At 72.8% G+C, this 55,234-nt stretch carries 55 protein-coding genes and 1 tRNA gene (1 of these 56 cut by a window edge); 22 read left to right on the top strand and 34 right to left on the bottom strand.

The annotated features are described in order from the left end of the window. Positions 1–505: the 5' portion of a TetR family transcriptional regulator gene (locus AB0910_RS24370; protein WP_366746753.1), read on the bottom strand. The gene continues 92 nt to the left of window position 1, outside the view; only the first 505 of its 597 coding nucleotides appear in the window; its start codon is at positions 503–505; its stop codon lies beyond the left edge, outside the window. A gap of 79 nt (positions 506–584) precedes the next feature. Between AB0910_RS24370 and AB0910_RS24365 the strand changes: the two genes are divergently transcribed. Continuing rightward, a complete protein-coding gene (locus tag AB0910_RS24365) occupies positions 585–1,358 on the top strand; it encodes an oxidoreductase (RefSeq protein ID WP_366746752.1) in 774 nt (257 codons plus the stop codon). Between the two features lie 78 nt (positions 1,359–1,436). Beyond that, complete coding sequence (locus AB0910_RS24360; RefSeq protein WP_366746751.1) at positions 1,437–1,811, top strand: VOC family protein; 375 nt, start codon at positions 1,437–1,439, stop codon at positions 1,809–1,811. 42 nt (positions 1,812–1,853) lie between these two features. Here AB0910_RS24360 and AB0910_RS24355 read toward each other — a convergent pair whose 3' ends face one another. Together AB0910_RS24355 and AB0910_RS24350 are read right to left on the bottom strand one after the other, a co-directional pair. Then, positions 1,854–2,027, bottom strand: a complete 174-nt coding sequence (locus tag AB0910_RS24355; protein ID WP_366746750.1) for a hypothetical protein — start codon at positions 2,025–2,027, stop codon at positions 1,854–1,856. Between the two features lie 330 nt (positions 2,028–2,357). Then, on the bottom strand, positions 2,358–2,771 hold the full coding sequence (locus AB0910_RS24350) for a MerR family transcriptional regulator (RefSeq protein WP_366746788.1): 414 nt from the start codon (positions 2,769–2,771) through the stop codon (positions 2,358–2,360). 707 nt (positions 2,772–3,478) lie between these two features. On the opposite strand from AB0910_RS24350, the gene AB0910_RS24345 reads away from it, so the two are divergent. The 5 genes from AB0910_RS24345 (at position 3,479) to AB0910_RS24325 (ending at position 9,256) form a co-directional block, all read left to right on the top strand. Further along, a complete protein-coding gene (locus AB0910_RS24345; RefSeq protein ID WP_366746787.1) occupies positions 3,479–4,921 on the top strand; it encodes a SulP family inorganic anion transporter in 1,443 nt (480 codons plus the stop codon). Positions 4,922–5,181: 260 nt separating this feature from the next. Continuing rightward, a complete protein-coding gene (locus AB0910_RS24340; protein ID WP_366746749.1) occupies positions 5,182–6,051 on the top strand; it encodes a DUF2797 domain-containing protein in 870 nt (289 codons plus the stop codon). Positions 6,052–6,182: 131 nt separating this feature from the next. Continuing rightward, entirely contained in the window at positions 6,183–7,136 is a 954-nt protein-coding gene (locus tag AB0910_RS24335; RefSeq protein ID WP_366746748.1) for an amidohydrolase family protein, read from the top strand. A 92-nt stretch (positions 7,137–7,228) separates the two neighbouring features. After that, positions 7,229–8,092, top strand: coding sequence for a response regulator transcription factor (locus tag AB0910_RS24330; protein WP_366746747.1), 864 nt, complete (start codon positions 7,229–7,231; stop codon positions 8,090–8,092). A gap of 276 nt (positions 8,093–8,368) precedes the next feature. Then, a complete protein-coding gene (locus AB0910_RS24325) occupies positions 8,369–9,256 on the top strand; it encodes a TetR/AcrR family transcriptional regulator (protein ID WP_366746746.1) in 888 nt (295 codons plus the stop codon). A 31-nt stretch (positions 9,257–9,287) separates the two neighbouring features. On the opposite strand, the gene AB0910_RS24320 is transcribed toward AB0910_RS24325, so the two are convergent. From AB0910_RS24320 to AB0910_RS24305, 4 genes are all read right to left on the bottom strand, one after another. Continuing rightward, entirely contained in the window at positions 9,288–9,758 is a 471-nt protein-coding gene (locus AB0910_RS24320) for a PPOX class F420-dependent oxidoreductase (RefSeq protein WP_366746745.1), read from the bottom strand. 71 nt (positions 9,759–9,829) lie between these two features. After that, complete coding sequence (locus AB0910_RS24315; protein ID WP_366746744.1) at positions 9,830–10,657, bottom strand: YceI family protein; 828 nt, start codon at positions 10,655–10,657, stop codon at positions 9,830–9,832. 186 nt (positions 10,658–10,843) lie between these two features. After that, positions 10,844–13,360, bottom strand: a complete 2,517-nt coding sequence (locus tag AB0910_RS24310) for an MFS transporter (protein ID WP_366746743.1) — start codon at positions 13,358–13,360, stop codon at positions 10,844–10,846. Between the two features lie 87 nt (positions 13,361–13,447). Then, complete coding sequence (locus AB0910_RS24305; protein WP_366746742.1) at positions 13,448–13,948, bottom strand: MarR family winged helix-turn-helix transcriptional regulator; 501 nt, start codon at positions 13,946–13,948, stop codon at positions 13,448–13,450. Positions 13,949–14,291: 343 nt separating this feature from the next. Here AB0910_RS24305 and AB0910_RS24300 point away from each other — a divergent pair, with 343 nt between their 5' ends. Next, positions 14,292–14,504, top strand: coding sequence for a hypothetical protein (locus AB0910_RS24300; RefSeq protein WP_366746741.1), 213 nt, complete (start codon positions 14,292–14,294; stop codon positions 14,502–14,504). 187 nt (positions 14,505–14,691) lie between these two features. On the opposite strand, the gene AB0910_RS24295 is transcribed toward AB0910_RS24300, so the two are convergent. The 4 genes from AB0910_RS24295 to AB0910_RS24280 all read right to left on the bottom strand — a co-directional run bounded on the left by AB0910_RS24295 (position 14,692) and on the right by AB0910_RS24280 (position 17,422). Continuing rightward, positions 14,692–15,582 (bottom strand): RNA polymerase sigma factor SigF, encoded by an 891-nt coding sequence (locus AB0910_RS24295; RefSeq protein WP_366746740.1) that lies wholly within the window; start codon positions 15,580–15,582, stop codon positions 14,692–14,694. Positions 15,583–15,815: 233 nt separating this feature from the next. Then, positions 15,816–16,724, bottom strand: coding sequence for an RNA polymerase sigma factor SigF (locus tag AB0910_RS24290; protein ID WP_366746739.1), 909 nt, complete (start codon positions 16,722–16,724; stop codon positions 15,816–15,818). Positions 16,725–16,917: 193 nt separating this feature from the next. Continuing rightward, a complete protein-coding gene (locus tag AB0910_RS24285; protein WP_366746738.1) occupies positions 16,918–17,211 on the bottom strand; it encodes a Dabb family protein in 294 nt (97 codons plus the stop codon). A 46-nt stretch (positions 17,212–17,257) separates the two neighbouring features. Continuing rightward, positions 17,258–17,422, bottom strand: a complete 165-nt coding sequence (locus AB0910_RS24280; RefSeq protein ID WP_345648620.1) for a hypothetical protein — start codon at positions 17,420–17,422, stop codon at positions 17,258–17,260. A gap of 466 nt (positions 17,423–17,888) precedes the next feature. Between AB0910_RS24280 and AB0910_RS24275 the strand changes: the two genes are divergently transcribed. From AB0910_RS24275 to AB0910_RS24265, 3 genes are all read left to right on the top strand, one after another. Next, a complete protein-coding gene (locus AB0910_RS24275; protein WP_366746737.1) occupies positions 17,889–19,304 on the top strand; it encodes a cytochrome P450 in 1,416 nt (471 codons plus the stop codon). After that, a complete protein-coding gene (locus tag AB0910_RS24270) occupies positions 19,301–20,443 on the top strand; it encodes a hypothetical protein (protein ID WP_366746736.1) in 1,143 nt (380 codons plus the stop codon). The genes AB0910_RS24275 and AB0910_RS24270 overlap by 4 nt, the downstream gene beginning before the upstream one ends. Positions 20,444–20,541: 98 nt before the next feature. Continuing rightward, positions 20,542–21,312, top strand: coding sequence for a DUF4232 domain-containing protein (locus AB0910_RS24265; RefSeq protein ID WP_366746735.1), 771 nt, complete (start codon positions 20,542–20,544; stop codon positions 21,310–21,312). A 93-nt stretch (positions 21,313–21,405) separates the two neighbouring features. Here the strand turns inward: AB0910_RS24265 and AB0910_RS24260 are convergent, their stop codons facing one another. The 4 genes from AB0910_RS24260 to AB0910_RS24245 form a co-directional block, all read right to left on the bottom strand. Beyond that, positions 21,406–21,570, bottom strand: a complete 165-nt coding sequence (locus tag AB0910_RS24260; protein WP_366746734.1) for a hypothetical protein — start codon at positions 21,568–21,570, stop codon at positions 21,406–21,408. Between the two features lie 117 nt (positions 21,571–21,687). After that, a complete protein-coding gene (locus AB0910_RS24255) occupies positions 21,688–22,431 on the bottom strand; it encodes an SDR family oxidoreductase (RefSeq protein WP_366746733.1) in 744 nt (247 codons plus the stop codon). Further along, entirely contained in the window at positions 22,428–23,186 is a 759-nt protein-coding gene (locus AB0910_RS24250; protein WP_366746732.1) for a TetR/AcrR family transcriptional regulator, read from the bottom strand. Before AB0910_RS24250 ends, AB0910_RS24255 begins: the two co-directional genes overlap by 4 nt. A 165-nt stretch (positions 23,187–23,351) precedes the next feature. Beyond that, on the bottom strand, positions 23,352–24,293 hold the full coding sequence (locus AB0910_RS24245; protein WP_366746731.1) for an NADP-dependent oxidoreductase: 942 nt from the start codon (positions 24,291–24,293) through the stop codon (positions 23,352–23,354). A gap of 143 nt (positions 24,294–24,436) precedes the next feature. Here AB0910_RS24245 and AB0910_RS24240 point away from each other — a divergent pair, with 143 nt between their 5' ends. After that, positions 24,437–24,811 carry a MerR family transcriptional regulator gene (locus AB0910_RS24240; RefSeq protein ID WP_366746730.1) on the top strand — a complete coding sequence of 125 codons (375 nt, stop codon included), beginning with the start codon at positions 24,437–24,439 and terminating at the stop codon, positions 24,809–24,811. 381 nt (positions 24,812–25,192) lie between these two features. Here AB0910_RS24240 and AB0910_RS24235 read toward each other — a convergent pair. The 4 genes from AB0910_RS24235 to AB0910_RS24220 all read right to left on the bottom strand — a co-directional run bounded on the left by AB0910_RS24235 (position 25,193) and on the right by AB0910_RS24220 (position 26,802). After that, a tRNA-Ser gene (locus tag AB0910_RS24235) sits at positions 25,193–25,277 on the bottom strand. Between the two features lie 31 nt (positions 25,278–25,308). Then, positions 25,309–25,773, bottom strand: coding sequence for a tRNA adenosine(34) deaminase TadA (tadA, locus tag AB0910_RS24230; protein WP_366746786.1), 465 nt, complete (start codon positions 25,771–25,773; stop codon positions 25,309–25,311). Positions 25,774–25,841: 68 nt separating this feature from the next. Then, the gene (locus tag AB0910_RS24225) at positions 25,842–26,390 is read right to left on the bottom strand and encodes a hypothetical protein (protein ID WP_366746729.1); all 549 of its coding nucleotides are present in this window, start codon (positions 26,388–26,390) and stop codon (positions 25,842–25,844) included. Positions 26,391–26,613: 223 nt separating this feature from the next. Beyond that, entirely contained in the window at positions 26,614–26,802 is a 189-nt protein-coding gene (locus tag AB0910_RS24220) for a hypothetical protein (protein WP_366746728.1), read from the bottom strand. Between the two features lie 139 nt (positions 26,803–26,941). Here AB0910_RS24220 and upp point away from each other — a divergent pair, with 139 nt between their 5' ends. Next, on the top strand, positions 26,942–27,577 hold the full coding sequence (upp, locus tag AB0910_RS24215; protein ID WP_366746727.1) for a uracil phosphoribosyltransferase: 636 nt from the start codon (positions 26,942–26,944) through the stop codon (positions 27,575–27,577). Positions 27,578–27,614: 37 nt separating this feature from the next. Here upp and AB0910_RS24210 read toward each other — a convergent pair whose 3' ends face one another. From AB0910_RS24210 to AB0910_RS24195, 4 genes are all read right to left on the bottom strand, one after another. Beyond that, on the bottom strand, positions 27,615–28,277 hold the full coding sequence (locus tag AB0910_RS24210; RefSeq protein ID WP_366746726.1) for a LytR C-terminal domain-containing protein: 663 nt from the start codon (positions 28,275–28,277) through the stop codon (positions 27,615–27,617). 114 nt (positions 28,278–28,391) lie between these two features. Then, positions 28,392–28,694 carry a type II toxin-antitoxin system VapB family antitoxin gene (locus tag AB0910_RS24205; RefSeq protein WP_235795497.1) on the bottom strand — a complete coding sequence of 101 codons (303 nt, stop codon included), beginning with the start codon at positions 28,692–28,694 and terminating at the stop codon, positions 28,392–28,394. A gap of 180 nt (positions 28,695–28,874) precedes the next feature. Further along, on the bottom strand, positions 28,875–30,371 hold the full coding sequence (locus AB0910_RS24200) for a M28 family peptidase (protein ID WP_366746725.1): 1,497 nt from the start codon (positions 30,369–30,371) through the stop codon (positions 28,875–28,877). Beyond that, entirely contained in the window at positions 30,368–30,991 is a 624-nt protein-coding gene (locus tag AB0910_RS24195; protein ID WP_366746724.1) for an HhH-GPD-type base excision DNA repair protein, read from the bottom strand. The genes AB0910_RS24200 and AB0910_RS24195 overlap by 4 nt, the downstream gene beginning before the upstream one ends. A gap of 251 nt (positions 30,992–31,242) precedes the next feature. Between AB0910_RS24195 and AB0910_RS24190 the strand changes: the two genes are divergently transcribed. After that, complete coding sequence (locus AB0910_RS24190) at positions 31,243–33,495, top strand: terpene synthase family protein (RefSeq protein WP_366746723.1); 2,253 nt, start codon at positions 31,243–31,245, stop codon at positions 33,493–33,495. 159 nt (positions 33,496–33,654) lie between these two features. Here AB0910_RS24190 and AB0910_RS24185 read toward each other — a convergent pair whose 3' ends face one another. The 5 genes from AB0910_RS24185 to katG all read right to left on the bottom strand — a co-directional run bounded on the left by AB0910_RS24185 (position 33,655) and on the right by katG (position 42,110). Then, entirely contained in the window at positions 33,655–34,335 is a 681-nt protein-coding gene (locus AB0910_RS24185) for an NAD(P)-binding domain-containing protein (RefSeq protein WP_366746722.1), read from the bottom strand. Positions 34,336–34,477: 142 nt separating this feature from the next. Continuing rightward, on the bottom strand, positions 34,478–36,142 hold the full coding sequence (locus AB0910_RS24180; RefSeq protein WP_366746785.1) for an L-lactate permease: 1,665 nt from the start codon (positions 36,140–36,142) through the stop codon (positions 34,478–34,480). A gap of 154 nt (positions 36,143–36,296) precedes the next feature. Continuing rightward, the gene (locus AB0910_RS24175; RefSeq protein ID WP_366746721.1) at positions 36,297–37,589 is read right to left on the bottom strand and encodes an MFS transporter; all 1,293 of its coding nucleotides are present in this window, start codon (positions 37,587–37,589) and stop codon (positions 36,297–36,299) included. Positions 37,590–37,748: 159 nt separating this feature from the next. Continuing rightward, positions 37,749–39,578 carry a discoidin domain-containing protein gene (locus AB0910_RS24170; RefSeq protein ID WP_366746720.1) on the bottom strand — a complete coding sequence of 610 codons (1,830 nt, stop codon included), beginning with the start codon at positions 39,576–39,578 and terminating at the stop codon, positions 37,749–37,751. 291 nt (positions 39,579–39,869) lie between these two features. Next, a complete protein-coding gene (gene katG / locus AB0910_RS24165) occupies positions 39,870–42,110 on the bottom strand; it encodes a catalase/peroxidase HPI (protein WP_366746784.1) in 2,241 nt (746 codons plus the stop codon). 691 nt (positions 42,111–42,801) lie between these two features. Here katG and AB0910_RS24160 point away from each other — a divergent pair. The 4 genes from AB0910_RS24160 to AB0910_RS24145 are packed head-to-tail and all read left to right on the top strand — an operon-like array spanning position 42,802 to position 44,949. Beyond that, a complete protein-coding gene (locus AB0910_RS24160; protein ID WP_366746719.1) occupies positions 42,802–43,212 on the top strand; it encodes a Fur family transcriptional regulator in 411 nt (136 codons plus the stop codon). Between the two features lie 52 nt (positions 43,213–43,264). Continuing rightward, positions 43,265–44,197, top strand: a complete 933-nt coding sequence (locus AB0910_RS24155) for a LysR family transcriptional regulator (RefSeq protein WP_366746718.1) — start codon at positions 43,265–43,267, stop codon at positions 44,195–44,197. A 51-nt stretch (positions 44,198–44,248) separates the two neighbouring features. Continuing rightward, positions 44,249–44,509 (top strand): CopG family transcriptional regulator, encoded by a 261-nt coding sequence (locus tag AB0910_RS24150; RefSeq protein ID WP_366746717.1) that lies wholly within the window; start codon positions 44,249–44,251, stop codon positions 44,507–44,509. Beyond that, positions 44,506–44,949 (top strand): PIN domain-containing protein, encoded by a 444-nt coding sequence (locus AB0910_RS24145; protein ID WP_366746716.1) that lies wholly within the window; start codon positions 44,506–44,508, stop codon positions 44,947–44,949. The genes AB0910_RS24150 and AB0910_RS24145 overlap by 4 nt, the downstream gene beginning before the upstream one ends. 19 nt (positions 44,950–44,968) lie before the next feature. Here AB0910_RS24145 and AB0910_RS24140 read toward each other — a convergent pair whose 3' ends face one another. Further along, positions 44,969–46,558, bottom strand: a complete 1,590-nt coding sequence (locus AB0910_RS24140; protein WP_366746715.1) for a DUF4041 domain-containing protein — start codon at positions 46,556–46,558, stop codon at positions 44,969–44,971. Between the two features lie 246 nt (positions 46,559–46,804). Then, positions 46,805–47,977, bottom strand: coding sequence for a metallophosphoesterase (locus AB0910_RS24135; RefSeq protein WP_366746783.1), 1,173 nt, complete (start codon positions 47,975–47,977; stop codon positions 46,805–46,807). Between the two features lie 377 nt (positions 47,978–48,354). On the opposite strand from AB0910_RS24135, the gene AB0910_RS24130 reads away from it, so the two are divergent. Together AB0910_RS24130 and AB0910_RS24125 are read left to right on the top strand one after the other, a co-directional pair. Further along, complete coding sequence (locus AB0910_RS24130) at positions 48,355–48,936, top strand: snapalysin family zinc-dependent metalloprotease (RefSeq protein ID WP_366746714.1); 582 nt, start codon at positions 48,355–48,357, stop codon at positions 48,934–48,936. A gap of 30 nt (positions 48,937–48,966) precedes the next feature. Continuing rightward, entirely contained in the window at positions 48,967–49,650 is a 684-nt protein-coding gene (locus AB0910_RS24125) for a LysE family translocator (RefSeq protein ID WP_366746713.1), read from the top strand. A gap of 69 nt (positions 49,651–49,719) precedes the next feature. Here AB0910_RS24125 and AB0910_RS24120 read toward each other — a convergent pair whose 3' ends face one another. Both AB0910_RS24120 and AB0910_RS24115 read right to left on the bottom strand, forming a co-directional pair. After that, complete coding sequence (locus AB0910_RS24120; RefSeq protein WP_366746712.1) at positions 49,720–50,463, bottom strand: SDR family NAD(P)-dependent oxidoreductase; 744 nt, start codon at positions 50,461–50,463, stop codon at positions 49,720–49,722. A 16-nt stretch (positions 50,464–50,479) separates the two neighbouring features. Next, on the bottom strand, positions 50,480–51,352 hold the full coding sequence (locus AB0910_RS24115; RefSeq protein ID WP_366746711.1) for an SDR family NAD(P)-dependent oxidoreductase: 873 nt from the start codon (positions 51,350–51,352) through the stop codon (positions 50,480–50,482). Positions 51,353–51,503: 151 nt separating this feature from the next. On the opposite strand from AB0910_RS24115, the gene AB0910_RS24110 reads away from it, so the two are divergent. Further along, on the top strand, positions 51,504–52,178 hold the full coding sequence (locus tag AB0910_RS24110) for a TetR family transcriptional regulator (RefSeq protein WP_366746710.1): 675 nt from the start codon (positions 51,504–51,506) through the stop codon (positions 52,176–52,178). A gap of 225 nt (positions 52,179–52,403) precedes the next feature. Here AB0910_RS24110 and AB0910_RS24105 read toward each other — a convergent pair whose 3' ends face one another. Both AB0910_RS24105 and AB0910_RS24100 read right to left on the bottom strand, forming a co-directional pair. Further along, positions 52,404–53,201: an SDR family NAD(P)-dependent oxidoreductase gene (locus tag AB0910_RS24105; protein WP_366746709.1), complete on the bottom strand. Its 798-nt coding sequence runs from the start codon at positions 53,199–53,201 to the stop codon at positions 52,404–52,406. A gap of 160 nt (positions 53,202–53,361) precedes the next feature. Then, on the bottom strand, positions 53,362–54,195 hold the full coding sequence (locus AB0910_RS24100) for an SDR family NAD(P)-dependent oxidoreductase (RefSeq protein ID WP_366746708.1): 834 nt from the start codon (positions 54,193–54,195) through the stop codon (positions 53,362–53,364). Between the two features lie 103 nt (positions 54,196–54,298). On the opposite strand from AB0910_RS24100, the gene AB0910_RS24095 reads away from it, so the two are divergent. Beyond that, complete coding sequence (locus AB0910_RS24095) at positions 54,299–54,865, top strand: TetR family transcriptional regulator (protein WP_366746707.1); 567 nt, start codon at positions 54,299–54,301, stop codon at positions 54,863–54,865. Positions 54,866–55,234: the final 369 nt, after the last annotated feature.

The following is a 55,234-nucleotide window of genomic DNA, read 5'->3' as shown; positions in this document are numbered from 1 at the left end:
TCGCGCAGATGCCGCCGAGGGCGCGCAGCAGGGTGGGGCCGGTGATGTCGTCGCGCAGGGTGCCGGCCCGCGCGCCCGCGCCGAGGAGGCGGGTGAGCGCGTTCGTCATCTGGGCGCGGGCGTTGTCGAAGACCGGCGAGTCCGTCGCCATGATGCTCTCCAGTGCGACGGCCATCCCCTTGCCCACGGCCGCGTGGTCCACGAGGAGCAGCAGGAAGCGGCGCAGCGCCTCGGCGGGGGCGTGGTGGGCGAGGAGTTCCTCGGGCGCGGCGCACAGCTCGTCGACCTCCTTCCGGTAGACCTCCTCGACGAGGGCCTCGCGCGTCTCGAAGTGGCGGTACAGCGTGCCGATGGCCACTCCTGCCCTGCGGGCGATCTCCTCCACGTGCGCGTCGGCTGCGTCGCCGAGGAACGCGTCGCGCGCCGCGGCGAGGAGCGCCTCGCGGTTGCGCCGGGCGTCGGCGCGCAGGGGACGTTCGGCGCGCGGGGGACGTGATGACGGCAACAGGGCCTCCCTAATGTGAGTCCGACTCCGTTTGTGTATCGTTTCCGGAGTCGGACTCATCTTATCGAGGAGGGTTTCCATGGCGGACCCGGGAGAGCAGCTTGAGGGGCTCCGCGTCCTGGTCACCGGCGCGAGCCGCGGCCTGGGCGAGGCGACGGCGCGCCGGTTCGCCGCCGCGGGCGCGAACGTTCTGACGGCCTCCCGCAGCAGGCCGAAGAAGGACCTGCCCGGCACGTTCATCCCCGCCGACCTGTCGACGGAGGACGGCGCGGCGGAGCTCGGCCGGCAGGTCGTCGACCGCTTCGGCGGGGTGGACGTGCTCGTCGACAACGCGGGCGCGGCGAGCGCCCCCGCGCCGACCCTGGTCCGCTCCGACGCGTCCTGGCGCGCGGACCTGGAGATGAACCTGCTCAGCGCCGTACGCCTGGACCGTGCCCTCGTGCCGGGGATGGTCGAGCGGGGGAGCGGCGTCGTCGTGCACGTCTCCTCGATCGCGAGCCGCCTCCCGCAGCGCGCGGACGCGTCGTACGCCGCCGCGAAGGCCGCGCTGAACACGTACAGCCGCGAACTGGCCACCGAGGTGGGCGAGTACGGGGTGCGCGTGGTGTGCGTCCTGCCGGGCTTCGTCGTCACCGAGGGGGCGGAGGCGCACCTCCGTCAGGTCGCCGACCGGCAGGGAGTCGCCCCCGACGAGGTCGCGCGGCAGCTCGTCGACCGCCTGAAGGTGCCGATGGGCCACCCCGGGGACCCCGAGGACGTCGCCGAGATGATCGCGTTCCTCGCGTCCGGGCGCGCGAAGTGGCTCACTGGGGCGCAGTTCCGCGTCGACGGCGGCATCATCCCTGCCGTCTGAACCCCTGTCGTCTGAACCCCTGCCGCCTGAACCCCTGCCGCCTGAGCGACGGCAGGCCACGAGAGACGGGAGACCACCGTGGACATCACCCTCAGCTCCGTGATCATCGACGCGGCCGGCCCCGAGCCCGAGAGCGCCTTCTGGCACCGGCTGCTCGGCGGCTCGCTCACCAGGACGCCGACGCACCACTTCGTCCAGGCCCCGGGCTTCCCGGTGCTCGTGGTCCAGTCGGCTCCGGCGCAGGTCGCCCCCGACTGGCCGGACGGCGCCCCGCAGCAGATGCACCTCGACCTCGCCGTGAGCGACCTCGCCGCCGCCGACCGGGTGGCGACCGCGGCCGGTGCCGCCAGGCTCCGGCCCACGGACGACGTCGCTCCGCACGCGCGGCAGGCCAAGGTCTACGCCGGCCCGGCGGGACACCCCTTCTGCCTGCGGCCCGCCCAGGCCGGCTGAGCGGCCCGGACGGCGGCGCGCGGCAAAGGTGGCGGGGTGCGGTCATCGGCGTCTGCTCCTCGTGGGATCGAGGAGGAGTTCGACCATGACGCGGGCGTCCCGGCGGCGGGTCGGGTTCGCCGACCACACACCGGGAAGTACGACGCAGCAGAAGAGGACGACCGGGCAGAGGACGGCGGCCGCGCCGATCCATGGATGGGCCACTGCGACGGGCACCAGGAGACCACCTGATGCCAGGCCGAGCAGCGGCCTGGCCCTCACGGTTCAGTTGCGCTCGCCATGCGCAGGGTTCCTTCCGGTTCACGGAGCTTCGGGCTCCGACCCGACACCCACGCTGTTTACGGCCGGACAGGGCCGACCGTCATTCATGGGGAACCGCGTGTCGCACGCGCCGGGATGGCGGATCCGTGGCAGCCGTGCGCGGCGCCCCATCCCCCGTCGATGGGAGCCGTACCAGTCTGCCGCAACTCAGCCCCCCGCGGGAGGAGTTGCGTAGAGACGGCGGGTAACGGGCCCGTGGAGCAGGGCCGGTCGGGACCGCGCCGGTCAGGACTGCGGACGCGCCGCCTTCGTGGCCCTCGCGCGGAGGGTCTGGGCGAACTCCTCTGCGCGGGCGAGCTGTACGCGCAGCTCGGCGGCGCGCGTCGCCGTCGCCTCCTCGAACTCGCGCAGGCGGGCGGCCAGTTCGGCGCGTTCCTGGTCGGTGAGCGGTTCGTCCGCGTCGAGCCGGTCGGTGACGGTGAGCAGGTCCCGCATCTGGTCGAGCGAGAAGCCGAGCGGCTTCATGCGGCGGATCACCATCAGGCGCTGGACGTCGCCGTCGGTGTAGAGGCGGAAGCCGCCCTGGGAGCGGGCCGACGGGGTGACGAGGCCCACGTCCTCGTAGTGCCGGATCGTGCGCAGGGACAGCTCGGTGCGCGCTGCCACCTCGCCGATCTGCATGTGCAGGTGCGTGTCCATGTGTTCGGAGCTGCCCGTGTGCACCGCGCCCGTCCTCTCTGCCGGTCGAGTCTGCCGATCCATGTGTCGATCCGTCTGCCGGTTCCTCTGCCGGTTCCTCTGCTGGGCCATCTGCCGGCCAGGGGAGAAGCATCTCAGCCGCCGGGCCGCCGGCTGGTCGCGGCGGTGCCCGGGGAGGGCCATCCGGCGGCGGCCCCGCGACCGCGGGCCACTCCGACGAGGGGCATCTCTACCCTTACGTTAGGGTAGGGTTTGCGCTTGTGCGGCGGCAGGGCGGCGTGGTCGTCGCGCGGCCGTGCCGGTGTGCGGTCGTGCGGCCGTTGCGCGGTTGCCGTACGCCGGTCCGCCGGCCGCGCGCGGCATCCGCCCGTACCGTCCGCGGCCGTACAGCCGTACAGCCGTACAGCCGCGCCGTCCGTGCATCCGTACGCCCGTGGATCCGTACGGTCCCGTGCATCCGCACATACGTCCGCGGACCTGCACGTCGCGCGGTCGGCAGGGTGCCACACGCCCACACGCCCACACGCCCGTCCGTCCGCCCGTCCGACCGAACCCCCGGGCCTCGCGGTCCCCGACTTCTCAGGTGGTGCTCTGCCGTGCCCGGTCTCTCCTTGCCCAGGCCGCGCCGTGGCGCAGGCGGCCGCGGCCCGGGTACCGGTTCCGGTGCCGGGCCCGGTGGGCGGCCGCGCGTCTTCGGGCCCGGGCGGCTGGGGCCCGCGGCGCTGCGTACCGAGGTGCTCGCGGGGCTCGTCGTCGGTCTCGCGCTGATCCCCGAGGCGATCTCGTTCTCCGTCATCGCGGGGGTCGACCCGGAGGTCGGCCTGTTCGCGGCGTGCTCGATGGCGATGGTGATCGCCGTCGTCGGCGGGCGGCCCGCGATGATCTCCGCGTCGACCGGGTCCGTCGCCCTGGTCGTCGCGCCGGTGGCGCGCCAGCACGGGCTCGGCTATCTCATCGCCACGGTCCTCCTCGCCGGGGTCTTCCAGATCGTGCTCGGCGCCGCGGGGGTCGCGAAGCTGATGCGGTTCGTGCCGCGCTCCGTGATGGTCGGGTTCGTCAACGCACTCGGCATCCTGCTGTTCACCGCCCAGCTGCCCAACCTGCGCGATGTGCCTTGGCCGGTGTATCCGCTGGTCGGGGCCGGTCTGGTGATCATGGTCCTGTTCCCCAGGCTGACCCGGGCCGTGCCGGCGCCGCTCGTCGCGATCGTCGTACTGACACTCGTCACGGTCGCCGCGGGGATCGCCGTGCCGACCGTGGGGGACAAGGGCAGGCTGCCGTCCTCGCTCCCCGTGCCCGGCCTCCCCGACGTCCCGTACACGGCGCACACGCTCACCGTCATCGCCCCGTACGCGCTGGCGATGGCGCTGGTCGGGCTGATGGAGACGCTGATGACGGCGAAGCTCGTCGACGAGCTCACGGACACCCCGTCGGACAAGAGGCGCGAGTCCATCGGGCAGGGCGTCGCCAACATCGTCACGGGCCTGTTCGGCGGCATGGGCGGCTGCGCGATGATCGGCCAGACGATGATCAACGTGAAAAGCGGGGCGCGGACCCGCCTCTCGACGTTCCTCGCCGGGTTCTTCCTGCTGGTCCTGTGCGTGGTGCTGGGCCCCGTCGTCTCCGACATCCCGATGGCGGCGCTGGTCGCCGTGATGGTGCTGGTGTCGGTCGGGACGTTCGACTGGCACTCCGTACGGCCCGCCACCCTGCGGCGCATGCCGGTCGGCGAGACGGCGGTGATGGCCCTGACCGTGGTCGTCGTCGTGGCGACGGGGAACCTCTCCATCGGTGTCGTCGTCGGATCCGTCGTCGCGATGGTGATCTTCGCGCGGCGGGTGGCGCGGTTCGCCGGCGTCACGTCGGTGACCGACCCGGAGGGCCGCCAGGTGGTGTACGCGGTGAGGGGCGAGCTGTTCTTCGCGTCGAGCGGCGACCTGGTCGCGCGGTTCGACTACGCGAACGACCCGGACGACGTCGTCATCGACCTGTCCGGCACCCATGTGTGGGACGCGTCGTCGGTGGCCGCGCTCGACGCCGTCGAGGCGAAGTACGCGCAGCGCGGCAAGAAGGTCACCATCACCGGCCTGAACGAGGCGAGTGCGTCCCTGCACGGGCGGCTGAGCGGGGAGCTCGCGGGAGAGCACTGAGCCCTCGGGACCTCGGTCCCGGACGTCGTTTCCGCTGCTCAGGGCGATTGTCAGTGGTCGGCTCTACTCTCGGAGAAGTGTCGGACACATGGCGTTGTGCTGGGGTTTCGTGGGGTGGCGGCGGCTCCCCGGGACCCTGGCTGGTCTGGGAGTCCCGTCGGCCTGAGGGGCCTGCGGGGGAAGACGGGGGTGCGTATGGCGGGAGACATAGCGGCGGTGCCGCCGCGGAGCGGCTGAGCGAGCTGGTCCATGGACGCGAGGTGGCGTTCCGTGCCGTGGGCCCGCGCTGGTGCACCGGCGCGGGGCGCGGCCGGTGCCCGCTCGCGGCCGAGGTGCCGGCCCGGAGCACGGGGGCCCAGTGCTCCGAGTGCGCGCGTCTCGACCGGCTGCGTTCGGTCGCCGCCGACACGATGGCCGACGACCCGCGGCCCTACCGCGTCTACCTGGCGTGGTTCGGCCCGGGCATGGTGAAGGCCGGCATCACCCGGGAGGAGCGCGGCGCGGCCCGCCTGCTCGAACAGGGCGCGGTGGCCTTCAGCTGGCTCGGCCGCGGTCCGCTGATGGCCGCGCGGCGCACGGAGGAGCTGCTGCGCGCCGCGCTCGGGGTGCCCGACCGCATCCCGTACGCCGCGAAGCGCGCGGCGCGTGCGGGGCTGCCGCCGGGGCCCGAGCGCGCCGCGGAGCTGGCGGACCTCCATGCCCGCGCGCTGGCCCTGCCCGGTCGTCCTTCTGCCCTGGAGCCCGCGGTGTTCGAGGCCGTGGACCACGCGCGGGTCTTCGGCCTCGAACAGCCTGCCGCCGCGAGCGCTGCGGCGGCCGGTGCCGTGCCGGGGTCTGCCGCCGTGGCGGTGCCCGCCGTCCCGGTGCCTGCCGCCGTGCCGGTGGCCGCCGTGGTGACGGAGCTGGTCGACGGCGGCGCGGTCGCGGGCCGGCTGGTGGCGGCCGCGGGCCCCGACCTGCATCTCGCCGTGGCGGGCAGGGGGATCGTGGTCGTCGACAGCCGCCTGATGCGGGGCTGGGGGCTGGAGCGCGGCGCCCCGGGCGGCGCGGGCGAGGGCGCGGCGGGCCCTGGGGCGCTCACCCTGCCCGTACGAGAGCTGCGGACGGACGTGCAGGACGGGCTGTTCTGACCGCGGGCCCCGCCCCGTGGCTCGCACCTCATGGCTCGCGCCTCGTGGCCCGGGAGCACGGGCCCGCGCGCTCCGGCGACAGGACAGGGACCTCGTGGACAGGGGCGGCGTGCGCGCCCAGAGTGGAGGGCATGAGCGATCAAGGGGTGGACGAGCGGGCGGCCGTGCGGGCGTTCCTCGCGCGGGTGGGGCTGCCGGGGCTCGTCGATGTGCACACGCACTTCATGCCGGAGCGGGTGCTGCGCAAGGTGTGGGCGTACTTCGACAGCGCGGGGCCCCTCGTCGGGCGGGAGTGGCCGATCGCCTACCGGCACGCGGAGGACGAACGGGTCGCGCTGCTGCGGGGCTTCGGCGTGCGCGCGTTCACGTCGATGCTCTACCCGCACAAGCCCGGCATGGCGGAGTGGCTCAACGCGTGGGCGGCCGGGTTCGCCGACCGTACGCAGGACTGCCTGCGCACGGCGACGTTCTTCCCCGAGCCGACGGCCGGGGCGTACGTACGGGCGGCGGTCGAGGGCGGGGCGCGCGTGTTCAAGGCGCACCTCCAGGTCGGTGCGTACGACCCGAACGACCCGCTGCTCGACCCGGTGTGGGGGCTGCTCGCCGACGCGCGGGTGCCGGTGGTGACGCACTGCGGCTCGGGGCCCGTGCCCGGCGCCTTCACCGGGCCGGGGCCGGTGCGCGCGCTGCTCGCCCGCCACCCGCGGCTGCCGCTGGTGGTGGCGCACCTCGGCATGCCCGAGTACACGGAGTTCATGGAGCTGGCCGAGCGGTACGAACAGGTGCGGCTGGACACGACGATGGCGTTCACGGACTTCACGGAGGCCGTGACGCCGTTCCCGCGCGACCCCGGGGCGCGGGCGCGCCTCGCGGACCTGGGGGACCGGGTGCTGCTCGGGTCGGACTTCCCGAACATCCCGTATCCGTACGCGCACCAGCTGACGGCGCTCGAAGGGCTCGGGCTCGGCGACGCCTGGCTGCGGGCGGTCTGCTACGGGAACGCGGCGTCGCTGTTCGGGATCGAGACGGGGACCGGGGCGGACGCGGGCCGCGGCGGGGCGGTGGCGGGCGGCGGCGCCCCCTGAGGATTCTCCCTGAGGATTCCCTGTGGGTTTTCTCAGGCAATTCACAGAAAGGGGCAAGACGGCTCTCAGAGGGTGTGCCGAGGGTGAGGAGTATGACGATCACCTCGCCCCGCGGGCGCACCGAAATGCTGAAGCCGGACGGGAGTCCCGTCCGCGTGCTCGTCGTCGACGACGAGGCGTCGCTCACCGAGCTGCTCTCCATGGCCCTTCGGTACGAGGGGTGGGAGGTGCTCAGCGCGGGCGACGGCGCATCGGCGATGGACTCGGCCAGGGACTTCGCCCCGGACGCGGTGATATGGGACGTCTCGCTCTCCGGAGCCGGAGCCGGAGCCGGAGCCGGAGCCGGAGCCGGCGGGGGTGCGGGTGCGGGTGCGGCGGGTGGCGCGGGCCTCGGCGCGGGCGCCGACGGCGGCGGCGAGGCGTCCGCGGTGGACGCGCGTGCGGTGCTGCGGCGGCTGCGCAGCGAGCTGCCGCAGGTGCCGGTCCTCTTCCTGACCACGAAGGACGGCGTGGAGGAGCGGATCGCGGGCCTCACGGCGGGCGGCGACGACTACGTCACCAAGCCGTTCAGCCTCGAGGACGTGGTGGGGCGGCTGCGCGGGCTGATCCGCCGCTCCGGCGTGGCCACCGTGCGCAGCGAGTCGATGCTCGTCGTCGGCGACCTCACGCTGGACGAGGACAGCCACGACGTGACCCGCGGCGGGGACTCCATCCACCTGACGGCGACCGAGTTCGAGCTGCTGCGCTACTTCATGCGCAACCCGCGGCGCGTGCTGAGCAAGGCGCAGATCCTCGACCGCGTGTGGTCGTACGACTTCGGCGGCCAGGCGAACGTGGTCGAGCTGTACATCTCGTACCTGCGCAGGAAGATCGACGTCGGGCGGCCGCCGATGATCCACACCAGGCGCGGCGCCGGCTACCTGATCAAGCCGGGGGAGCCGGGCACGGTCCGCTGACCCGGCCCCCGAGGGAAGCGCGCACAGGCGCGGGAAGGAGGCGCGCGCGGGGGGCGCGCGGCGAGCGGTGGAGCACCCGGCGAAAGGATCACTACCAGCCACGGCGCAACATCCGGAACCGGGTGGATCATGGGAGCGGTACGGGAAGGCGTACGGAGGGCGGCCCGTCGGGCCACCGCCCCGGGCGCGGGCGCTGAGCGGGCCCCTCGCCCGACTCGTACACACCGCTGAAGGGTCCGGCACCACCCGGCCGGAAGGAACCGAGGAGGCTGGCCCATGGTCGCCGGAACCGATCGTGCGAAGCGTCCCACCCGGACGAGTGTGTGGCTCGAGGGCAAGCCGAGGGTGCGGGGCCGCCGCCACGAGCGGTCGGACCAGTCGTCGGGAGGCGCGGGCGCGGAGTCCGCGAGCCTCGACCGGGACCGGATCACCGAGGTGTCGGTGCGGCTGCTGGACGCGGAGGGGCCGGAGAAGTTCTCCATGCGGCGGCTCGCCGCCGAGCTCGGGGTGACGGCCATGTCCCTGTACTGGTACGTGGACACCAAGGACGACCTGCTCGAACTCTCCCTCGACCATGTGTTCGGCGAGGTCAGCGTGCCGGCAGGCGAAGAGGGCGAGGAGGGCGAAGGGGCCGGGGCCGCCGGGGGAGGCGGTGCCGGCTGGCCGGAGCGGCTGCGGGCGCTCGCGGCGAGCTACCGGTCCGTGTTCGTACGGCACCCGTGGGCGTCGCCGCTGATCGGCAAGTACCTGAACATCGGCCCGTGCGCGACCCGGTTCTCGCACGCCGTGCAGTCCGTGGTGCGCAGCACCGGCCTGCCGCCGTACGCACAGCGCGGGGCGACCACGGCGGTCTTCCAGTTCGTGTACGGATTCGGCACGATCGAGGGCCACTTCGTGCAGCGGTGCGCGGACGCGGGCCTCAGCCAGGACGAGTACTACCGGCGCGCGACGGGCTCCATCGACGAGCGCCCCGCGCTCAGGGACGCGCTCGCCGGGCGGGGCAGGCTGCTCGCGGCCCGCGGCGACGCGACGGTGCAGGAGATGCGCGAGCGGGACTTCGAGATCGCGCTCGACCTGCTGGTCGCGGGCATCGACGCCGTGCGGCAGCGCGGGGAAGGCGCGGGCGGCGGCGCCGTGGACCGGGGCCCGGGCCCCGCCGCCTGAGCGCGCGCTGACGGGCGGACTGCCGGGGCGGTCAGTCCTGCGGCGCGAGGTGCGCGGGGAAGCCGCCGGTGGCGACGGGGCTCCAGCGCTCCGGGGTGACGCGGATGAGGGACTTGCCCTGCTTGACCATGGCCGCGCGGTACTCGTCCCAGTCCGGGTGCTCGCCCGAGATGTTGCGGAAGTATTCGACGAGCGGCTCGACGGAGTCCGGCACGTCGAGGACCTCGGCGGTGCCGTCGACCTGGACCCAGGGGCCGTTCCACTCGTCGGACAGGACGATGACGCTGACGCGCGTGTCCCGCTTGGCGTTCCTCGTCTTCGCGCGCTCCGGGTACGTCGACATGACGATCCGGCCGGAGTCGTCGACGCCGCAGGTCAGCGGGGAGCCCTGGGGCCGGCCGTCGGAGCGGGTGGTGAGGAGGACGGCGCGGTGCCGCGGCCTGACGAAGTCGAGGAGCGCCTCGCGGTCGACGGCGGTGTTCGTTGCGATGTTGGGTGCCATGGCGGCAGCCTACGACCCGCGGGGCCGCAGGGCCCCGCGGGTCGCGGGCGGCGCCGCGCCCGTGCCGCAGGTCACGGCATCGGCGGCAGCTCGCCCCGTACGGCCTCGACGTGGAGCTCCACCTTGAGCACCGCGCCGACCATCGCGATGCCCGCCTGGAGCACCTGGTTGTACTTCATCGCGAAGTCCTCGCGGTGGAGTTCGGTGGTGGCGTGGAAGGCGGCCCGCACGCCGCCCCACGGGTCGGCGCCCGTGCCCAGGTACGACAGGTCGAGGTCGACGTCCCGCTCGATGCCGTGCAGCGCGAGCTTGCCGTGCACGGTCCACCGGTCGGTGCCCGCGGGCGTGAGGGCCGTGCTGCGGAAGGTGATCTCCGGGTACGCCTCGACGTCGAGGAAGTCGGGCGACCTGAGGTGCTTGTCGCGCAGCGCGTTGCCGGTGTCCACGCTGGCCGCCCTGATCACGGCGTCGACGCGGGACGCGGTGTACTCGCCGCCGTTCTCGACGACCTCGATCGTGCCGCCGAAGTCGTTGAAGCGGCCGTGCACGCTGGAGATGCCCAGGTGCTGCGCGACGGCGCTCACCGACGAGTGCGCCGGGTCGATGCTCCACGCGCCGGTCTCCGGCAGCTCGAACCCGCCCTGCCGGGCGAGCACGACCGTGCCGACGTCGGCCCTGCCGCTCGCGGTGACCAGGGCGGTCGCCGCCGACGGGGTGTAGCCGACGGCCGTGACGACCACCGTGTACGGCCCCGGGGCCAGCGTGTCGGGCGCGGTGACGACGCCGTCCTGGTCGGCCGAGGCGCGCAGCACCTGGTTGCCGCCTGTGTCCGTGAGGGTCACGACCGCGTGCTGCACGGCCCAGCCGTCCCGCGTCCTGACCTGTGCGCGAAGTCCCATCCCGCGTTCTCTCCTTGGTTGCGCTGTGTGGCGAGGCGGCCGCCCGCTGGTGCGCGGGCGGCGGCCTCGTGGCGGGCGGGGCCCGGCGCGCTGTCCGCGCACTCCGGCGGGCGCCGGTGTGCGCGGTGCGCGCCCTGCCCGCACCCGCCTGCCCCCCTCGGTCCCCGCCGGCCGGCGGGGACCGTGTCACTCGCCGGGGTGGGCGAGCTCGATGTCGTGTCCGTCGACTCCCTGGCCTGCGACGGTCAGCGAGCCCGCGACCGGCGGGTAGCCGGTCGCGATGACCGTGTAGTCGCCCGCGTTCAGGTCGGCGAAGGCGTAGGCGCCGTCGTCGCCCGTGGTGGACGTGGCGACCACATTGCCCGCCGCGTCGACCAGCGTGACCCGCGCGTCGGGCAGCGGGCGGCGGTCGGCGCCCGCCCGTACGGTGCCCCGCACCAGCGCGCCGGACTGGAGCACGGCCTCGATCCTGGTCACGCCCTGGCCGCCGATCTCCACCGGGAGGGCGAGCGGCCGGAAGCCGGACGCGTTGACGGCGACGGTCACCGAGCCGGGCACCAGCTCCCCGAAGGCGAACGCGCCCTGCGCGTCGGACCTGCCGGTGGCGAGGACGTCGCCGCGGATGTCGGTGACGATCACCATGGCGTCGGGCAGGGGCGTGCCCGCCTCTGCCGCGCGGACGAGGCCCGCGAGTCCGCTCGTACCGGAGAGCAGGATGTCGTACGGCAGCGGTTCCTCGCCGACGACGACGGTGGACGCCTGCGGCTGGAAGCCGTCGGCCGATGCGATCAGTACGTAGCTGCCGGGCCCGGGGGCGTCCACGGCGTACACGCCGTCGGGGCGCGCGACCGAGCGGCCGAGCTGGCGTCCGGCCAGCGAGATCAGCGTGACGGCCGCGCCGGGCACCGCCGCGCCCTCGGCGCTGCGTACCAGGCCGTGCACGGGCGTGCCGTCGGGCAGCGGCGGGACACCCGCGCCGGTGAACGCCCCGGCGGCGGCCGCGGTGCCGGCGGCGGGCGGCAGGTCGTAGGTGGCGGTGTCCTCGGGCGCCTGTGCCTGCGCGGAGCCGGCCGCCGCTGGCTCCTGCGGGTTCTGCGACGGGTCGCCGACTGCGCGTGTCCTCAACGGGACCTCCTTGATGAACCAGGTGACAACGAACGCGACGAACGCACACGGGGCCGCGTAGAGGAAGACGTCGCCGACGCCATGACCGTATGCGACCTCCATGACGTGCCGCAGCGGCGCGGGCATGGAGCCCAGGTCAGGAATTGTCCCGCCGCTGTCGCCCGCCTTGGCGGCCAGGGCCCTGCCCTGCGGTCCGAGCGCGGTGAGGCCGTCCCTGAGGTAGTCACCTACCCGGTTGCTGAGGATCGAGCCCAGAACCGAGACGCCGATCGCGCCGCCGAGGGAGCGGAAGAAGGTGACGGTGGAGCTGGCCGACCCGAGGTCGCGCGCCTGCACCTGATTCTGCGTGCACAGCACCAGGTTCTGCATCATCATGCCGATGCCGAGGCCCATGGCGGCCATGAAGAACGCCATGTGCCAGTACGGGGTGTCGTAGCGGATGGTGCCGAGCAGTCCGAGGCCGCCGGTGAGCAGGAAGCCGCCGGTGACGAGCCAGGCCTTCCAGCGCCCCGTGCGGGTGATGACCTGGCCGGCGACGGTCGAGGCCACGAAGAGGCCGCCGATCATCGGGATGGTCATGACGCCGGACATCGTCGGGCTCTTGCCGCGCGCGAGCTGGAAGTACTGGCTGAAGAAGACCGTGCCGGTGAACATCGAGACACCGACGAACAGCGAGGCGAGCGACGCCAGGGTGATGGTCCTGTTGCGGAACAGCCGCAGCGGGATGATCGGTTCTGCGGCTTTCGCCTCGACCAGCAGGAAGATCAGGCCGAGCGCGATCGAGCCGCCGACCATCGCGTAGGTCTGCCAGGAGATCCAGTCGTACTTGTCGCCCGCGAAGGTGACCCAGATCAGCAGCAGCGAGGCGGCGGCGCTGATGAAGAACGCGCCGGCCCAGTCGACCTTGACCTTCCGCTTCACCAGCGGCAGGTGCAGCGTCTTCTGGAGGACGATCAGCGCGATGACCGCGAAGGGGACGCCGACGTAGAAGCACCAGCGCCAGCCGAGCCAGGAGGTGTCGGTGATGACGCCGCCGAGCAGCGGGCCGCCGACGGTGGCGACGGCGAAGACCGCGCCGAGGTAGCCGCTGTACCTGCCCCGCTCGCGCGGGGAGATCATCGCGGCCAGGATGATCTGTGCCAGGGCCGAGAGGCCGCCGACGCCGATGCCCTGGACGACGCGCACCGCGATCAGCATCTCGGAGTTGACCGAGAGGCCGGCGACGATCGAGCCGAGGACGTAGATGCTCAGGGCTATCTGGACCAGCAGCTTCTTGCTGAACAGGTCGGACAGCTTGCCCCACAGGGGCGTGGTCGCCGTCATCGCGAGCAGCGAGGCGGTCACGACCCAGGTGTAGGCGCTCTGCCCGCCGCCCAGGTCGGAGATGATGTGCGGCAGGGCGTTCGTCACGACCGTCGAGGAGAGGATCGCGACGAACAGGCCGAGCAGCAGGCCGGAGAGCGCCTGCATGATCTCGCGGTGTGTCATCGGCGCGCCGGTGCCGGCGGAGGCGGGGGCCGGCTCGCCGCCGTGCCTGGCGTGGCCGCCCCGCACACCGGTGGGGGTGGATGTAGCCATCTGGTCTGGTTCCTTGTCGTACGGGTGTGAGGGGTGTGATCCACGGGGCCCGCGGGGCCCAGGGGGCTCGCGGGGCTCGCGCGCCGGCTAGGGGGTCTGCTGCGGAACGCCGCCCGCGTGGGGCCGGTGCCCGGGGAGCGGCTGGTCGCCGTGGGCTGTCCTGCAGTCCCCGAAGTCGGCGCGCAGCCGCCCGAGCATGGTCGTGAGCGAGTCGATGTCCTCGTCCGTCCAGCTCGCCAGCGTGCTGGCGATCATCTCGACGGCCCGGTCACCGAGCGTCGCGATCATGTCGCGGCCCGCGGGGGTCAGCCGCAGCAGCCGCGACCTGCCGTCCGCGGGGTCGGGCAGCCGTTCGAGCCAGCCGTGCTGGGCGGCGTGCGCCACATGCCTGCTGGTCACCGACACGTCGACGGCGAGCAGCTCGGAGAGCCGGCTCATCCGCATCTCGCCGTGGGCGTTGAGCAGGGACAGCACGGCCGCGGGGCCGCCGGGGCACTCGGTGGGCAGCGAACGGGTCAGCGCCCGTTTGACCGCGCCGAGCGCCGTGATGTGGCGAGCCAGTTCCACGTACCGGCTCTGTGTGGCCATGGGCCCCTCCCGACAGTTCGTTGCTTAGGGCAACCATAAACCTGTTGGTTGCCGCAGGCAAATGAAAGGCTACGAGATCCATTATGAAAAAACAAAATCTTCACATCAGAATGATCAATAAGCTTGCGCATGCGGGTGACCGCACACTCATTCACGGTGAAACTGTGCCCCCTGTGTGCGCGGGCTGTGTGCGCACGCGAGGGACCGGGCCTTCCGCGCAGGTGAGGCCCGGTGGCACGCGCGGAGGCTGCGGACAAAACCCGCGAGAAACGTGAATGACCCCGACAGCCCTTTCCGGGCCCGGGGTTGGGCGGCACCCGCGTGTTCGCTAGGGTCTCGCCTCATGGCACACAACCCTCAGGGCCCTCAGGGCACACCTGGCAACCCCGACCCCGCGGGCAGCACCCAGATGTTCCGCGCCTTCGTCGACGAGGGCGAGCCGCAGCGGCAGCCCGCGGCCGTCCGGCAGAGCGGTGGCCCGAAGGCGGGCGTGATCGTCGCCGTCGTGCTGGTCGTCGTCGTCCTGGCCGTCGTGGCCTGGCTGGCCTTCGCCTGACGCTCCGTCGGCAGCGCCCTGCGGCCCGCCGGGGGCGCTCGCGGCGGGCACGCCGCATCCGCGCGCCGCGGCAGTCGGCCGCCGCGGTGCGCGCGGCCGCATGGTGATGCGTCGCCTCGGCCGGGACACCGGCGGTCGCCGTCGCCGGTGTGCCCGGTATCACTCCCGCCCGGCCCCCGCCGGGGGGTCAGTCCGCGATGAGGCCCTCGCGCAGCTGCGCGAGCGTGCGGGTCAGCAGCCGGGAGACGTGCATCTGGGAGATGCCGACCTCCTCGCCGATCTGCGACTGCGTCATGTTCGCGAAGAAGCGGAGCATGATGATCTGCCGCTCGCGCGGCGGCAGCTTCGCCAGCAGCGGCTTCAGCGACTCCCGGTACTCCACGCCTTCGAGCGCGAGGTCCTCGTAGCCGAGCCGGTCGGCGAGCGAGCCCTCGCCGCCGTCGTCCTCGGGCGAGGGCGAGTCGAGCGACGACGCCGTGTACGCGTTGCCCACCGCGAGCCCGTCGACCACGTCCTCCTCTGACACGCCAAGCACGGCGGCGAGTTCGGGCACGGTCGGGGAGCGGTCCAGCTTCTGCGAGAGGTCGTCGCTCGCCTTGGTCAGCGCGAGCCGCAGCTCCTGGAGGCGGCGCGGCACGCGCACCGACCACGAGGTGTCACGGAAGAAGCGCTTGATCTCGCCCACGACCGTCGGCATCGCGAACGTCGGGAACTCCACGCCGCGTTCGCAATCGAAACGGTCGATGGCCTTGATCAGACCGATCGTGCCGACCTGGACGATGTCCTCCATGGGCTCGTTGCGACTGCGGAATCGAGCCGCCGCGTACCGCACGAGCGGGAGGTTCAGCTCGATGAGGGTGTCGCGCACATAGGTGCGTTCCGGACTTTCCACCCCCTCGGGGCCCTGTGCGTCCAGCGCGGCGAGCCGCAGGAACAGGGAGCGGGAGAGCGTGCGGGTATCGATGGCCTCCGGCTGGGACGGCACCGGCGGCTGGGCCACCACGGTGTCGAGAGCGTCGGGCGCGGGAGCGCTCTTGGTGAGCGTGAGCACCTTAGGGCTGCCCTGTTCTGCGGACATGCCACCCCCTTGAGGTCGCGGACGGTCGCGCTGGGCGTTCTCTTCGACGAACGCAGCCTCCACCTGAATACCGGCGGCGGAGCCGAGCCAAACGCGGTACCCGCAGAATGTCACATGTCGGCAACACGCTGTAGTGACATGTCGACATGTGAGAAGGGGCCAACCGCTGGAAAACGGCCATCTGGAGCCGCCGGGGCGGGAGATGACGCGAAATCAGGATCTACCCGCGGGGGTTAGGCCTCGATCCGATTTGCGGATCGAAGGCGTGCAAAGCTTCGGGCAAGAAGTCTTGACACATGCATCTGCGAGACGCCGAGCTCCTGGCTGATCTGCGACTGCGTCAGATTGCTGTAGTAGCGGAGCATCAGGATCCGCTGCTCGCGTTCGGGCAGCTGTACGAGCAGATGCCGTACGAGGTCCCGGTGTTCGACCCCGGCGAGCGCGGGGTCCTCGTACCCGAGCCGGTCGAGCAGCCCGGGCAGCCCGTCGCCCTCCTGGGCGGCCTCGAGCGAGGTCGCGTGGTAGGAGCGGCCCGCCTCGATGCAGGCGAGCACCTCCTCCTCGGAGATCTTCAGCCGCTCGGCGATCTCGGCGGTCGTGGGGGAGCGCCCGTGCGCGGTCGTCAGGTCCTCGGTGGCGCCGGTGACCTGCACCCACAGCTCGTGCAGCCGGCGCGGCACATGCACGGTCCGCACGTTGTCCCTGAAGTAGCGCTTGATCTCGCCGACGACGGTCGGCATGGCGAACGTCGGGAACTGCACGCCCCGGTCGGGATCGAACCGGTCGATCGCGTTGATCAGGCCGATCGTGCCGACCTGGACCACGTCCTCCATGGGCTCGTTGCGGCTGCGGAAGCGGGCCGCCGCGTACCGCACGAGCGGGAGGTTGGCCTCGATCAGGGCGGCGCGCACCCTGCGGTGCGCCTCGCTGCCGGGTTCGAGCGTCTTCAGCTCGGCGAAGAGGACCTGGGTGAGGGCGCGGGTGTCGGCGGCCCTGCTCTGGTTCTCCGTCGGTGCCCTGGCCGGCTCCGCCGCGGGGGCCCGGTCCGGCTCTGCGGGCCCCGCCGGGCGGCCGGGGGCGCTCCGGGCGTCCGCGGCGGAGGGGCCCTGTGGCGGCGCTTGAGGCGTTGTACTGGCCGACACGTCACGCCACCCCTCGTCAACTGCGGTCAACTCATCGGTCAAAAGCGGTCATAGCATCACAAGACATGTGCACTATGCGCAAGCACCCGATAACTCCGTGTTGACGATCATCTGTCCCTTAAACACCAAATGCCCCACATCATCCCGATGTGGGGCATGGGTCCGGCCGGCTCGGAGCGGGGGGCCGGCCGGTTCAGAACGGGTAGTCGGCGATCACCCAGGTGGCGAACTCGCGCCAGAGGGCGACGCCTGCCACGTGCGCGGGGTGGTCGGCGTAGCGGCGCAGCGCCTCCGGGTCGGCCACGGAGGCGTTGATGGCGTAGTCGTAGGCGTTGTCCCTGCCGCTCACATTGCGGGCGAACTCCCAGGACTCGATCTCGGGCACCTGCCCGCCGAGCTCCTGGAACGCGCGGACGCCCGCGCGTACCCGCTCGTCGTCGTGGGAGACACCCTCGTTCAGCTTGAACAGGACCAGATGGCGGATCACGGCGCACTCACTCCCGGGGGGACGTGCCGCGCTCGCGGGCCCGTGGCTACTGGATCAGCTGCGTGAAGAACTGCCCGACGCCCTGCGCGGCGTTGGATATCCCCTCGAACCCTACTTGCACCAGGTCGGCAGCGCGGGCCGGGGACGTGATGATCGTATAGAGGACGAAGACGACTATCGCGTAGAGGATGACCTTCCGTGCGGTCGCCATCGGCCCTCGCCCTCCCGCCGGCTGACTCTCGGTCCACTGCCGGTCCCCGGGGCGGGGCCGTGTGCAGTAGCCGTGAGTTTAACCATACGAACGCCGGTTTCCGGTGAGGGACCGGTGTGGACCGGGCGCAGCGCGCGGGGGTGGTCGGCGGCGGGTGGAGGTGACGGCGCGTCACCGTGCGGGGGCACCTGGCCGGATGGGCGGTGTCAACCTCCGACGGCACGTCACCTGCCGTGCATTCGTACGGGTGGGCCTCCCGTGCGGATGCGCGGGGCGCGCGGGCGCGGCCCGGGGGCGCACTTCTGGCATATGCCCAACGACGTGCGTCGATTACGTGTAGTCATCGATTGACTGCGGAGCGTGAGATGCTGGGGGCATCTGCCGGTTGACGGCAGAAGTTATGTCGGACGGCAACTTTTTCCGCCGTCAATACCTGTTGAGTGACCGCTCACGGAAGGCTGATGACGTGGCCACGCTGGCTCCTTACTCCGACCCCCATGATCTCGCGTCCGGCTCCGCGGCCCCGCCGCCCCGGGCGCCCGGCGGCCTTCCGGGGCTCGGCCATCTGATCCCGCTGCTGCGCGACCCGCTGGCCTTCATCGAGTCGCTCGCCGGGGTCGGCGGCGTGGCCCGCGTCCAGCTGGGGCCGCGCTCGGTGTACGTGGTGACGGCGCCGGCCCTCGTCCATGAACTCCTGGTCTCCCACGCGCACGACGCCCCGCGCGGCGCCGTCCAGCAGACGCTGCGCGACGCCTTCGGCGACGGCCTGCTGATGTCCGAGGGCGCGGCGCACCGCAACCGCCGCAGGAGCATGCAGAGCGCCTTCACCAAGGGCAGGACCGCCGCCTACATGCCGGTGATCCAGGAGGTCGTGCGGGAACGTTCATCCCGTTGGGGGGACGGCCGCCCGGTCGATGTGGCCAAGGAGATGAACCACCTCGCGCTCGACGTCGTGACGAGGACGCTGTTCGGCGCCCGCCTCGACGACGGCCTCGCGGCGGCCTTCCACCGGGCGCTGCCCGACCTGGTGAAGGGCCAGATCTTCCACTCGCTCTACCCGCACCCCTCCTTCGCGCGGCTCCCGCTCCCCGTCAACCGGCGCTTCGACGAGGCGGTCCGGGTGATCAACCAGGTCGTGGACCGCGCCGTCGGCGAGCCCGCGCCAGGCGGCGACGACACGCTGCTCGCGCTGCTGCGCTCGGCCACCGACCCGGCCACCGGCGAGCCGCTCACCGAGGACGACGTGCGGTCCGAGGCCATCACCATGTTCGGCGCGGGCACCGAGACCGCCTCCACCACCATGACCTGGCTGCTGCACGAACTCGTGCGCCACCCCGACGTGCTGGCCCGCGTGGTCGCCGAGCTCGACGGGCACCTCGGCGACCCGGCGGGCGCCGCCGCCGACGTGCTGACGCCCGAGACCTTCGAGCACCTCCCGTACACCCGCGACACCCTGCGGGAGCTGCTGCGGCTGCACACGCCCAACGCCTTCCTGATGCGCACCGCGGCCAAGGACCTGGCGCTCGGCGCGTACCGGATCCCGGCGGGCAGCGAGCTCCTCTTCAGCCTCACCGCCCTCCACCGCCACCCCGCGTTCTTCCCCGACCCGCACACCTTCGACCCGGACCGCTGGAGCGCCGACGAGCGGTCCTGCGGGGCGGCGCGGCGTGCCGCCATGCCGTTCGGCGCGGGCAAGCACAAGTGCGTCGGCGAGGACCTGGCCTGGGCGGAGATCGGCGTGCTCGCCGCGACGCTGCTGCGCGCCTACCGCCTCGTGCCCGTGCCGGGCTCGGCGGCCAGGGAGGTCGTCTGGACGACCGTCCAGGCGCAGGGCCTCACCGTCAGGTTCGCCCCGCGCACCGCGCCGGAGGAAACCCGATGATGATGGCCGGAGCGGTCGGGCGCCCGGTGACGGAGGCCCACGCCGCCTGGCTGCTGCGCCAGGGCCTCCTGCCGCAGCGCGCGCTCGCCCGCTACGAGGCGTACGCGCTGCCCGACCTGATCGCCCACGCCTACCCGCGGGTCGCGGGCGAGGCGCGTGGCCTGCTGGTGGACACCCTCGGCTGGTTCACCATCCTCGACGACCACTTCGACGGCCCGGCGGGCCGCGACCTGCGCGGCAGCCGCGACCTGGTGCGGCGGCTGCTGGACACCCTGGAGGACCCCGACGACGACCAGGGCGTGCGCCCGCCCGTGCGCCGGGGCCCGCACCCGGCAGGCCCCGAGCAGGACCGGCGGCCCGGGCCCTGCCCGGGCGGCGACACCGACCGCGGCAGGGCGCGCGACCGGCCCCCGACCGCGGACCGCGAGCGCGACCGGCCGGGCAACCGCGGCAGGGACCGGCACCCCGGGCGGTATCTGGAGCGGCCCCCGTACCCGGAGCGCGGCGCGGCGCAGGACCGTGCGCCCGAGGCCCCGGCGCCCGGCGCCCCCGCCTGCCTGCTGTCCGCCTGGCAGGACCTGTGGCGGCGGCAGTGCGCCGGCATGCCGGAGGCGTGGGCCCGCAGGGCGGGGCGCGACTGGGCGCGCTGCCTGACGACGTTCGTCACCGAGGCCCAGCACCGCGCGGCGGCGACCCTGCCGACGGTGCGCCAGGCCGTGCACCTGCGCCGTCACGCCAGCTGCCTGTACCCCTTCATGAACATGCTGGAGCGGGTGCGGGGCGAGGCGCTCGACGAGGCGCTGCACGCGGAGCGCGAGATGCGGCTGCTGCGCGCGCACGTCGCCGACACCGCGACGCTCATCAACGACCTGTACTCGCTCGATCGCGAGGAACGGCACGCCTCGCCGTTCAACATGATCGTCATCCTGGGGCGCGAACAGCGCCTGAGCAGGGCCGCGGCCGTCGAGGCCGTACGCGCCGAGGTCGACCGCCTCGGCGTACGGAGCGACACCCTCCGCGCATCCCTCGCGGCCCGCCACCCCGAGGCCGCCTGGTACGTGCGCGAGACCCGCACCCTCGTCGAGGGCGTAAGGCGCTGGAGCAGCACGACGGACCGCTACACGGACACGAGCCTCTAGCCCGTGTCCGTCAAGTCCGTGAACTTTTCCGCCGGGGCCCGCATCGCACGTGGTGTAGACAGAAAGCGACAGATCTCGTGACGGACGGGTGGCAGGACATGGCGAAGAACCTGAGGCGGGCACGGACGGCGGCGCGGGGCACCCGTTCCCCGCGCGCACGCCTGGCCGTGGGCGCGCTGGCACTGGTGGCGTCCGGCGCGGTCCTCGCGGGCTGCGGCAGCGGCGACCCCGCGTCGCCGCAGAAGGTGGCGGGCACCGCGGGCCCGGCGACGGACGGCGTCAGCCCCTCGCGGTCCGCGGACGGCTCCACCGCGCCGAGCGGCGGCGCCTCGTCCCCCGGCACGGCACAGCAGCACTCCAGCGCGCCCAGCGGCCAGGCGTCGAAGCCGTCGGGCGGCCGGTCCACGGACGGGGGCGGCACCTCGAACGCCACCCCGGCGGGCAGCACCCGCTGCCACACCTCGGACCTCAAGGCGTCCGTCGGCAGCAACGACCCGGGCGCGGGCCAGGAGAACTTCGCGCTGGTGCTGACCAACACGTCGGGCCGCACCTGCACGGTCTACGGCTTCCCCGGCTTCGCGTTCGTCGACGGCTCGGGCAAGCAGGTCTCCTCAGACCCGCAGCGCGAGGGCGGCAGCCAGAAGAAGGCCGTCTCGCTCGCCCCCGGAAGCAGCGCCTGGGCGACGCTGCGCTTCCCCAACCCGGACATGGTCGGCGGCGCGAAGGTCACCCCCGCGGCCGTGGAGATCACCCCGCCCGACGAGAAGGCGTCCCTGAAGGCCGCCTGGTCGGGCGGCCCGGTGAGCGCGAACCCGCCCTCGGCGGCCGCGACGATCGTCGGCACGTTCCAGCCGGGCACCGGCGGCTGAGGCGCACGGGCCCCGGGCGACCGGCGCGGGCCCCGGCCGCACCGACCGTGCGGCCGGGGCCCGCGTGCGTGCGTCGGCCTCCGCGCGTGCGCCTCAGAGCGAGGCGCCCTCGGTGAGCAGGCCCTCGATCCCGATGCGCCGGACGAACTCGGCGCGCCCCCGGTCGTAGACGGCGGAGACGACCTCGCTGCCGTCCCTGCTGGGGTCGCCGTCGAGCGCCTCGGCCCGCGGCGCGTTGCGCCGCGCCGTCGCCCGCATGCCCGCGTAGACGGTGTGCCCCCGCGCGGGCGAGGGCCCGCGCGGTCGGGTCGCCGAAGCCGCTCGACGCCGCGGTGACGGCGACGACCTGGCGCCCAGGAGCGCCGGCGTTGGAGCTCATGCCAGGCCCCCGTTGGTGAACAGCACCTGGCCGTTGACCCAGCGGGCCGGCCCGGCGAGGAAGGCGACCGTCTCGGCGATGTCCTCCGGCCTGCCGAGCCGCTCCAGCGGGACCGCGTCGGCCAGGCCGTCGATCGTCTGCTGGTCCTTGCCGTCGAGGAACAGCGGGGTGGCGGTCGGCCCGGGGGCGACGGCATTGACGGTGATGTCCCTGCCGCGCAGCTCGCGGGCGAGGACCAGGGACATGCTCTCGACGGCCGCCTTGCTCGCGACGTACCCGGCGTAGGAGGGGAACTTCGTCCGGGTGACGGAGGTGGAGAAGTTGATGATCGCGCCGCCGCTGCGCACCCTGCGCGCGGCCTGCTGGGAGACGACGAAGGTGCCGCGGATGTTGGTGCGGTGCATCCGGTCGAGGTCGTCCAGGTCGATCTCGGCGACCGGGGCGAGGACCATGATCCCCGCCGTGTTGACGACCACGTCGACGCCGCCGAACGCCCCCTCGACGGCGTCGAAGGCGGCCCCCATGGCGGCCTCGTCCGCGACGTCGCCGCCCACGGCGAGCGCACGCCCGCCGCCCGCCGCGATCCTCTCGACGACTTCTTCCGCCCGTGCCCTGTTGCCCGCGTAGTGGACGCCGACGGCGAAGCCGTCGCGGGCGAGCCGCTCGGCCGAGGCCCGGCCGATGCCGCCGGAACCGCCGGTGACGAGGGCGACGCGGGGGCTGGTGGTGGTGCTGGTCATGACGGATCGTTCCCTTCGAGGGCTGTGGTGTCCTGTGCGGTGCCGGTGCCGGTGCCGGTGTCCCCGCTCCCGCCGAGCCGGGCCAGCCACTCCTGGAGCAGTGCGGTCTCGGCGGCCGTGAGGGCGGTCGGCGGTGCCGCGCGCAGCTGCGCGGCGAGTGCGATGGAGGTGGCGGGCGCCCCCTCGGGCCCGCGCCGCGCGGCCCCGGCCGCCGCCGGTGCGGTGACCGCGGCGAGCACGGCGTCGCGCACCCGGCCGGAGAAGGCCGGGTCGCTGTTGATGTCCGGCCGGTAGAGCAGGGAGAGGGCCACGCCCGCGTTGGCGGACATGATCATCTGTGCGGCGAGCGGCACCGGCAGGCTCAGCAGCCCGGCCGCGGCGACGCGCTCGACCACGGCCGTCAGCATCCGGTGCGCCTCCTCGGCGGCGGCCGGCCTGCTGCTGAGCAGCGGGGAGTACATGAGCTTGTAGTGGTTCGGGTGCGAGAGCGCGAAGGCGACATGGGCGTCCCAGCCGTCCCGCACGTCCCGCACCGGGTCGCCCGAGGGCACCGCGGCCCGCTTGGACGCGAGGTACTGCTCGAAACCGAAGTCGACGACCGCGGCGAGCAGGGCGTCCTTGTCGCCGAAGTGCCGGTAGAGCGTCGGCAGTCCGACCCCGGCCGCCTCGCACACGGTGCGGGTGGAGATGTCGCCGGTCGGCGACTCGGCGAGCAGCGCGGCCGCCGACTCCAGAATCCTCGTTTTCGCGTTCACGTAAACGACGATACAGCTTTGCTAGCGATGTTTCCAATAGAACGTGTACGCCGTTTTCGCGGGACGCTTTTCCGTGCGGACGCGCGGCCGCAGCCCCGGCGGCGCGGCCCCGGCCCCGGCTTCGGCTTCGGCTTCGGCCCGGCCCCGGCTTCGGCGCGGCCCGGCTCAGCCGCCGAAGTCCAGGACCAGCCGGCCGCGCACCCCGCCTGCCGCCAGCCTGCGGTGGGCCTCGGCCGCCCGCGCGGGCGGCAGCGTCGCCGCCACCCGGAGGGTGAGCGCCCCGCGCTCGGCCAGCACGCGCAGGCCGTCGAGCCCCGCCGCGACCTCGGGATACGAGCTGACCAGCACGGTGTGCAGGGTGATGCCCCGCCCGGGGCTCCCGTCCCAGTAGCGGAAGGTGGCCATCCCGCCGCCGTCCCGCACGGCCGCGGTGACCTGCTCGTTCTGCGCCGCGCAGTCGGCGAGCCCGGCCACGCCGCCCCCCGCGGCCTCCCGCATCGCCCGCGCCACCCCGGGGCCGCGCGGCACGACGCGGTGCGCGCCGAGACCCCGTACGAGCTCCTCGTCTGCGGCCGAGGCGTCGGCGACGACCCGCAGCCCGGCCGCCACGGCCAGCTGGACGGCATAGCCGCCGACGGCGCCGGCCGCTCCGGTCACGCCGAGGGTCTCGCCGGGCGCGAGGCCCAGCTGGTCGAGCGCCATCCGCGCGGTGAGGCCGTTCATCGGCAGGGTCGCGGCGCCGGGGAAGCCTGCCCCCGCAGGGACCGCGGCGGCGGCGTCCTCGGACACCACGACCTGCTCCGCGTAGGCGCCGTGCGCGCCCCGCGGCACGACGAAGACCATCACGGCGTCGCCCACCTGCCAGCGGGTCGCGCCGGGCCCCGTCTCGTCGACCACGCCCGCGGCCTCCATGCCGGGCACCAGCGGGAACGGCGGCTCCTCGCCCGGCGCGGCGAACAGGCCCGTGCGCACCGCGGTGTCGGGGGCGTTCACGGCCGCCGCCCGCACCCTGACCCGTATCTCGCCCGGCCCGGCGTGCGGCGCGGGAAGCTCGACCTGCTCCAGCACCTCGGGACCGCCGAACCGGTGGAGAGCGACTGCTTTCATCTGGCTGCCTCCTGTGCTCACCGGTGTGCCCGCGCGGGGGCGCACCCGGGCCCGGGGAGCTGGCCCACCCGCCGATCGTGCTGGTATGACACCGGTGTGAAGGCAAGCCGGGCGCAGGGGCGCGGCTGCCGAAGGGAGGCGCGGTGCGGATCGGGGAGCTGGCGGCGGCCACCGGCGTGCCGGCGCGCCTGCTGCGCTACTACGAGGAGCAGGGCCTGCTCGAACCCGGGCGCACGGCGAGCGGCTACCGCGCGTACGAGGCGTCCGCGGTGGTGCGGGTGCGGCAGATCCGCGGCCTGCTCGACGCGGGCCTGCCCACGCGCATCATCCGCGCCGTCCTGCCGGTCGTCGACCGGAGCCCCGACGGCCAGGCACGGCCCGCGGAACTGCCGCGCGAGGTGGTCGCGCTGCTGGAGCAGGAGGCCGTGAGGCTGCGCGAGCGGGTGGCCAGGACGAGCCGCGACCTGGAGTCGATCGAGCTGGCCCTGCGGTACGTGCCGCCTCGCACGGACCCGTGAGCGCGCCGCGCCCGGCGCCCGCGCTCGGTTCGCCGCCGCAGTCGCGGGCAGCGTGGCGAGGTCGACGACGAAGCGGTAGCGCACGTCGCCCCGGGCCGGCCGATCCAGGGCCTCGTTGACGCGGTCGGCGGAGACGGTCTCGGTCTCCGCCTCGATGCCGTGCTCCGCGCGGCTCCCCCGCCGAGGTGAAGCCCCGCCTCCTGGGCAGTCTGGGCGCCCACCTGCCCGCCGGGCCCGCCGCACCGGCCGCGGCGTCCCAGTAGGCCACGGGCGCCTGAGCCCCGCGGGACGCGCGCGGCCCGCCCGGCGTGCGGGGTATGCGGCGGTGCGCGCAAAAAACCCTCCTGACCGCGTTTTCCGCGGATCAGGAGGGTTCGAGAGCGGTAGCGGAGGGATTTGAACCCTCGGTGAGTTTCCCCACACTCGCTTTCGAGGCGAGCTCCTTCGGCCGCTCGGACACGCTACCGGGAGAGATCCTAGCCCACGGTCGGCCCAGTTCAGAAATCCGTGTCAGGGGCCGGGGTTCCGGGGGCGCGGTGCGCCGCGAAGAAGGAGCGCAGCCGGGCGGCGCACACGTCGGCGAGCACCCCGCCGATCACCTCGGGCCTGTGGTTGAGGCGCCGGTCGCGTACGACGTCCCACAGCGAGCCCGCCGCACCCGCCTTCTCGTCCCGTGCGCCGTAGACCACCCGGTCGACCCTGGCCTGCACCAGGGCGCCCGCGCACATCGTGCAGGGCTCCAGGGTGACGACGAGCGTGCAGCCCGTCAGCCGCCACTCGCCGAGGCGCGCGGCTGCGGCGCGCAGCGCGAGCACCTCGGCGTGGGCGGTCGGGTCGCCGGTCGCCTCGCGTTCGTTGTGGCCGGTGGCGAGCAGCGCCCCGGTGGGGGACAGGACGAGGGCGCCCACGGGCACGTCGCCCGCGGCCGCCGTCCGCTCCGCCTCGGCCAGGGCCCGGCGCATCCACTGCTGCCACGGGGCGCGCACCGGATCGGCCGGTACGCCCCGGCCGTCCGGTCCGCCCGCTGCCACTAGCGCACGGCCTCCAGCACCTCGGATGCGCCGAGCGCGTCGGCGATCTCCGCCATCGCCTCGGTCTCCACGGCGAGCAGCTCGCGCTCGGAGAAGCCGAAGTCGTCCAGGATCTGCCGGTCGCCGAGCGGGCCCGCCGGGTGGTCGCCCCGGCCTCCCGCTTCCGCGCCCGGTTCCTCCGTGTCGTCCGTGTCGGCTTCGAAGTCGTCCTCGCCGTCCTCGGTCCCGTCGAGATCCAGCGTGTCGAGGTCGGCGGCGGCGTCGTCCTCGTCGCCGCCGGTCAGTTCGTCGACGAGGATCTCCCCGTACGAGGAGCGCGTGGCGGCCGCCGCATCCGAGACATAGATGCGGGGGTCGTCCTCGCCGTCCACCCGCACGATGCCGAACCAGGCGTCCTCCTGCTCGATGAAGACGAGGACCGTGTCCTCGTCCACCGACGCCTCGCGGGCCAGGTCGGTCAGGTCTGCGAGGGTTTCCACGTCGTCGAGGTCTGTGTCGCTCGCTTCCCACCCGTCTTCGGTGCGCGCGAGCAGTGCGGCGAAGTACACCGTGACTCTCCCACTGGTCAGAGGTGTGACGATCGGGCGGTGCGCTGCGCTGTGCCCCGTCCACTCGGAATCGTGGCAGAAACCAGCGCTTCGCGAGAGGTCTTCCGCCGTTGCGTCGTGCGCACATTTTATTCGCCGTGCTCGCGCCACCCCCGCGCGGGCCACCCCGCGGCGGCCGTCCCGGCACGCCGCCGCCGGGCGCGCGGGGCCGCAACGCCCGAGGTCACCACCGGAACGAGCGCATCCGCAGCTGGCGCCGCAGCCGCGCGGCCCGCGCGTGCTGGGGCCGTACGCGCTCCCGCAGCGCCTTGGCCTCGGCCAGCTCGCGCAGGAACTGGGCGCGCCTGCGGCGCCGGGCCGCGTCGTCCGCGCGGCCCGCGTCCTCGTGACCTTCCTCTGCTTCCTCCGCCATCGGTGCCACCTCCCGCGTGTAGGGACCGCGCCGGGGCTGCACGGTCGTGCCCCGCCCTTCTCGTTCCCGCCGCAGGTGGGGAGGGCGCGGGCGGTCGCTGCTGCGCGTAGCGCCTTGGCCTCCGGTTACCCTCTTCGGCATGCGGATTCACGTCGTCGACCACCCGCTGGTGGCGCACAAACTCACCACACTGCGCGACCGGCGCACCGACTCGGCCACCTTCAGGCGCCTCGCCGACGAGCTGGTCACCCTGCTCGCCTACGAGGCCACGCGGGACGTGCGGACCGAGCAGGTCGACATCGAGACGCCGGTCACGACGACGACCGGCGTCAAGCTGTCGTACCCGCGGCCCCTCGTCGTGCCGATCCTGCGGGCGGGCGTGGGCATGCTCGACGGCATGATCCGGCTGCTGCCGAGCGCCGAGGTCGGCTTCATCGGGATGGTCCGCGACGAGGAGACCCTCACGGCGTCCACGTACGCGAACCGGCTGCCCGCCGACCTCTCCGGCCGGCAGGTGTACGTCGTCGACCCGATGCTCGCGACCGGCGGCACGCTGGTCGCGGCGATCCGCGAGCTGATCGGGCGCGGCGCGGACGACGTCACCGCTGTGGTGCTGCTGGCCGCGCCCGAGGGCGTGGAGACGATGGAACGCGAGCTGGCGGGCGCGCCGGTGACGGTGGTCGCGGCGGCGGTGGACGAGCGGCTCAACGAGAACGGCTACATCGTGCCGGGCCTCGGCGACGCGGGCGACCGGCTCTACGGCACCTCGGGCTGAGCGCCGGGCACGTGCGGCCCGGTGGCCGGCAGGGGGCTCAGTGGTGGGCGGCCGGCTCCGCGCCCGCCTTCGCCGCCGGCTTCCCGCTGCCCTGGGCGCAGCCGGGCCGCGGCGCGGGCTTGGCGAGCGAGGCGAGCTCGGTGTCCGCGGTCTTCTGCACCGTCAGTGCGTGGAACCCGGTGCCGATGATCAGGTCGACGTCCTTGCCTGTGCGCCCGTCGGTCGTGGTCCTGGCGCCTTCGAGCTGCGTGCCGAGGACGCTGAGCGTGCCGTGGGGCGCGGCGGACCCGCCGAGCAGGACACCGGTTCCCGGCACCTTCTTGTCGTACTGCGCCGACGCGTTGCCCACCGTGCCGACCCGGAAGCCGCGCTTCTTCAGCTCGTCGGCGGTCTGCTGGGCGAGACCGCTGCGCGGGGTCGCGTTGTAGACGTTGACGGTGATCTGACCCGGCTTCGGCAGCGCCGCGGGCGCGGCGGACGGCTTGCAGGAGGGCCGGTCCGAGGCGACGGCCTTGTCGGCGTCGCCCGAGAAGACATGGATGAGCTGCTGGGTCCCCCAGCCGACGAGCCCGAGGACGGCCACGGCGAGCACCGCGATGAAGGCTGTCCTGCCACGGCGGCGGGGACGGCGCATGCGGGGGTACTTGTCGCCCGTGATGCGGTACTTCCCGCCGAGCCCAGGGGGAGTGAGCATGCTCATGAACGCAGCGTAGTGCGCGCCCCGAGTGATTCCTACTAAACGATCAGCGGATCGCGCGGGCGGCCCAGCGATTCGCCCCGAAAGGCCCAGCGGGCGTGCCCGGGGCCCGCCGGGTCAGCCCGTTTCGAGCTCCAGGACGCGGGCGTGCAGGACCTGGCGCTGCTGGAGCGCGGCGCGCACCGCCCGGTGCAGCCCGTCCTCCAGATAGAGGTCGCCCTGCCACTTCACGACATGGGCGAACAGGTCGCCGTAGAAGGTCGAGTCCTCGGCGAGCAGCGTCTCCAGGTCCAGCTGGCCCTTGGTGGTCACGAGCTGGTCGAGGCGGACCGGGCGCGGCGCGACATCCGCCCACTGCCGGACCGACTCCCGGCCGTGAGCAGGGTACGGCCGCCCGTTTCCGATGCGCTTGAAGATCACACGGAAAGCCTACCGGGCGCGCCCTGTTGGGCGCAGCCCGCGCGGTGGGGGGCAAAGGCGGCAATTCCTGCCCAAGGGGGAGGGAAAATGAGCGGAACTGTTCCCTCCGGTGAACTGCCGACCACTCCCGGTGCGGACCGGCGGTGCGGGGGTGCGGGGGTGCGGGGGCGCCGAGCCGGCTCACGCCACCCCCTGCAGATCGTGCGCGTACGTGCCGACGGCGTGCGCGATCACGTCGACGTTGGTGTCGAGCGCGGCCAGGTCGACCCGGGACAGGTCGTCGCACGCGCGGTGGTAGCAGGGGTCGTACGCGACGCCCGCGCGCCCGCCGTACTCCTCGGCCTCCTCCCGGGTCTTGACCCCCTCGGCACCGGTGAAGACGCCGCCCGCGGGGACGCCCGCCGCCAGGAAGGGCACATAGTCGGAGCGGCCGTCGAACTCCGCCGCCTGGTGCGGCAGATGCCGGCTGTCGAGGTAGTCGGCGAACCCCTTCTCCAGCCCCGCCGAGCCGGCCGGGAGCGCGCCGGGGCCGCCGGGCGCGGAGCCGTCGCCGTCGTAGACCAGCTCCGCGTGGTTGGGCGAGGCGATCATGTCGAAGTTCAGATACAGCGCGACAGACCGCAGCTGTGCGGCTGTCAGATGCCTGACGTACGCCGTCGAGCCGAGCAGCCCCTCCTCCTCGGCCGACCACCATGCGAACCTGACCCGGTGCCCGAGCCGGTCGCCGCTGTGCGCGAGGGCGAGCGCCACGTCGAGCAGGCCCGCGGCGCCCGAGCCGTTGTCGTTGATCCCCGGGCCCCGGGGGACCGAGTCGAGATGGGCGCCGAGCACGGCCGTGTGCCCCGCGTCCCCGCCGGGCGTCTCGGCGATCACATTGCGCGTGGTGCGGCGCTCGCGCACCTCCCGCAGGCCGAGCGTGGCGGTCACCGCGCCCCCGCCCTGCCGGGCCGCGGCCGCCGCCTGCCGGGCCAGCCGCTCGCCGTCGCGCCCGGTGAGCCCGCCGACCGGTACCACCGCCGCCGACGAGCGGCTCTCCCCCGGGCCCCTGCCGCCCGCGCCGCCGTAGGCGAGGACGGCGACCGCGCCCGCGGCCGCCGCCGCGCGCGCCTTGGCCGCGATGCCGCAGCCGCCGCGCTCCACCAGCGCGATCGCGCCCCGGTACCTGCCGGGCCGCGGCCTCCCGTAGTCGGCGGCCGCGCACCCCGGGGCCGCGCCCGCAGGAAGCGCCGCCACCCGGCCGGTGACGCCGCGCGCGGCGCCGCCGCCGGGGAGCGGCGCGGTCTCCCGCAGGGGCCTGACGGGGACGGTACGGCCGCGGACGGTGAGCGTGCGCGGGGCCGCTGCGGCGAACGGGAAGGAGAACGTCTCGTACGCGACGCGGTAGCCGGCGGCCTTCAGCACGTCGTGCACGTACGCCGCCGACCTGTCGTACCCCGGCGTCCCCGCGGCCCTGGTGCCGCCCGACGCGTCCGCTGTCCGCTGGAACTCCCTGAGGTGCCGCAGCGCACCGGCAGCCGTCGCCGCGCGCACCAGGTGCCGGGAGAGCCGCGCCGCCGCCCGCGCCTGCGCGTCCGGCGTGTCCGCCGCGGCGGCGGGCAGCGCGGACGCCAGCAGGGCGAGCAGCGCGGCCACCGCCGCGACCAGGACCGCGGGACGGGCGCGCCGTGCCGCCCTCACGGCGCCTCCTCCTCGGGGGCCTCCTTCTCCGGGGCCGCGGCCTTCGCCGCCCGCTTCGCCTCCTGCTTGAAGGCGCGCACCTTCGCCAGCGACTCGGGGCCGGTGATGTCGGCCGCAGAGCGGTACGCGCCCTCGTCCCCGTAGTGGCCCGCCGCCTCCCGCCAGCCCGGCGGCCGCACCCCGAGCCGCTTGCCGAGCAGGGCCAGGAAGATCTGCGCCTTCTGTCTGCCGAACCCGGGCAGCGCGTTCAGCCGGCGCAGCGCGTCGGCGCCCGACGACGCCCCCTCCCACACCGCCGCCGCGTCCCCTTCGTACGTCTCCACCAGGTACTGGCACAGCTGCTGCACGCGCTGCGCCATCGACGCGGGGTAGCGGTGCACCGCGGGCTTCTCGGTGAACAGCGCGGTGAACGCCTCGGGCTCGTACGCGGCGATCTCCCGGGCGTCCAGGTCGTCGGTGCCCATCCGCGCGGCCAGCGTGTACGGGCCTGTGAAGGCCCACTCCATGGGGATGCGCTGGTCGAGCAGCATGCCCACGAGCGCGGCGAGCGGGCTGCGGGCCAGCAGCTCGTCCGCCTGCGGGTGCTGTGCGATCCGGAGGGTGCGCCTGGTGTCGCTCATGCACGCCATCGTCGCCCGTTCCTGCGCGGCGCGCAGAAATTAATCCACAGGTTCGATGTGCTGATATGACTGTTTCGGGCCACGGATGGCGTACCCGCGCGAAGGGTAATGCTGAGCCGACCGGGGGGCACGGCGAAAGGGGGCGGTTTCTGCTGTCCAGGCATTCCCGCACCCCGTCCGACCAGCCCTTTCCGGCGCAGCACGATCCCTTCCGAGAATCGCCGAGCACCATGGGGAAAGGCCGCGCACCCGTGACACAGCCTTTTGAACTGCCGGATTTCTACATGCCGTATCCGGCCCGGCTCAATCCGCATCTGGAGGAGGCGAGGGAGCACAGCAGACACTGGGCCAGGGAGATGGGGATGCTGGAGGGCTCCGGCATCTGGGAGGAGAGCGACCTGGAGGCCCACGACTACGGCCTGCTGTGCTCGTACACCCACCCCGACTGCGACGGATCCGCGCTCTGCCTGGTCACCGACTGGTACGTGTGGGTCTTCTTCTTCGACGACCACTTCCTCGAGGCGTTCAAGCGCGACCGGGACCGTGAGGGCGGCAAGGCGTATCTGGACCGGCTGCCCGCCTTCATGCCGATGGACCTGGCCGACGGGTTCCCCGAGCCGGCCAACCCCGTCGAGGCGGGCCTCGCCGACCTGTGGGCCCGTACGGTCCCCGGCATGTCGCGGGAGTGGCGGCGCAGGTTCGCCACCAGCACGGAGAACCTCCTCAACGAGTCCCTGTGGGAGCTGTCCAACATCGACGCGGACCGGATCGCCAACCCGGTCGAGTACATCGAGATGCGCCGCAAGGTCGGCGGCGCCCCCTGGTCCGCCGGCCTCGTGGAGTACGCGGTCGGCGCCGAGGTCCCCGCGGAGCTGGCCCCCACCCGGCCCCTGCTGGTGCTGCGCGACACCTTCTCCGACGCGGTCCACCTGCGCAACGACCTCTTCTCCTACCAGCGCGAGGTCGAGGAGGAGGGCGAGCTGAGCAACGGCGTGCTGGTCCTTGAGACCTTCCTCGGCTGCACGACGCAGGAGGCCGCGGACGCGGTCAACGACCTGCTGACGTCGAGGCTCCAGCAGTTCGACAACACCGCGCTGACCGAACTCGCCCCGCTGTTCGCCGAGAAGGGCACCACGCCGAAGGGGATCGCCGACACCCTCGCCTACGTCAAGGGCCTCCAGGACTGGCAGTCGGGCGGCCACGAGTGGCACATGCGCTCCAGCCGCTACATGAACGGCGGCGGCCCGCAGGACGCCCCGCCGCCGCTGCCGGGCGGCGGCCTCACCGGGCTGTACGGCGCCCGCTTCGCGATGACGCCCGCGGGGCTCGGCACGGCCGCTTCCGCCTTCCTGAAGTCGCTGACCGCGGGCGGCGCCGCCCGGCTGCGCAGCCACGCCCATGTGCCGTTCCAGGAGACGGGGCCCTCGGTCGTGCCCGACCTCGGCATGCCGTTCGAGCCCGGCCTCAGCCCCCACCTCGACGCGGCACGCGAGCACGTCGTGGAGTGGGCGCACCGCATGGGCATCCTCGTGCCGCAGCCCGGCGTCCCCTGCTCGGGTGTCTGGGACGAGCGGCGGCTGCGCCGCATCGACCTGCCGCTGTGCGCGGCGGGCATCCACCCCGACGCCACCCCCGAGGGGCTCGACCTCACCTCGGCGTGGCTCGCGTGGGGCACGTACGGCGACGACTACTACCCGGTGGTGTACGGCACGACCCGCGACCTCGCGGGCGCGAAGGCGTGCAACGAGCGGCTGCGGCTGTTCATGCCGCTCGACATGGCGCAGGTGCCGCCCCCGGCGAACGCGCTGGAGCGCGGCCTCGACGACCTGTGGACGCGCACGGCCGGCCCGATGGCGGACCGGGGCAGGCGCGCCTTCCGCAAGGCCGTCGACGACATGGTCGACAGCTGGCTGTGGGAGCTGGCCAATCAGGCGCAGAACCGCATCCCCGACCCGGTCGACTACACCGAGATGCGGCGCAGGACGTTCGGGTCCGACCTGACGATGAGCCTGTGCAGGATTGGCCTCGGCGACACGGTCCCGCGCGAGGTGCTGGACAGCGGGCCCGTGCAGGCGCTCCAGAACGCGGCGCAGGACTACGCGTGCCTGCTCAACGACGTGTTCTCGTACCAGAAGGAGATCCAGTACGAGGGCGAGGTGCACAACGGGATCCTCGTCGTGCAGAACTTCTTCGCCTGCGACTACCCGGCCGCCCTGCGCATCGTGGTCGATCTGATGCACGCCAGGATGCGGCAGTTCCAGCATCTGGTGGCGCACGAACTGCCCGTGGTGTGCGAGGACTTCGCGCTGGACGGCGAGGCGAGGGCCGCGCTCGGCGGCTATGTGCGGGAGCTGGAGAACTGGCTCTCCGGCATCCTCGTCTGGCACGAGGGCTGCCACCGCTACCGGGAGGCCGACCTGATCGAGGACCGGCCGGAGCCGCGCTGGCTGCCACCGACCCTCACGGGCCCCGGCACGGCGGCCGCCCGCCTCGGCGCGGCATGACCCCCGTGGGTCCAGGACCGCGCTGACCGGGACCCGCGCGCCCGCGTAGGCGCCCCGCGCAGGGGTGGGCGGGCCGTGCGGGATCAGGCAGGGGCACGCGAGGGCCCGGCCGTGCGGGGTGCGCACACCCTCATGCCACCGGGCCCTCGCGCATGCCCGTCAGGCCTTCGCGAGGTACGCGCGGATCTCGGCGGCCGAGGCGGGCCCGGCCTCCTGCCCGGCGAAGGGCTGCGAGGGGTCCTTCGCGTACGGCGGCCCGTACGCGGGCGTGCCCGACTGGAAGCGCCTGCCCTCGGCCAGCGCGCCCGCGTCCACCGCGTCGTAGCCGAGGTGGTCGAGCAGCTCGGTGGCCCGGCGCTTGGCCTCCGCGTCGTCGCCCGCGATGGGCAGCGCCGTGCGGTCGGGCGCGCCCGCCGGCCTGGCCAGCGCCCCCAGGTGCTTGAAGAAGATGTTGTTGAACGCCTTGACGACGTGCGCCGAGTCGCCGAGGAAGTCCTGGAGCAGCCCGCTGCTGGTCGTGGAGCCGTCGTCCAGGGCCTCGATGTGCCCGTCGCGCTCCGGGTAGTAGTTGTTGGTGTCGAGGACCGTCCGCCCGGCGAGCGCCTCGCGCGGCAGCTGCGTGTACGCCTTGAGCGGCACGCTCACCACCACCCAGTCGCCCGCGGCCGCCGCCTCGGCCGGAGTCGCGGCCCGCGCCCGCGGCCCGAGCTCCGCCGCCAGGTCGGCCAGGGTCTCCGGTCCCCTGGAGTTGCTGATCACCACATCGAGTCCGCCGTCCACCGCGAGCCGCGCGAGCGTGCCGCCGATGTGCCCACTGCCGATGAGTCCCAAAGTAGCCATGCCCGCCCAACCCGCCCACCACCCCCGTTGTTCCCGTCCCCCGACCCAGCGCCGCCCCAGCGCCGACCCGCCACCCGCTCGGCGGCACGGCGGCCGGCGAGCGGTGATGTTTCACGTGGAACGGGGCGGCGGGGTGCGGGGGTCAGCCGCCGACCACCATCCAGCCGAGGACGCTCGTCGACTGGAGGTAGACGAGTACGCAGAGCAGCGCCATCAGCGCGGCGCTCCAGCCGAACACCCGGCGGAACAGGGTGCCTTCCGCGCCCACCGTGCCGACGGCCGCCGTGCCGATCGCCAGGTTCTGCGGGGAGATCATCTTGGCCAGCACGCCGCCCGTGGTGTTGGCGGCGCCGAACAGGATCGGCGAGGCGCCCAGCTGGTGCGCGGCCGTGAGCTGGAGGCCGCCGAAGAGGGCGTCGGAGCCCGCGTCCGTGCCCGTCACGGCCACCCCGAACCAGCCGACCAGCGGGGAGAGGAACGCGAAGGCCGCGCCGGTCTGCGCGAGCCACAGGCCGAGCGTGGTGATCTGGCCGGACAGGTTCATCACGTACGACAGCGCGAAGACGCAGAGCACGGTGAAGATCGCCCAGCCGAACTGGCGGATCGTCGACCCGTACACGCGCAGCGCCTTCAGCGGGCTCAGGCGCAGGACGAGCGCGGTGAGGACGCCGGAGACGAAGAGGAGCGTGCCCGCGGTGGAGGCCCAGGGCACGGAGAAGAACGTCGAGACGGGCGCGCCGTCGGCGGTGGTGATGTGGGCGAGGCCGGGCCACTGGAAGCCGGCGGTGCCCCGGGCGAGCCACCCCTTGACCGGGTCGATCTGCGCCAGCGAGAACAGCACCACCACGATCACGTACGGGGCGAACGCCACCAGCACGTCCCGCCGCCCGTCGCCGCCCTCCGGACGGCCCGCGCGCCGCTCGGCGACGGGGTCGTGGTCCACCGCGCCGCCCGCGATCACCGGCGGGGTGCCGGGCGCGGGGGCGCTGCCGCCGTCCGCGGGCTGCCAGACGCGGTTGAGCGCCACGACGGCCCCGGCGGAGACCAGCGCGGCGAAGATGTCGCAGAGCTTGTAGTCCCAGTAGTTCGCCAGCGCGAACTGCGTACCGCAGAAGGTGGCGCCCGCGGTCAGCGCGGCGGGCCAGACCTGCCGGAGCGCGCGGGGCCCGTCGGCGACGGCGACGAGCAGGAACGGGACGAGGAAGGCGAGCACGGGCGCCTGGCGCCCCGTCATGGCGCCGAAGTCGTCTGCGTTCAGATGGGTGACCGAGCCGAGGATGGTGATCGGGTTGCCCATCCCGCCGAAGGCGACCGGCGCGGTGTCCGCGAGCAGCGCGATCACGGCGGCCTTGAGCGGCGGGAAGCCCGCGGCGATCAGCATCACGGAGCAGATCGCGATCGGGGAACCGCCGCCCGCCAGTGCCTCCATCAGCGCGCCGAAGGAGAACGCGATCACGATCGCCTGGATGCGCCGGTCGTCGCTGATCGCGGCGAAGGCCCTGCGCAACACGGCGAAGTGGCCCGTCTCCACGGTCAGGTTGTAGATCCAGATGGCGTTGAAGGTGATCCACAGGACCGTCAGCACGCTGTTGGCCGCGCCGTAGCCCGCCGCGTCGAAGGTCAGGCCGGCCGGCATGCCGTAGGCGAACAGCGCGACGGCGAGCGAGACGCCGAGCGCGGCGAGCCCCGCCCACTGGGCCTTGAGCCGGAAGACGCCGAGGAGGACGAGGACCGTCAGCAGGGGGACCGCGGCGATCAGAGCGGACCAGCCGACCGACGCGAGGGGAAGGTTCTGGGTGTAGTGCATGAGGGTGCGGTCCACCTCCAACGTTCACCAGTGTGAACAGCGTCTCGCCTGATGGCTCGATCATGGTGGCACCGCAAAGGGCCGTGGGGAAGAGGCGTGCGCCTCCTTCCCCACGGCCCGGAACCCGCACCCACGGGCGGACGGTGAGCTGCCGTCAGGTCGCGGCCTGCGCCCCGCCCGCCGCGGGCGGGGCGGGGCGCGCGGCGGGCGGGGCGTCCGGCGGCTCGTCGGCGCCGAAGCGCCGTCCGCGCGCCTCCTTGCCCAGCAGGGTCAGCACGATCATCAGCACCAGCGTCGGCGCGACCGTCACGATCAGCGCCGTCGGGTAGCTGTAGTGCCCGGCGAGCGACTCCTGCAGCGGCAGGTTCAGCGCGGCGATGCAGTTGCCCAGCTGGTAGGTCACGCCCGGATAGAAGCCGCGGATCGCGTCCGGGCTGAGCTCGTTGAGGTGCGCGGGGATGACGCCCCACGCGCCCTGCACGCACAGCTGCATCAGGAACGAGCTCAGCGCGAGCAGCCCGGCGGTCCGCGACAGGGCGAAGAACGGCACGATCGGCAGCGCCACGATGCCCGCGATCACGATCATCCGGCGCCGGCCGATCCGCTCGGAGTAGGCGCCGAGCAGCGGCCCGCCGATCATCGCGCCGATGTTGTAGACGATCGCGATCCAGATGGCGGTGGTCGGCGTCATCCCGAGGCCCTTCTTGACGAAGGTCGGGTACACGTCCTGGGTGCCGTGCGACATCAGGTTGAACGCCGTCATCAGCAGCACCAGATAGACGAAGCGCTTCAGGACGACCGGGTTCCGGAAGATCTTGCGGGCGGGCGTGGTGTTGGCCTTCACCGACTCCTTCCACGCCTCGCTCTCCCCGACCCGGCTCCGTACGAACAGTGCCACCAGCGCGGGGATCAGGCTGAACGCGAACAGCCCGCGCCACCCGAAGGCCGGCTCGATGAAGAGGAAGGCGAGGGCCGCGAGCAGATAGCCGAAGGAGTAGCCGCCCTGGAGCATGCCGGACCAGAAGCCGCGCTTCTCCGCCGGGATCTTCTCCAGCGCGAGCGCGGCCCCGAGGCCCCACTCGCCGCCCATGCCGATGCCGTACAGCAGGCGGAGCACCAGCAGGACCGCGTAGTTGGGCGCGAAGGCGCAGGCGAATCCGACCACGGAGTAGAACAGCACATCGACCATGAGGGGGGTGCGTCTGCCGCGCTTGTCCGCCCACAGGCCGAAGACGAAGGCGCCCACCGGCCGCATGATCAGCGTGACCGTCGTCAGGAACGCCATGTCGGTGAGCGAGACGTGGAAGTCGTCCGCGATCTCGCTGTAGACGAGTACGACGAGGAAGTAGTCGAAGGCGTCCATCGTCCAGCCCAGATAGGCGGCGATGAACGCGTTGCGCTGGTCCCCGTTCAGACCGCGCGCTTGCTGCCACACCGTATTCAGCATTCGCGGACGCTAAGACCTGGTCCTAGGCATGTCAACGGCGTCGACACCGGCGGACGTGAGTCGAGGACAAAGCTTGACGCTGCTTGGCACGGCTTTGGCGCCCGTGGCAGAGCTGCGCGGCGCGGCGGGCCGCGTGGCCCGCCGCGCCGCGCGTGCGGCTCAGGTCCCGTAGACCTGGAACTCCCAGAGGGAGTCGCCGTACGGGGTGGACCGTGCCGTGCAGTTGACCCGCACATAGCGGCCCGAGCCGGTGACCGGGACGGTCTGGTTGCCGCCCGTGCCGTTGGTGGTGGAGTAGACGGTCGTCCAGGAGGTGCCGTTGGTGGACGTCTGGATCTGGTACGCGGTGGCGTACGCGGTCTCCCAGTTCAGCGCGACCTTGCTGAGCGTGCGGGTGGAGCCCAGGTCGACCTGGAGCCACTGCGGGTCGGAGAACCCGCTCGACCAGCGGGTGCCGGGGTTGCCGTCGACGGCGTTGGCGGCGGCGAAGCTGTCGTTCTCGGCCGACGACGCGGTCGCCGTCCTGCCCTGCGACAGGAGGGTGCCGTTGCCCGGCGGGTTGGTGCCGGTCCCGTCGGACGGTGTGCCGTACAGCGCCAACTCGTAGAGAGAGTCACCCCATTGGGAGGCTCTTGAGGTGGCGTAGACGCGCACGTATCTGCCGGATCCGGAGAGCGCGGTGTCCTGGATGTCCTGCGGGCTGTTGTTGTTGGTGTAGATCGTTCTCCAGTTGGTCCCGTCGTCGGACGTCTGCAACTGGTAGGCGGAGGCCGTGGAGGCCTCCCAGGTCAGCGTGGCGTGCGTGAGGTTGTACGACTTCCCGAGGTCGACCTGGAGCCACTGCGGGTCGGAGAAGCCGCTCGACCAGCGGGTGGTGATGTCGCCGTCCGTGGCGTTGGAGGCGGGGAAGTCCCCGCTCTCCGTGGAGGACGCGGTGGTCGGCTTCCCCTGGGCGATGTTCTGGCCCAGGTCGGCGTGGCCGGCCGGCGCCTTGTTGTAGACGGCGACGTAGTCGATGTTCATCGCGCCGCCCGAGACCGTGTTCGCGTTCGGCCCGCCGCCGAAGGCCGCGGGGAAGCCGCCGCCCATGGCGAGGTCGAAGATGATGTAGTACGAGTGGTCGACGGCGTTGGCCCAGGCGGTGGCGTCGACCTGGTCGGAGCGCAGGGTGAAGTAGTTCTGCCCGTCGAGGTACCAGCGGATCTGCTCGGGCGAGGTCGAGCGGTCCACCTCGACCGCGTACGTGTGGTAGCCGGTCTGGCAGCCCGCGCAGGCGTGTTCGCCGCTGCCCACGCCGCTGCTCTCGTTGCACGGCCCGCCGGGGCTCACCCCGCAGTGCAGCGTGCCGAAGACGGAGCTGCGGCCGTTGACGTCCTCCAGGATGTCGACCTCGCCCGAGCCCGGCCACGGCACGCCGATCCGCAGGGGCGAGCCGAGCATCCAGAACGCGGGCCAGTAGCCCGCGCCGTTGGCGGCCGTGACGTCCGGCTGCTGGATCGACGCCTGCATCCGCACGACCCCGCCGGGCTGCGCGCCGAACCCGTCGGCCTGCGTCTCGACCCGGCCCGAGGTCCAGCCGGAGTTGGGGTCGGTGCCCGAGTGCAGGGCCTTGAGCACCAGGTGGCCGTTGCCGTCCTGGTAGACGTTGGCCGTGCTGTTGGTCATCGTCTCGATCTCACCGGTGCCGAAGGTCCAGCCCTCGCCGGTGTCGTACCGCCAAGTACCGGTGTCGAGGCCGGTGCCCGCGGGACCGTTGAAGTCGTCGCTCCAGGTGGTGGTGAATCCGGCGGGCGCCGCGGGCACGGCGGACGGGGCGGCCGCCGCCTTCGGCGCCGCCTGCCGCGCCTGGGCCGCGGCGGCGGGGTGGTCGGCACCGGCGGGCTGCGCCGATGCGGCGGGCGACCCGGCGAACGCGACGGCCGCGGTGGCGACCACCGCGAGCAGCCCGCCGGCCAGGCGTCTGCGCCCGCTCGTGCGTCTGAACGACATCCGTACTCCTAGGCCTCGTGGGGGGTGCCGGCAACTGCACCCGGGCGGGCGTCAGTTGCCGTGCACAGGGGAGCTGAGAGCGCTCTCAGGAGAATCGACCCGGCTCGGACCACTGTCAAGAGAACGGGCACGTCCGCTTTCGCCCGCGCGCGGCGGCGCGGCGCACGGGGCCCGCGGGGGAGTGCGTACGGCCAACGGGGAGAGAAGACACGGCAGTCGGGAGCGCCCACGGAAAACGCCGGAGCCGCCCCGGTACGCGCGTACCGGGGCGGCTCCAGTGAGCGGGACGGATCAGACCAGGTCGAACCGGTCGAGCTCCATGACCTTGTGCCAGGCGGCGACGAAGTCCTTCACGAACTTCTCCTTGGCGTCGTCGCTCGCGTAGACCTCCGCGAGGGCGCGCAGCTCGGAGTTGGAGCCGAAGACCAGGTCGGCCCGGCTGCCGGTCCACTTCAGCTCGCCCGTGGACGCGTCGCGGCCCTCGAAGGTGCGCGAATCCTCGGTCGCGGGCGTCCAGTCGACGCCCAGGTCGAGCAGGTTGACGAAGAAGTCGTTGGTGAGCGACTCGGGGGTGTCCGTGAGGACGCCCGTCTTCGACTGCTGGTAGTTGGCGCCCAGCACCCGCAGGCCGCCGACGAGGACCGTCATCTCGGGGGCGCTCAGCTTGAGCAGGTTCGCCCGGTCGATGAGCAGGTACTCGGCGGGGAGGCGGTTGCCCTTGCCGATGTAGTTGCGGAACCCGTCCGAGGTCGGCTCCAGCGCGGCGAACGACTCCGTGTCGGTCTGCTCCTGCGTGGCGTCCGCACGGCCCGGCGTGAAGGGCACCTCGATGTCGAAGCCGGCCTTCTTGGCGGCCTGTTCGACGGCGGCGCCGCCCGCGAGCACGATCAGGTCGGCGAGCGAGACGCGCTTGCCGCCGGTCTGCGCGGAGTTGAACTCCTCCTGGACGGCCTCGAGGCCGCGCAGCACCGTCGGGAGCTGCTCCGGGTTGTTGACCTCCCAGCCGCGCTGCGGTTCGAGGCGGATGCGGGCGCCGTTGGCGCCGCCGCGCTTGTCGCTGCCGCGGAACGACGACGCCGAAGCCCACGCGGTGGACACCAGCTGGGACACCGAAAGGCCCGACGCGAGGATCTTGCTCTTGAGCGAGGCGATGTCCGCGGCGTCGACGAGCTCGTGCGTGACCTCGGGCAGCGGGTCCTGCCACACCAGGGTCTCGCTCGGGACCTCGGGGCCGAGGTAGCGGCCGACCGGGCCCATGTCGCGGTGGGTCAGCTTGAACCAGGCGCGGGCGAACGCGTCGGCGAACTCCTGCGGGTTCTGGTGGAAGCGCCGCGAGATCTGCTCGTACGCCGGGTCGACGCGCAGCGCCAGGTCCGTCGTGAGCATCGAGGGGGCGATCTTCTTCGAGGAGTCGTGGGCGTGCGGGACGGTGCCCTCGCCCGCGCCGTCCTTCGGCTTCCACTGGTTGGCGCCCGCGGGGCTCTTGGTGAGCTCCCACTCGTAGCCGAAGAGGTTGTCGAAGAAGCCGTTGCTCCACTGCGTGGGCGTGGTGGTCCAGGTCACCTCAAGGCCGGAGGTGATGGTGTCGGCGCCCTTGCCGGTGCCGAAGGTGTTGCGCCAGCCGAGGCCCTGCTGCTCAAGCGGCGCGGCCTCCGGGTCGAGGCCGACCGAGTCGGCGGGGCCCGCGCCGTGGGTCTTGCCGAAGGTGTGGCCGCCGGCGATCAGCGCCACGGTCTCCTCGTCGTTCATCGCCATGCGGCGGAACGTCTCGCGGATGTCGCGGGCGGAGGCCAGCGGGTCCGGGTTGCCGTTGGGGCCCTCGGGGTTGACGTAGATGAGGCCCATCTGCACGGCGCCGAGGGGCTCTTCGAGCTCGCGGTCGCCGCTGTAGCGCTCGTCGCCGAGCCAGGTCTTCTCGGGGCCCCAGTAGACGTCGTCCTCGGGCTCCCACACGTCCTCGCGGCCGCCGGCGTAGCCGAAGGTCTCGAAGCCCATGCTCTCCAGGGCCACGTTGCCGGCGAGGATCAGCAGGTCGGCCCAGGAAAGGCTCTGGCCGTACTTCTTCTTCACCGGCCACAGCAGGCGGCGGGCCTTGTCCAGGTTGACGTTGTCCGGCCAGCTGTTGAGGGGCGCGAAGCGCTGCTGGCCCGCACCGGCGCCGCCGCGGCCGTCGCTGATGCGGTACGTGCCGGCGCTGTGCCAGGCCATGCGGATGATGAACGGCCCGTAGTGGCCGAAGTCCGCGGGCCACCAGTCCTGCGATGTCGTCAGGACCTCGGCGATGTCCCGCTTCACGGCGGGCAGGTCGAGGGTCTTGAACGCGGCGGCGTAGTCGAAGTCCTCACCGAGCGGGTTGGCCACTGCGGGGTTCTTGGCGAGGATCTTCAGGTTGAGGCGCTTCGGCCACCAGTCGCGGTTGCCGCCGCCCTGGGTGGGGTGCGGGGCGCGCGTGTGGGCGACCGGGCAGCCGCCGATGCCGTCCGTGCCGTCGGTTTTCGGATCGGTGACGATTGCTTCGTGGTTCTCTGACAGCTCTGACTCAGACATGGGAATCCTTCCGGGCCTGGCGGATCACGGTGCGCGGGGACACGGTGCTCGGGGAGTGCGGGGATGCGGGTGCTCTGGCGGTGGACGGCGGCGGGAGCGCGGGGGCACGGGCCTCTGCGCCTCCCGGTCCCGCTCGCCGTCCCGGCCCTGGCGCCCGCCTCCGCCCCGCGGTGGGGCGAGGGAGGGCCGGGGCCGTCGTACGGGGCCGGGCGGGGTGACGCGCTGCCCGCACGGCAGGTGCCGTACCGCCGCCGCGGGCCCGTGCCGGCCGGCCGGCACAGGGTGCCGCCGTACGGGCGCCGGGCGACGGCACCGTACGGCCGGCGCGCGGCGGGGAGCCGGGCGCGGCCCGGCCGGGCGCGCGCCCCGGCGGCGACGGCTTCGGCGCCGGGACGGTGGCCGTCGTCGGCACGGTGGCCGTCGTCGGCGGCGGGCGGTGCGACGCGCGGGGTGCGGCCATCCGCGGACCGGGCACCGCGCGATTGCTCGGCGGTGATCCCCTCACGTCGCTGTCTCCTGCCGTGCTGAAGTCTTCCTGCCTCTTGGCTCTTGCAGGAACTGATCCTACGATGGACGGAGTCCAAGTCAAGAAGTACACCAAACGCATATCTGATCGGATTCCGGACGTCCGCTGGTAAACTTCGGGTATCCCACGAACCTGAATAGGTGAACCGACATGAGTGACCTGCTGGAGCGGCTGCGCGGGCGCGGCTGGCGGTTGACGTCGCAGCGACGTGTCGTCGCGCAGGTCCTCGACGGCGACCACGTGCACCTGACCGCCGACGAGGTGCACGCGCGTGCGGCGGAGCGGCTCCCCGAGATCTCCCGCGCGACGGTCTACAACACGCTGGGCGAGATGGTCTCCCTCGGCGAGATCATCGAGGTCTCCACCGACGGCCGCGCCAAGCGGTACGACCCCAACGCGCACCACCCGCACCAGCACCTGATCTGCTCCCGCTGCGGCACGGTCCGCGACGTCCACCCCACCGGCAATCCGCTCGCCGACCTGCCGCCCTCCGAGCGCTTCGGCTTCACGGTCGCCGAGGCCGAGGTCACCTACCGCGGGCTGTGCCCGGACTGCGGGTAGGACGGCTCCGCCGCGCCCCCGACCAGCCGTTGTCCGCCCCGCGCGCTCTAGCATGACGGGCGTGGAACTCCGCCAACTGCGGTACTTCGTGACGGTCGCCGAGGAGCTCAACTTCGGCCGGGCCGCCGAGCGGCTGCTGATCGCGGGCCCCTCCCTCTCCCAGCAGATCAAGGCGCTCGAACGCGACCTCGGCGTCCGCCTCTTCGACCGCGACCGCCGCTCCGTGGCCCTCACCGGGACGGGCGCTTCCCTTCTCCCGTACGCGAGGTCCCTGCTGGCGCAGGCCGACGACCTGCGCCACCGCGCCGCCCGGCTCGCCGGCTCCGCACCCGTGCGCCTCGGCCGGGTGAACTGGCTCCCCCCTGACCTGCGCGAGCGCACGGCGGCCGTGGCCCGCCTCCACATCGACACCTGGACCGCGCCCTCGCACACCCAGGCGGCGCGCGTCGCAGACGGCAGCCTCGACCTGGCCGTGTGCCGGGTCGGCACGGAGGACCTCGACCGCTACGGACTCACGGCCCACCTCCTCGGCGCCGACCGCCTCTACGCGGTCGCGCCCGCCGCCGGCTCCCCTCCCGGCCCCGGCGCGGTGCGCACCGCCGACACCGCGGTCCTCGTCGACGACGACACCTCCTGGTCGGCCTGGAACTCCTACGCCAGGCAACTGGCCCGCGACACGGGCGCCCGCGAGGTGCGCGTCCACGACGGCGGCATCACAGGCCCCGCCTTCTTCGACCACGTGCGCCGCTCCCCGCGCCCCCTCGTCAACTCGCCCAAGAGCCAGGACGACCCCCTCCCCCCTGACCTCGTGCGCCGCCCCCTCGTCGCTCCCGAGCCCTACTGGACCTGGTCCCTCGTCCTGCGCCGCAGCGAGCACCGCCCCGCCGTCCTGGCCACCGCCGACACCCTCACCACCACGGCCCGCCCCCCGAACCTCGCCCACCCCGCCGCCTGGCTCCCCCAGGACGACCCGCACCGACGGTGATCGGACGGCGAGGGCGTGTGCCAAGTCTGGTACATGGGTTAGTCTTGGTACATGTCCATGAAGCGCACGAACGTGTATGCCGATCCTGACGATCTTGCGATCATCAAGGACGCGGCGGCCCGGCGTGGGATCAGTGAGGCCGAGATCATCCGCCAGGGCATCCACCTGGCCGCCATGGCCAACCGGGTCTGGGACGAGCCGCTGTTCTCCCGCACCTTCGAGGGGCCTGGCCGTACGCCTTCGAAGGAGGAGGTGCGCGACGCGGTGGCCGACGCCGCCGAGCGGGGGACCCGGCCGGGAACCGACGCGTGATCATCGTCATCGCCGACACCTCGGGCCTGCTGGCCGCGTTGGACGCCGCGCACCCGGATCACCGGGGAGCCAACGAGGCGATCATGTCCGCCGGGCTCCTCGTGATGTCCCCGTTGCTGCTCGCCGAAATCGACCACGTCGCCACCCGGGAGCTGGGCCGTGAGGCGGCGATGAGCGCGGTCGACGACATCAGGCGCTGGATGAGCGTGAGCCGCGTCGTCGTGCCCGAGATCACGGAGTCCCATCTCGCCGCCGCCCAGTCCGTACGGCTCAGGTATGCCGCGCTCGACCTCGACCTGGCCGACGCGGTGAACGTCGCGCTGGCCTCGGAGTACGACACCGACGCGGTCCTCACCCTGGACCGCCGCGACTTCCGGGCCGTGCGCCCACTGGGCCGCCACAAATGCTTCCGCGTCCTGCCCGACGACCTGCCGGTCTGAGATCGCGAGGCGCCGTGGTTCAGGAGCCCTGAACTGCTGCACTGGCCCGCCATTCGAGCGCCTGCGGTACCTCGTTGAACTCGACGACGTGCTCGCCCGCATACCGCTCCAGCGCGTCGCGTACCTCGCTCGGCGTCACGTAGAAGAATTCCTTCCTGCGGTTGACGCGGTTGACGCGGCGCGAGGCGAACTCCTGGTGCAGTCGTGACTCCAGACCGACCGCGTCCTTGCTGAAGATGAAGGCGTGCACGTCGAAGCGGAAGGGGACGGCGGCCCCACTCAGTTCGTAGACGCGCTCAAGGGGCTCAAGTCGCCGAGTCATACCGATTTTCACGATGCTGTCGCCGAAGGCACCCACATTGGAGATCACGTAAACGTAACCGGTTCGCACGTTGGCCGCGCGAGCCTCCACGTCGTTCAGGGCCTCCTCGATGTCGGCGAGTTTCGCCTCCATCTCCCGGACCGCAGCGTGGTCGCCGCGTTCCCTCAGCCGTTCGAGCGCTGACTGGTAGTGCCCCAACTCCTTCTGGAGCTTTTCCCGCTCGCGGTCGAGTTCCCGCTGCGCGGCTGCCTCCTCGCGTTCACGAGCCCGGGCCTCGCGCTGTGCCTCCTTCTCCTCTTCCTTCTTCTGCAGGAAGTCCGCGGTCATTTCCAATTCCCGTACACGGGCGTTGTGGTAGGCGTCCGCAATGCGGATGTGCATGGTGGCGCCGAGCTTGGCGACGGTTTCCCGGCTCTTGTAGAGGCGGTCGACAAGAGAGGTGAGGCGATGGGGGCGCATGCTGCGCACCGCATAGTCTGCCTCGGCGTTGTATGCGCGCAGCATAAGCTTGGAGAAGTCGCGCACCATCTTGCGGCCCTCCCGCACTGAGCCGTTGACCGTCCAGTCCGTGGCCGCGAGTACGGCGCGGTTGGTGCGGGCGAGCTCCTTGATCTCGGCGCGCAGCGAATCCAGGGAACTGCGATAGGCGACGGCATCCTGCAATGGGTGGCGGTAGGCGTAGATGCCCACTTGCTGGAGCATGGCCGTCTCGTCGGTGGTGACGATCTGGGCCCGCAATTGGGTGAGCTTCGTCTCGGCCTTGAAGACCTCGCTACGGTGCCGGTCAGCATCTTTGCGGACGCGTTCGGTCTCTTGCGCCGTTCGCCGGGCGTCGGCTTTGATCTCTTTGACGACCTCGCGGGCTTCCTTGAGGATCGCCTCCGCTTCCTCGGCGGCCTGGATACGGATGCCCTCGGCTGTATCGTGCGTTTGCTGAATCAGTCGAGCCACCTCCAGAGCGTCGGCACCCTGAGTGTTCGAGATCCACGCACGCAACTGCTCGATCTCGGCAGGCCCTTCCCGGCGCAGTCTGCCCAGCAGGCCACCTCGCCGGGCAGGCGGCACGGTGGCGCCGCCTCCCGCGCCGGAAGGCTGCTGCGAGCGCTGATCGCCCGCAATGCCGCCCCAGGCCGTGGTGGTACCGGCTACGGAGTCGTTCGGCACCCACAGCTGCCAGCCGTCAGGCAACGGGGGCCAGGAAGGATCGGGTTCCCAGCCTGCCGGCGGCACCCAGCCGTCCGGTGGCGTCGGCCAGCCAGGCGGCGGGTTGAAGCGATAGCGGTTCATCAAGTCCCCCCAGATGTACGCGTCCGAGCCCTCAGCGCACTGCCTCCACGACCGTCGTCGAGAGGAAGGAGCAACGCTACACTCCGTGCGCTTTCGCATACAGACCGGCGACGACGACTCCGTTCGGCAGACCCGGGGCTGGAGTGATGCAGCAGCGTCCACAGGGCGGACCAAATGCCCCGCGAGCAGATGTCCGTTGGCCTCAGAAGCCGTCGCGGAGCCCGGGTTGTCAGCTGCCGGCACCTGTCAGCTGCCGGCACTCGTCCCGGCCGTCGGTTCCGTGTCCGCGGTGGCATGATCCCGAGGGCACGGCGGCGCGTCGGGCGTGCCGCCCCGGCGCAGGGTGAGCAGGGTGATCTCGCTCGGGGCGAAGACCCGGAAGGGCGGGCCCCAGAAGCCGGTGCCGCGGCTGGTGTAGAGCTGCGTGCGCTCGCCGTGCCGGCTCAGGCCCTGCACCACCGGCTGGTCGATGCGTACGAGGTGGTGGAACGGCCAGATCTGGCCGCCGTGTGTGTGCCCTGAGACCTGCAGGTCGACCCCGGCCGCGGCGGCCTGCCCGATGTACTTGGGCTGGTGGGCGACGAGCAGGACCGGCCGCTCGGGGTCCGCCCCCGCCAGCGCTTGGGCCAGGTTGGCGCGGTGCCCGGCAAGGCCGGAGGACTCCGCGGTCAGGTCGTCGACACCGGCGAGTACGAGCGCGTCACCGCCGCGCTCCACGACGACATGGCGGTTGTGCAGCGGCTCCCAGCCCAGGTCCGCCATGCGGTCGAGCCAGCCCTGCGCCTCCCCGAAGTACTCGTGGTTCCCCGTGACGTAGACCTTCGCGAGCCGCGAGCTGATCGTCCCGAGCGGCGCCGACTGCTCCCGGCGCTGGGCGGGCGTGCCGTCGGCGATGTCGCCCGCGTGGATCACGATGTCGGCGTCGAGCGCGTTGACCGCCTCCGCGATCCGCCGCGACCAGCCGGCCCGGTCGATCGGCCCGAAGTGGGTGTCGGCGAGGACGACGACGCGGGTGCCGTCGAGGCCGCCGCCGAGCCGCGGGACACGGACGTCGAGACGCCGTACCCGGGGCACGCGCATCGCCTCGTGATGCCCCCACGCCAGCAGCCCCGCGCCGACCGCGGCGACGGCCACGGCGACGCCCCGCGCCGTCCCGGTGCCGCCGAGGCCCAGCCCGATCAGCACGAGGTGCGCGAGCCCGCCGAGCACCGACCAGGTGAACAGCACCCAGACCACCCCGAGGGTGCTGTCCGCCCAGCGGGCCGCCCGGTCGGACCGCCCCCGCACATGGCCCGCCGCCACCAGGAAGGGGAAGGCGACCAGCAAGCCGGCGAAGACGACCGTGCCGGCGACGACGACAGGCACCGGCCAGCCCGCCCCGGAACCGAACAGCGTCCACCACGGCAGGACGAACAGCATCGCGAGCACGAGCAGCACCGCGCCCCCGCCCACCCACCGGCGCAGAGCCCGTGCGCGCCGCGGGCCGCCTCCGCCGTTCGGCCCGGCGGCGCTCCCCGACTCCCCGCTGCCGGAACCGGCCTCCGAACTCGCCCCCGACCCCGCCCGGCCGGATTCGCTGTCCGTGTCCATGCCCCTGCCCGTATCCCTGTCCGCCACCGTGCCACCGCCCTCAGGTCCTTGCGTCCCACCGCGGCCCCATCGTCCGCCACTCGTCCCCCACTCAACCACCACCCTCACGCAACTCCCTCACTCTCCCGCGTACTTGTGGCACCTACCGACGACGTGGTGCCCTGGTTGCCCGCAAGCAACCGACGTCAGGAAGGGGAACCACCCCCATGATCAGGCGAGTAGCGGCAGTGGCGGCACTGGTCGCGGCCACACTGGGTGTCACGGCCGGCGCCGCTTCGGCGCACCCGGCGCCGGAGCCGCGCGCGGCGGTGGTCACCCTGACCTACGACGCCAGTCGCGCGCCCCAGTGGGCGGACGCGATCGCGCAGGGCGCGAAGAACTGGAACGCCGCGGACCACAACGTACGCCTCGCGCCCGCGAGTTCGTCCAGTTCGGCCGATTTCGTCTACGTGGCGACCACCGGCTGGCCCCAGACGACGCTCGGCCCGATCGTCCCCGGCGGCAGGACGGGCCAGGTCCAACTGGGCCAGGAAGCGGTCGACGAGGGCTACGACATGACCCGTATCGCGGCCCACGAGACCGGCCACATCCTCGGCCTGCCCGACGACTACACGGGCCCCTGCTCGGAGTTGATGTCGGGCCACGGCCCCGGCACGTCCTGCACCAACGCCAAACCGAACGCGGCCGAGGCCGCCCAGGTCGACCGCAACTACGCCGGCACCACGGCCGCAGCCCCCTCCCTGCCCCGCCGCACCGTCGTCGACGCCCCGCCCGCCCTCGCCCCCTGACGGACGAGACACCGGTGAGAGGACAGGACCTTGGTCGAGGGATCGCAGCTTCTCGGCATCACGGCCGCCACGGCGCTGCTCATCGTCGTCCCCGGGCCGAGTGTCCTGTTCGTCATCGGGCGCGCCCTGTCAGGCGGCTACGGCCGGGCCCTGGCGAGCGTGGCCGGCAACACGCTCGGCTGCGCCGCCGCGGCAACCGCCATCACGCTTGGGCTCGGGCCGTTCATCCAGCGGTCCGACCTGGTGCTCGCGGTCATCCGCTACGCCGGTGCCGCGTATCTCGTCTGGCTCGGGATACGCGGCTGGCGCACCGCGGGAAAGCACCAGGACCCTGCCGCCGAGGCCGCCGAGGCCGCCGAACCTCCTGAAGCCCCTGCAAACGACGTCCCCGGGCCGGCCGTGCGCCGCGCCTTCCTGCCCGGGATCCTCGTCGGCGTCAGCAACCCCAAGGTCTACATCCTCTTCGCCGCGATCCTGCCCCAGTTCGTCGCACCGCACAGTACGACGCCCCTGATCGCGCAGATGCTGATCCTCGCCCTCGTACCCCTGTTGATCGGCCTGCTCTCCGACAGCGCCTGGGCGCTCCTCGCCGGAAGCGCACGATCCTGGTTCCTCGGCTCCCGCGGCCGCCTGCGGACCGTCAACCGCGCCGGAGCCGCCGCGATCGCGGGCCTCGGCGCCACCATCGCCCTGGAGGGACTCCGCCAGAACTGAGCACGAGCCCGGCACGGTGACGCTCGCGGGCGCCGAACTCGGGTGTCGGCCTCATCGGCCTCATCGGCCTCAGGCGAGGAAGCCGCCGTCCACGGCGAGGTGCGCCCCGTTGACGTAGGACGCGTCGTCGGACAGGAGGAAGGCGATCGCGGTGGCGATCTCCTCTCCGGTGCCGACGCGGCGCAGGGGGATGCCGGTGTCGGCGACCGCCCGGGTTCCTTCGGGGTTGGACCGGGTGAGCTCGGTGTCGATGACCCCGGGCTGCAGCTCGTTGATGCGGATGCCCTGCGGCCCGTACTCGATGGCCGCGGAACGGGTGAGGCCGCGCATGCCGTGTTTCGAGGCGGCGTAGTCGCGGGGCTGGTGGCCGCGGTCGGCGAAGACGCTCGACACGTTGACGATCGCGCCGCCGCCCGCGGCGAGGATCGCGGGGACCTCGTACTTCAGGCCGTAGAAGACGCTGGACAGGTCGGTTTCGATGACGCGTCGCCAGTCCTCGACGCTCTCCTCGTGGAGGGGGGTGAAGACGCCGGAGACGCCGGCGTTGTTGACCGCGTAGTGCAGGCTGCCGAACTCCTCGACGGTGCGGGTGACGGCGTGTTCGACGTCCTCGGGCTTGCTGACGTCGGCAGGGACGGCGAGCACGCGTCCGCCGTTGGCGGCGATCTCGGCGGCGACCTCGTCGAGCCTGTTCTCGCGGCGTCCGACGATCGTGACGGCGGCGCCGCGCTCGGCGAGGAGGATCGCGGTGGAGCGGCCCATGCCTGAGCCGGCGCCGGTGACGAGGGCGACCTTGTCGTTGAATCGGGTCATGGTGTGGATTCCTGCCTCAGTTGTCGGACGGGAGGCCGACGGGGTACTCGGCCCCGAAGTCCGTCGAGCCGGAGACGGTCTGCCAGGTGCTCGCCTCGGCGATCTGGGCCTTTGAGTAACGGATGGCCGAGGCGGCGGCGCCTGCGCCGAGTACGAGGTGGCCGGGCAGGTGCTCGCGGGCGGCGACGCGGACGAGGATCTCGGCGGCACGCCGGGGGTCTCCTGCGGTGAAGCTGCCGTTGCCGCGGCGGACGAGGTCGGCGAAGGCGCCGACCGTCTGCCGGTAGTCCTCGGGGATGCCGTGGAGCTCCATCGACGAGCCGGCCCAGTCGGTGGCGAAGCCGCCGGGCTCGACCACGAGGTAGCGGATGCCGAAGGGGGCGGTCTCGGCTGCCAGTGCCCGGGTGAGGCCGTCGACGGCGAACTTCGCCGACTGGTACGCGCCGAGCCCGGGGGTCAGGCCGACGCGGCCGCCGATGGACGAGAACTGGATGACGGTGCCGCCGCCCTGCCTCTTGAGGATCGGCAGAGCCGCCGTCGAGACGTTGTAGACGCCGAAGAAGTTCGTCTCGAACTGGCGCCGGAACTCTTCGGCCGACGTCGTTTCGACCGGGGCGACATTCGCGTAGCCCGCGTTGTTCACGACGACGTCGATGCGGCCGAAGCGAGCGGCGCCCGCCTCCAGCGCATCCGAAGCCGCCGAGGCGTCCGTGACGTCGAGCGCCACGGGAAGGACGCGGTCGCCGTACTTCTCTGCGAGGTCCGCGAGCTGCTCGGGACGGCGGGCGGTCGCGACGACCCGGCCGCCGGCTTCAAGAGCGGCGACCGCCAGTGCGCGGCCGAAGCCGCGGGAGGAGCCGGTGATGAACCATGTCTGTATAGCGCTCATGTAGTTAGTCAAACACGGTTGCACTAATAGTGCAACGCGATTGCGTTAGCTTTTGGCCCGGGAAGTGGTAGCTCGTGACGTGCATGGACGATGCGTCGGCGATCTGAAGGGATGCCATAGTGCAACATGCTTCGTGTTATGGTTCGTCGCCATGACCACGACGGGCTTCGAGCGGGCGCGTAGCGCCGAGGCGAAGAACATGCGCCAGGCGGCGATCCTCGACGCCGCCGCGCGCCTTGCTGCCGAGCGCAGCGTGCGCGAGATCACGCTGACCGAGATCGCGGCGGCGGTCGGGATGCACAAGAGCACGATGACGCGGTACTTCGAGACGCGTGAGGAGATCTTCCTCCGCTTGTCGTCGGCCGCGTGGGAGGACTGGTCGCAGGCGGTGCGGGTGCGGCTCGTCGAGCTCGCCGCGCACGTCGGGACAGCGCCCGCCGGCGAGCGGGCGGCGGCTGTGGCCGACGTGCTCGCGGAGACGCTGGTTGCGCGGCCCCTGTTCTGCGACCTTCTGGCGCAGACGCCGATCAACCTGGAGCGCGGTGTCTCGCTGGAGGCCGTCCGCGGTTACAAGGTCCAGGCGATCGCGGCGTCCCGCTCCGTGGCCGCGGCGGTTTTGGATGTCGTCCCGCTGTCACAGGACGAGGCCGGGAACGTGGTCGCCGCCGCCACCGCGCTCGCGGGCGCGTTCTGGCAGATGGCCGCGCCGGGCACGGAGCTGCGTCGCTTCTACGAGCAGACTCCCGAGCTCGCGCACGCTGTTGTCGATGTCGGCCCCCGGCTCGCCGGCCTCCTCACCGCGACCCTCCGCGGCTACGCGCAGTAGGAACGCGAAGGGGCCGGGGGATCACCCAGCGGGCCCTCTGCGTCAGCGGTGCGGTCGGTCCGACGCCGGCGGCGCGGTCGCTTCGGCCGAACTCGACGGTGCCGAGCCGGAGATGCCGAGCCGGAGCAGCATTCCGAGGACTGTCCTCGCTCCGCGCGTGTCTGCTCCTCTCCTTTGTGTAGCGGATGGACGGCGGCGTGCGAGGGTGCCGCGGCGCCCGCCCGTTCAGTCCTGGTCGGGCAGGAGGTAGTGGACGTAGTCGGGCAGTCCGCGCAGTGCGGAGCCGCCGTCGACGAGGAGGTTGACGCCGGTGATCCAGCCGGCGTAGTCGCTGGCGAGGAAGACGACCGCCTTGGCGATGTCGGCGGGCTCGCCGTAGCGGTCTATCGAGAAGGAGCGGTGCCAGGCCGCCTCGAACTCCGGGGTGACGACGCCTTCGCCGATCGGGGTGGCGACCGCTCCCGGGGAGACCGTGTTGACGCGGATGCCGTACCGGCCGGCCTCCAGGGCGGCGACCTCGGTGAACTTCGCGACGCCTGCCTTGGCTGCGGTGTAGTGCGCGTTGCCGCGGGTGGCGCCGAAGGTCTCGACGGAGCCGGTGTTGACGATGGCGCCCTTGGTGCCGCTCGCCTTCATGCGGGCGATGGCCTCCTTCGTGGAGAGGAAGGTGCCCTTCAGATGCGTGTCCACCACCGAGTCCCAGTCGCTCTCCGGCAGTTCGGTGATCGTGTCGAGGGTGCTGTTGCCGGCGTTGTTGACGACGATCGCGACGGGGCCGAGCTCGCCCTCCGCAGTGTCGTAGGCGCGGCGGATGTCCTCGGCGATGCCCGTGTCGGCGGCGACGCCGATGGCGCGGCGTCCCGGGTGGGCGGCGGTGAGGGCTGCGGCCGCGGCGGTGATCTCGTCCTGCTTGCGGGAGGTGATCACGACATCGGCGCCGTGGGCCATGAGGTGGTCGGCTTCGGCGTAGCCGATGCCCTTCGACCCGCCCGTGACGAGGGCGGTGGTTCCGACGAGTTCCATGAGCGTGCTTCTTTCCGGACCGGATGCGGGGCGGGCGCCCGCGGGTGAGGTGGGAGCGCGGCGGGCGCCCCGCGGGTGAGGTGGGAGTGCCCGGCCTCCGCCGGGCGGCAAGGGGAGGAGCCGGGGCGCGGAGGCCGGGCGAGGAGGGGAGCGGTACGGGTCAGTTCTCGTCGAAGGCGACGGACTCGCTCAGCTCGCGGTTGCGGGCGTCGGAGTCGGCGAGGGCCCGGGCCGCCTGGCCGGCGTACTGCACGGCGTCGGAGCCGACGAGGAGACGCACCGGCGGCTCGGGCAGTTCGAGGACGCGCTGGATGAGCTGTCCGACCTTGGCCGGGTCGGTGGGCTCGGTGCCCGTGGCCTTGCGGATCATGTCCGCGAAGACGCCGACCGTCTGCCGGTAGGGCTCGCTCACCGGCGGGATCTTCATCGAGGGGCCGGCCCAGTCGGTGCGCATGCCGCCCGGCTCGAGGACGGTCACCTTGATGCCGAGCGGCCCCACTTCCTGCGCGAGCACTTCGGAGAAGCCCGCGACTGCCCACTTGGCGGACTGGTAGGCCGCAAGGCCAGGCGAGCCGATGCGGCCGCCGAGCGAGGAGACCTGGAAGATGTGGCCTGAGCCCTGCTCGCGCAGGATCGGCAGCACGGCCTTCGTGACGTACACGGTGCCGAGGAAGACCGTGTCGATCTGGGCGGTGAAGTCCTCGATCGTCACGTCTTCGACCGCGGCGGTGTCGGCGTAGCCGGCGTTGTTGACCACCACGTCGATGCGGCCGAAGCGCTCGACGGCGGCCGCGACGGCGGTGGCGGCCGCGGCGGAGTCGGCGACATCCAGGGCCACGGGGTAGACGTTCTCGCCGTACTTCTCGACCAGGCCGCCCAGCTGCTCGGGGCGGCGTGCGGTCGCGACCACCTGGGCGCCCGAGCTCAGCGCCGTCTCGGCGATCGCGCGGCCGAGGCCGCGGGAGCTGCCTGTGATGAACCAGACCTTCGACATGCCGTCTGTCCTCTCGCTACTTATTGAACAGTCATTCAAGAGGAGAAGCTAGGCCTGTCGCCGCAAGTTGTCAAATGACCGTTCAATAAATATGATGAGGGTCATGGCTATCCGCGACCCCGAGAGCAAGAAGCGCAGCCTGCTGGACGCCGCGCTGAGCGAGTTCGCCGCGAACGGCCTCGTCGGCACCCGTGCCGACGCCATCGCCGCGCGCGCCGGCTGCAGCACCGGGCTCGTCTACACCTACTTCGGCAGCAAGGAGGGCCTTTTCGACGCCGTCCTCGACGACATCACCGAGCGCACCGTCGAGTTGATGCCGATCACCGCGGACGACCTGCCCGGCTACGCCGTCCGGCTCTACGAAGCCGGCACCGCGTCCCCTGAAGTCGACCGCTTCGTCGCCTGGTACGAACTCGAACGGGACGGTGACCGCGAGGGCCGGGAGTCGGTGGCCGACGCGATGCGCGAGAAGATCGCGGAGGTCGCTGCCGCACAGCAGGCCGGCCGGGTCTCCGCCCGGCTCGGCGCGGCCGAGCTCGTGCTCGCCGTTCAGACCATCGCGCGCATGTGGGCCACCCCGCCAAGCGATGTCGTCGCCGCCGCCGGAGTCAGCGAGGCGGCGCGACGCGAGGCCGTCCGCACAGCCGTGGAAACCCTGACCGCGCCGTAGCCACCGCCCCGCGTCGAGCCGCTGCCTGACCCTGTGCCCGCGCCGCGTGCTGGGGCCGCAGAGATGTTCGGCTGGAACTGAGAGATCGTGTCAGTTGGTGAGGCTGCGGTGGTTGGTGATGAGGCTGGCGGCGGTGGCGGCCGGGATGTGCTCGGGTTTGCGTGCGCGGCGGCGGTGCGGACGAGGGCGGCCGGCGGGCCGGGCCATGGTGCGTTCGACGAACAGGAGTGACGGCCCAGGCGGGCGGCCGGACCCGGCCAACTGCAACCCTCAACGTCGTTGGCCCCCGCAGCGAGCTGCGGGGGCCAACGACGTATGCCCGGTGAGAGCATGAGCGGAGGATACGAGATTCGAACTCGTGAGGGGTTG

This window comes from Streptomyces sp. NPDC047002 (genome assembly GCF_040704505.1).
Classification (GTDB): Bacteria; Actinomycetota; Actinomycetes; order Streptomycetales; family Streptomycetaceae; genus Streptomyces.
This window is presented reverse-complemented; position numbering and strand designations above follow the sequence as displayed.

Coding starts and splice junctions, on each gene's coding strand:
- AB0910_RS24365 (WP_366746752.1), top strand. CDS start 585: ATGGCGGACCCGGGAGAGCAGCTTGAGGGGCTCCGCGTCCTGGTCACC.
- AB0910_RS24350 (WP_366746788.1), bottom strand. CDS start 2,771: ATGGACACGCACCTGCACATGCAGATCGGCGAGGTGGCAGCGCGCACC.
- AB0910_RS24335 (WP_366746748.1), top strand. CDS start 6,183: ATGAGCGATCAAGGGGTGGACGAGCGGGCGGCCGTGCGGGCGTTCCTC.
- AB0910_RS24330 (WP_366746747.1), top strand. CDS start 7,229: ATGACGATCACCTCGCCCCGCGGGCGCACCGAAATGCTGAAGCCGGAC.
- AB0910_RS24325 (WP_366746746.1), top strand. CDS start 8,369: ATGGTCGCCGGAACCGATCGTGCGAAGCGTCCCACCCGGACGAGTGTG.
- AB0910_RS24320 (WP_366746745.1), bottom strand. CDS start 9,758: ATGGCACCCAACATCGCAACGAACACCGCCGTCGACCGCGAGGCGCTC.
- AB0910_RS24315 (WP_366746744.1), bottom strand. CDS start 10,657: ATGGGACTTCGCGCACAGGTCAGGACGCGGGACGGCTGGGCCGTGCAG.
- AB0910_RS24310 (WP_366746743.1), bottom strand. CDS start 13,360: ATGGCTACATCCACCCCCACCGGTGTGCGGGGCGGCCACGCCAGGCAC.
- AB0910_RS24305 (WP_366746742.1), bottom strand. CDS start 13,948: ATGGCCACACAGAGCCGGTACGTGGAACTGGCTCGCCACATCACGGCG.
- AB0910_RS24300 (WP_366746741.1), top strand. CDS start 14,292: ATGGCACACAACCCTCAGGGCCCTCAGGGCACACCTGGCAACCCCGAC.
- AB0910_RS24295 (WP_366746740.1), bottom strand. CDS start 15,582: ATGTCCGCAGAACAGGGCAGCCCTAAGGTGCTCACGCTCACCAAGAGC.
- AB0910_RS24280 (WP_345648620.1), bottom strand. CDS start 17,422: ATGGCGACCGCACGGAAGGTCATCCTCTACGCGATAGTCGTCTTCGTC.
- AB0910_RS24270 (WP_366746736.1), top strand. CDS start 19,301: ATGATGATGGCCGGAGCGGTCGGGCGCCCGGTGACGGAGGCCCACGCC.
- AB0910_RS24265 (WP_366746735.1), top strand. CDS start 20,542: ATGGCGAAGAACCTGAGGCGGGCACGGACGGCGGCGCGGGGCACCCGT.
- AB0910_RS24260 (WP_366746734.1), bottom strand. CDS start 21,570: ATGCGGGCGACGGCGCGGCGCAACGCGCCGCGGGCCGAGGCGCTCGAC.
- AB0910_RS24255 (WP_366746733.1), bottom strand. CDS start 22,431: ATGACCAGCACCACCACCAGCCCCCGCGTCGCCCTCGTCACCGGCGGT.
- AB0910_RS24245 (WP_366746731.1), bottom strand. CDS start 24,293: ATGAAAGCAGTCGCTCTCCACCGGTTCGGCGGTCCCGAGGTGCTGGAG.
- tadA (WP_366746786.1), bottom strand. CDS start 25,773: ATGCGCCGGGCCCTGGCCGAGGCGGAGCGGACGGCGGCCGCGGGCGAC.
- AB0910_RS24220 (WP_366746728.1), bottom strand. CDS start 26,802: ATGGCGGAGGAAGCAGAGGAAGGTCACGAGGACGCGGGCCGCGCGGAC.
- upp (WP_366746727.1), top strand. CDS start 26,942: ATGCGGATTCACGTCGTCGACCACCCGCTGGTGGCGCACAAACTCACC.
- AB0910_RS24210 (WP_366746726.1), bottom strand. CDS start 28,277: ATGAGCATGCTCACTCCCCCTGGGCTCGGCGGGAAGTACCGCATCACG.
- AB0910_RS24195 (WP_366746724.1), bottom strand. CDS start 30,991: ATGAGCGACACCAGGCGCACCCTCCGGATCGCACAGCACCCGCAGGCG.
- AB0910_RS24185 (WP_366746722.1), bottom strand. CDS start 34,335: ATGGCTACTTTGGGACTCATCGGCAGTGGGCACATCGGCGGCACGCTC.
- AB0910_RS24180 (WP_366746785.1), bottom strand. CDS start 36,142: ATGCACTACACCCAGAACCTTCCCCTCGCGTCGGTCGGCTGGTCCGCT.
- AB0910_RS24175 (WP_366746721.1), bottom strand. CDS start 37,589: ATGCTGAATACGGTGTGGCAGCAAGCGCGCGGTCTGAACGGGGACCAG.
- AB0910_RS24170 (WP_366746720.1), bottom strand. CDS start 39,578: ATGTCGTTCAGACGCACGAGCGGGCGCAGACGCCTGGCCGGCGGGCTG.
- AB0910_RS24160 (WP_366746719.1), top strand. CDS start 42,802: ATGAGTGACCTGCTGGAGCGGCTGCGCGGGCGCGGCTGGCGGTTGACG.
- AB0910_RS24155 (WP_366746718.1), top strand. CDS start 43,265: ATGACGGGCGTGGAACTCCGCCAACTGCGGTACTTCGTGACGGTCGCC.
- AB0910_RS24150 (WP_366746717.1), top strand. CDS start 44,249: ATGTCCATGAAGCGCACGAACGTGTATGCCGATCCTGACGATCTTGCG.
- AB0910_RS24140 (WP_366746715.1), bottom strand. CDS start 46,558: ATGAACCGCTATCGCTTCAACCCGCCGCCTGGCTGGCCGACGCCACCG.
- AB0910_RS24135 (WP_366746783.1), bottom strand. CDS start 47,977: ATGCTGTTCGTCCTGCCGTGGTGGACGCTGTTCGGTTCCGGGGCGGGC.
- AB0910_RS24130 (WP_366746714.1), top strand. CDS start 48,355: ATGATCAGGCGAGTAGCGGCAGTGGCGGCACTGGTCGCGGCCACACTG.
- AB0910_RS24120 (WP_366746712.1), bottom strand. CDS start 50,463: ATGACCCGATTCAACGACAAGGTCGCCCTCGTCACCGGCGCCGGCTCA.
- AB0910_RS24115 (WP_366746711.1), bottom strand. CDS start 51,352: ATGAGCGCTATACAGACATGGTTCATCACCGGCTCCTCCCGCGGCTTC.
- AB0910_RS24110 (WP_366746710.1), top strand. CDS start 51,504: ATGACCACGACGGGCTTCGAGCGGGCGCGTAGCGCCGAGGCGAAGAAC.
- AB0910_RS24105 (WP_366746709.1), bottom strand. CDS start 53,201: ATGGAACTCGTCGGAACCACCGCCCTCGTCACGGGCGGGTCGAAGGGC.
- AB0910_RS24100 (WP_366746708.1), bottom strand. CDS start 54,195: ATGTCGAAGGTCTGGTTCATCACAGGCAGCTCCCGCGGCCTCGGCCGC.
- AB0910_RS24095 (WP_366746707.1), top strand. CDS start 54,299: ATGGCTATCCGCGACCCCGAGAGCAAGAAGCGCAGCCTGCTGGACGCC.